53 protein-coding genes (2 of these 53 cut by a window edge) are annotated in these 55798 nt (G+C 69.9%); 25 read left to right on the top strand and 28 right to left on the bottom strand.

The features are described 5' to 3' along the window. Both AB0I04_RS11565 and AB0I04_RS11560 read left to right on the top strand, forming a co-directional pair. On the top strand, positions 1-439 hold the 3' end of the coding sequence (locus tag AB0I04_RS11565; RefSeq protein WP_360882264.1) for a nitroreductase/quinone reductase family protein. Its footprint begins 476 nt before the window's first position; the window shows 439 of its 915 coding nt (coding positions 477-915); its start codon lies beyond the left edge, outside the window; its stop codon occupies positions 437-439. Positions 440-486: 47 nt separating this feature from the next. Beyond that, complete coding sequence (locus AB0I04_RS11560) at positions 487-1227, top strand: dienelactone hydrolase family protein (RefSeq protein ID WP_360882262.1); 741 nt, start codon at positions 487-489, stop codon at positions 1225-1227. On the opposite strand, the gene AB0I04_RS11555 is transcribed toward AB0I04_RS11560, so the two are convergent. Continuing rightward, on the bottom strand, positions 1224-2201 hold the full coding sequence (locus AB0I04_RS11555) for a zinc-binding alcohol dehydrogenase family protein (protein WP_360882260.1): 978 nt from the start codon (positions 2199-2201) through the stop codon (positions 1224-1226). The two genes, AB0I04_RS11560 and AB0I04_RS11555, sit on opposite strands and share 4 nt — an antisense overlap. 28 nt (positions 2202-2229) lie before the next feature. Then, complete coding sequence (locus AB0I04_RS11550) at positions 2230-3102, bottom strand: alpha/beta hydrolase (RefSeq protein ID WP_360882258.1); 873 nt, start codon at positions 3100-3102, stop codon at positions 2230-2232. Positions 3103-3284: 182 nt separating this feature from the next. Between AB0I04_RS11550 and AB0I04_RS11545 the strand changes: the two genes are divergently transcribed. Next, positions 3285-4106, top strand: a complete 822-nt coding sequence (locus AB0I04_RS11545) for an NAD(P)H-binding protein (protein WP_360882256.1) — start codon at positions 3285-3287, stop codon at positions 4104-4106. A 56-nt stretch (positions 4107-4162) separates the two neighbouring features. After that, the gene (locus tag AB0I04_RS11540) at positions 4163-4579 is read left to right on the top strand and encodes a TIGR03618 family F420-dependent PPOX class oxidoreductase (protein WP_360882254.1); all 417 of its coding nucleotides are present in this window, start codon (positions 4163-4165) and stop codon (positions 4577-4579) included. Here the strand turns inward: AB0I04_RS11540 and AB0I04_RS11535 are convergent. Both AB0I04_RS11535 and AB0I04_RS11530 read right to left on the bottom strand, forming a co-directional pair. Next, the gene (locus AB0I04_RS11535; protein WP_360882252.1) at positions 4563-5213 is read right to left on the bottom strand and encodes a response regulator transcription factor; all 651 of its coding nucleotides are present in this window, start codon (positions 5211-5213) and stop codon (positions 4563-4565) included. The genes AB0I04_RS11540 and AB0I04_RS11535 overlap by 17 nt on opposite strands. Further along, positions 5201-6469 carry a sensor domain-containing protein gene (locus tag AB0I04_RS11530; protein WP_360882250.1) on the bottom strand — a complete coding sequence of 423 codons (1269 nt, stop codon included), beginning with the start codon at positions 6467-6469 and terminating at the stop codon, positions 5201-5203. The genes AB0I04_RS11535 and AB0I04_RS11530 overlap by 13 nt, the downstream gene beginning before the upstream one ends. Positions 6470-6596: 127 nt before the next feature. Between AB0I04_RS11530 and AB0I04_RS11525 the strand changes: the two genes are divergently transcribed. The 3 genes from AB0I04_RS11525 to AB0I04_RS11515 are packed head-to-tail and all read left to right on the top strand — an operon-like array spanning position 6597 to position 10029. Further along, positions 6597-7376: an ABC transporter ATP-binding protein gene (locus AB0I04_RS11525; protein ID WP_360882248.1), complete on the top strand. Its 780-nt coding sequence runs from the start codon at positions 6597-6599 to the stop codon at positions 7374-7376. Continuing rightward, a complete protein-coding gene (locus tag AB0I04_RS11520; RefSeq protein ID WP_360882246.1) occupies positions 7373-9892 on the top strand; it encodes an ABC transporter permease in 2520 nt (839 codons plus the stop codon). The genes AB0I04_RS11525 and AB0I04_RS11520 overlap by 4 nt, the downstream gene beginning before the upstream one ends. Further along, on the top strand, positions 9889-10029 hold the full coding sequence (locus AB0I04_RS11515; RefSeq protein ID WP_360882244.1) for a hypothetical protein: 141 nt from the start codon (positions 9889-9891) through the stop codon (positions 10027-10029). Before AB0I04_RS11520 ends, AB0I04_RS11515 begins: the two co-directional genes overlap by 4 nt. Before the next feature lie 32 nt (positions 10030-10061). On the opposite strand, the gene AB0I04_RS11510 is transcribed toward AB0I04_RS11515, so the two are convergent. Beyond that, positions 10062-10400, bottom strand: coding sequence for a helix-turn-helix domain-containing protein (locus AB0I04_RS11510; protein ID WP_360882243.1), 339 nt, complete (start codon positions 10398-10400; stop codon positions 10062-10064). 172 nt (positions 10401-10572) lie between these two features. Here AB0I04_RS11510 and AB0I04_RS11505 point away from each other — a divergent pair, with 172 nt between their 5' ends. Both AB0I04_RS11505 and AB0I04_RS11500 read left to right on the top strand, forming a co-directional pair. Continuing rightward, on the top strand, positions 10573-11463 hold the full coding sequence (locus tag AB0I04_RS11505) for an alpha/beta hydrolase (protein WP_360882241.1): 891 nt from the start codon (positions 10573-10575) through the stop codon (positions 11461-11463). Positions 11464-11593: 130 nt separating this feature from the next. Further along, a complete protein-coding gene (locus tag AB0I04_RS11500) occupies positions 11594-15169 on the top strand; it encodes a WD40 repeat domain-containing serine/threonine-protein kinase (protein WP_360882239.1) in 3576 nt (1191 codons plus the stop codon). Positions 15170-15179: 10 nt separating this feature from the next. Here AB0I04_RS11500 and AB0I04_RS11495 read toward each other — a convergent pair whose 3' ends face one another. After that, positions 15180-15830 carry a response regulator transcription factor gene (locus tag AB0I04_RS11495; RefSeq protein ID WP_360882237.1) on the bottom strand — a complete coding sequence of 217 codons (651 nt, stop codon included), beginning with the start codon at positions 15828-15830 and terminating at the stop codon, positions 15180-15182. Beyond that, positions 15827-16987: a histidine kinase gene (locus AB0I04_RS11490; protein WP_360882235.1), complete on the bottom strand. Its 1161-nt coding sequence runs from the start codon at positions 16985-16987 to the stop codon at positions 15827-15829. Before AB0I04_RS11490 ends, AB0I04_RS11495 begins: the two co-directional genes overlap by 4 nt. A 171-nt stretch (positions 16988-17158) precedes the next feature. Between AB0I04_RS11490 and AB0I04_RS11485 the strand changes: the two genes are divergently transcribed. The 3 genes from AB0I04_RS11485 to AB0I04_RS11475 are packed head-to-tail and all read left to right on the top strand — an operon-like array spanning position 17159 to position 20420. Then, positions 17159-17350 (top strand): hypothetical protein, encoded by a 192-nt coding sequence (locus tag AB0I04_RS11485; protein WP_360882233.1) that lies wholly within the window; start codon positions 17159-17161, stop codon positions 17348-17350. A 50-nt stretch (positions 17351-17400) separates the two neighbouring features. Further along, positions 17401-18096 carry an ABC transporter ATP-binding protein gene (locus tag AB0I04_RS11480; protein ID WP_360882231.1) on the top strand — a complete coding sequence of 232 codons (696 nt, stop codon included), beginning with the start codon at positions 17401-17403 and terminating at the stop codon, positions 18094-18096. Beyond that, positions 18093-20420 (top strand): FtsX-like permease family protein, encoded by a 2328-nt coding sequence (locus AB0I04_RS11475; protein ID WP_360882229.1) that lies wholly within the window; start codon positions 18093-18095, stop codon positions 20418-20420. The genes AB0I04_RS11480 and AB0I04_RS11475 overlap by 4 nt, the downstream gene beginning before the upstream one ends. Before the next feature lie 252 nt (positions 20421-20672). On the opposite strand, the gene AB0I04_RS11470 is transcribed toward AB0I04_RS11475, so the two are convergent. Then, positions 20673-21212, bottom strand: coding sequence for a hypothetical protein (locus tag AB0I04_RS11470; protein WP_360882227.1), 540 nt, complete (start codon positions 21210-21212; stop codon positions 20673-20675). Positions 21213-21325: 113 nt separating this feature from the next. On the opposite strand from AB0I04_RS11470, the gene AB0I04_RS11465 reads away from it, so the two are divergent. Continuing rightward, positions 21326-21946, top strand: coding sequence for a MerR family transcriptional regulator (locus AB0I04_RS11465; RefSeq protein ID WP_360882225.1), 621 nt, complete (start codon positions 21326-21328; stop codon positions 21944-21946). 319 nt (positions 21947-22265) lie between these two features. On the opposite strand, the gene AB0I04_RS11460 is transcribed toward AB0I04_RS11465, so the two are convergent. After that, positions 22266-23000: an alpha/beta hydrolase gene (locus AB0I04_RS11460; protein WP_360882223.1), complete on the bottom strand. Its 735-nt coding sequence runs from the start codon at positions 22998-23000 to the stop codon at positions 22266-22268. Between the two features lie 444 nt (positions 23001-23444). Then, the gene (gene dnaB / locus AB0I04_RS11455; RefSeq protein ID WP_360882221.1) at positions 23445-24797 is read right to left on the bottom strand and encodes a replicative DNA helicase; all 1353 of its coding nucleotides are present in this window, start codon (positions 24795-24797) and stop codon (positions 23445-23447) included. A gap of 325 nt (positions 24798-25122) precedes the next feature. On the opposite strand from dnaB, the gene AB0I04_RS11450 reads away from it, so the two are divergent. Next, the gene (locus AB0I04_RS11450) at positions 25123-26439 is read left to right on the top strand and encodes an MATE family efflux transporter (RefSeq protein WP_360882219.1); all 1317 of its coding nucleotides are present in this window, start codon (positions 25123-25125) and stop codon (positions 26437-26439) included. Here AB0I04_RS11450 and AB0I04_RS11445 read toward each other — a convergent pair. Further along, positions 26335-27051 carry a TetR/AcrR family transcriptional regulator C-terminal domain-containing protein gene (locus AB0I04_RS11445; protein ID WP_360882217.1) on the bottom strand — a complete coding sequence of 239 codons (717 nt, stop codon included), beginning with the start codon at positions 27049-27051 and terminating at the stop codon, positions 26335-26337. The two genes, AB0I04_RS11450 and AB0I04_RS11445, sit on opposite strands and share 105 nt — an antisense overlap. An 83-nt stretch (positions 27052-27134) precedes the next feature. Here AB0I04_RS11445 and AB0I04_RS11440 point away from each other — a divergent pair, with 83 nt between their 5' ends. Beyond that, positions 27135-28634 carry an FAD-dependent monooxygenase gene (locus tag AB0I04_RS11440; protein WP_360882215.1) on the top strand — a complete coding sequence of 500 codons (1500 nt, stop codon included), beginning with the start codon at positions 27135-27137 and terminating at the stop codon, positions 28632-28634. Here AB0I04_RS11440 and AB0I04_RS11435 read toward each other — a convergent pair. Together AB0I04_RS11435 and AB0I04_RS11430 are read right to left on the bottom strand one after the other, a co-directional pair. Continuing rightward, on the bottom strand, positions 28631-29275 hold the full coding sequence (locus AB0I04_RS11435; RefSeq protein WP_360882213.1) for a TetR/AcrR family transcriptional regulator C-terminal domain-containing protein: 645 nt from the start codon (positions 29273-29275) through the stop codon (positions 28631-28633). The genes AB0I04_RS11440 and AB0I04_RS11435 overlap by 4 nt on opposite strands. Next, positions 29272-30159, bottom strand: coding sequence for an alpha/beta hydrolase (locus AB0I04_RS11430; protein WP_360882211.1), 888 nt, complete (start codon positions 30157-30159; stop codon positions 29272-29274). The genes AB0I04_RS11435 and AB0I04_RS11430 overlap by 4 nt, the downstream gene beginning before the upstream one ends. 133 nt (positions 30160-30292) lie before the next feature. Here AB0I04_RS11430 and AB0I04_RS11425 point away from each other — a divergent pair, with 133 nt between their 5' ends. Both AB0I04_RS11425 and AB0I04_RS11420 read left to right on the top strand, forming a co-directional pair. Beyond that, complete coding sequence (locus AB0I04_RS11425) at positions 30293-31477, top strand: FAD-dependent monooxygenase (protein ID WP_360882209.1); 1185 nt, start codon at positions 30293-30295, stop codon at positions 31475-31477. A gap of 135 nt (positions 31478-31612) precedes the next feature. Further along, positions 31613-31801, top strand: a complete 189-nt coding sequence (locus AB0I04_RS11420) for a hypothetical protein (protein ID WP_360882207.1) — start codon at positions 31613-31615, stop codon at positions 31799-31801. 194 nt (positions 31802-31995) lie between these two features. Here AB0I04_RS11420 and AB0I04_RS11415 read toward each other — a convergent pair whose 3' ends face one another. From AB0I04_RS11415 to AB0I04_RS11380, 8 genes are all read right to left on the bottom strand, one after another. Then, positions 31996-32733, bottom strand: a complete 738-nt coding sequence (locus AB0I04_RS11415; RefSeq protein WP_360882205.1) for a peptidoglycan recognition family protein — start codon at positions 32731-32733, stop codon at positions 31996-31998. A 211-nt stretch (positions 32734-32944) separates the two neighbouring features. After that, complete coding sequence (locus tag AB0I04_RS11410) at positions 32945-33955, bottom strand: sigma-70 family RNA polymerase sigma factor (protein WP_360882203.1); 1011 nt, start codon at positions 33953-33955, stop codon at positions 32945-32947. A 44-nt stretch (positions 33956-33999) separates the two neighbouring features. Next, positions 34000-34905: an alpha/beta hydrolase gene (locus AB0I04_RS11405; protein ID WP_360882201.1), complete on the bottom strand. Its 906-nt coding sequence runs from the start codon at positions 34903-34905 to the stop codon at positions 34000-34002. Positions 34906-35040: 135 nt separating this feature from the next. Beyond that, positions 35041-35487 (bottom strand): 50S ribosomal protein L9, encoded by a 447-nt coding sequence (rplI, locus tag AB0I04_RS11400; protein ID WP_360882199.1) that lies wholly within the window; start codon positions 35485-35487, stop codon positions 35041-35043. Positions 35488-35504: 17 nt separating this feature from the next. Further along, on the bottom strand, positions 35505-35741 hold the full coding sequence (rpsR, locus tag AB0I04_RS11395) for a 30S ribosomal protein S18 (RefSeq protein WP_252781265.1): 237 nt from the start codon (positions 35739-35741) through the stop codon (positions 35505-35507). 75 nt (positions 35742-35816) lie between these two features. Next, positions 35817-36395 carry a single-stranded DNA-binding protein gene (locus AB0I04_RS11390; RefSeq protein ID WP_360882197.1) on the bottom strand — a complete coding sequence of 193 codons (579 nt, stop codon included), beginning with the start codon at positions 36393-36395 and terminating at the stop codon, positions 35817-35819. Positions 36396-36447: 52 nt separating this feature from the next. Next, on the bottom strand, positions 36448-36738 hold the full coding sequence (rpsF, locus tag AB0I04_RS11385) for a 30S ribosomal protein S6 (RefSeq protein WP_345444041.1): 291 nt from the start codon (positions 36736-36738) through the stop codon (positions 36448-36450). A 166-nt stretch (positions 36739-36904) separates the two neighbouring features. Further along, entirely contained in the window at positions 36905-37048 is a 144-nt protein-coding gene (locus AB0I04_RS11380; RefSeq protein ID WP_360882194.1) for a hypothetical protein, read from the bottom strand. A 148-nt stretch (positions 37049-37196) separates the two neighbouring features. On the opposite strand from AB0I04_RS11380, the gene AB0I04_RS11375 reads away from it, so the two are divergent. Both AB0I04_RS11375 and AB0I04_RS11370 read left to right on the top strand, forming a co-directional pair. Further along, complete coding sequence (locus AB0I04_RS11375) at positions 37197-37484, top strand: hypothetical protein (RefSeq protein WP_360882192.1); 288 nt, start codon at positions 37197-37199, stop codon at positions 37482-37484. Positions 37485-37588: 104 nt separating this feature from the next. Further along, entirely contained in the window at positions 37589-38347 is a 759-nt protein-coding gene (locus tag AB0I04_RS11370) for a deoxyribonuclease IV (RefSeq protein ID WP_360882190.1), read from the top strand. A 25-nt stretch (positions 38348-38372) separates the two neighbouring features. On the opposite strand, the gene AB0I04_RS11365 is transcribed toward AB0I04_RS11370, so the two are convergent. Next, entirely contained in the window at positions 38373-41696 is a 3324-nt protein-coding gene (locus AB0I04_RS11365; protein WP_360882188.1) for a BTAD domain-containing putative transcriptional regulator, read from the bottom strand. Positions 41697-42026: 330 nt separating this feature from the next. Here AB0I04_RS11365 and AB0I04_RS11360 point away from each other — a divergent pair, with 330 nt between their 5' ends. Next, the gene (locus AB0I04_RS11360; RefSeq protein WP_360882186.1) at positions 42027-42917 is read left to right on the top strand and encodes an NAD(P)-binding domain-containing protein; all 891 of its coding nucleotides are present in this window, start codon (positions 42027-42029) and stop codon (positions 42915-42917) included. A gap of 164 nt (positions 42918-43081) precedes the next feature. Here AB0I04_RS11360 and AB0I04_RS11355 read toward each other — a convergent pair whose 3' ends face one another. Beyond that, positions 43082-44095 (bottom strand): Gfo/Idh/MocA family oxidoreductase, encoded by a 1014-nt coding sequence (locus AB0I04_RS11355; RefSeq protein WP_360882184.1) that lies wholly within the window; start codon positions 44093-44095, stop codon positions 43082-43084. Positions 44096-44294: 199 nt separating this feature from the next. Here AB0I04_RS11355 and AB0I04_RS11350 point away from each other — a divergent pair, with 199 nt between their 5' ends. Next, positions 44295-44930, top strand: a complete 636-nt coding sequence (locus AB0I04_RS11350) for an MBL fold metallo-hydrolase (RefSeq protein WP_360882182.1) — start codon at positions 44295-44297, stop codon at positions 44928-44930. Between the two features lie 234 nt (positions 44931-45164). On the opposite strand, the gene AB0I04_RS11345 is transcribed toward AB0I04_RS11350, so the two are convergent. From AB0I04_RS11345 to AB0I04_RS11325, 5 genes are all read right to left on the bottom strand, one after another. Then, positions 45165-45614, bottom strand: a complete 450-nt coding sequence (locus AB0I04_RS11345; RefSeq protein ID WP_360882180.1) for a barstar family protein — start codon at positions 45612-45614, stop codon at positions 45165-45167. An 80-nt stretch (positions 45615-45694) separates the two neighbouring features. Continuing rightward, positions 45695-46888 (bottom strand): hypothetical protein, encoded by a 1194-nt coding sequence (locus AB0I04_RS11340; RefSeq protein ID WP_360882178.1) that lies wholly within the window; start codon positions 46886-46888, stop codon positions 45695-45697. 3 nt (positions 46889-46891) lie between these two features. Then, on the bottom strand, positions 46892-48313 hold the full coding sequence (locus AB0I04_RS11335) for a glycosyltransferase 87 family protein (RefSeq protein WP_360882176.1): 1422 nt from the start codon (positions 48311-48313) through the stop codon (positions 46892-46894). A gap of 9 nt (positions 48314-48322) precedes the next feature. Continuing rightward, positions 48323-50515: a transglycosylase domain-containing protein gene (locus tag AB0I04_RS11330; RefSeq protein ID WP_360882174.1), complete on the bottom strand. Its 2193-nt coding sequence runs from the start codon at positions 50513-50515 to the stop codon at positions 48323-48325. Between the two features lie 438 nt (positions 50516-50953). Next, complete coding sequence (locus AB0I04_RS11325) at positions 50954-51352, bottom strand: DUF5318 family protein (protein ID WP_360882172.1); 399 nt, start codon at positions 51350-51352, stop codon at positions 50954-50956. Between the two features lie 200 nt (positions 51353-51552). Between AB0I04_RS11325 and AB0I04_RS11320 the strand changes: the two genes are divergently transcribed. From AB0I04_RS11320 to AB0I04_RS11305, 4 genes are all read left to right on the top strand, one after another. After that, positions 51553-52125 carry a PadR family transcriptional regulator gene (locus AB0I04_RS11320; protein WP_360882170.1) on the top strand — a complete coding sequence of 191 codons (573 nt, stop codon included), beginning with the start codon at positions 51553-51555 and terminating at the stop codon, positions 52123-52125. Positions 52126-52169: 44 nt separating this feature from the next. Further along, positions 52170-53249 carry an inositol-3-phosphate synthase gene (locus tag AB0I04_RS11315; RefSeq protein ID WP_360882168.1) on the top strand — a complete coding sequence of 360 codons (1080 nt, stop codon included), beginning with the start codon at positions 52170-52172 and terminating at the stop codon, positions 53247-53249. A gap of 505 nt (positions 53250-53754) precedes the next feature. After that, complete coding sequence (locus AB0I04_RS11310; RefSeq protein WP_360882166.1) at positions 53755-55557, top strand: ABC transporter substrate-binding protein; 1803 nt, start codon at positions 53755-53757, stop codon at positions 55555-55557. Positions 55558-55734: 177 nt separating this feature from the next. After that, positions 55735-55798, top strand: the 5' end (the start) of a protein-coding gene (locus AB0I04_RS11305; protein ID WP_360882164.1) for an ABC transporter ATP-binding protein. Its footprint extends 1019 nt past the window's final position; 64 of the gene's 1083 nt are visible here — the first part of the coding sequence; it begins with the start codon at positions 55735-55737; its stop codon lies off the right edge, out of view.

Raw genomic sequence — 55798 nt, 5'->3', positions numbered from 1 at the left:
GATCCGGCATCACGAGGATCTGCGTGCCGAGCTGCGCGACGTACGGGCGCGGATCGACGACCTGCTCGCCGGAGGGCCGCAGGCCGCGGAACCCGACCGTCCGGCGGACCTGGCCGCCCAGCTGCGCCGGCACTGCCTGACCTTCTGTTACGGCCTGCAGATGCACCACACCCGGGAGAACGGCGCGTTCTCGGCGTTCGAGGAGGAGTTCCCCCACCTCGTACCCGTCATCGAACGACTGCGGGCCGAACACCAGGTCATGGAGCAGGCCCTGACCGAGCTCGAGACGCTCCTCGGCGACGAGTCGGCGGATGACCTGGAACACCTCCGGGACGAGCTCGACCGGGTGGTCGCCGGGCTGGAAGAGCACTTCGCCGCCGAAGAGGCGAGCCTCCTCCCGGCGGTGGGCGTGACGCCCCCGCACCGAGCCGGGCGCTGATACGTTTTCACGTGACCGGCGCTGACGAGCCGAGCGGAGGCAGCGCGATGGGACGCCTGAGCGTTCGGATTTCCACTCCCGACGGGCAGAGCGACGGCACCCTCCATGTCCCCGACGGGGACGGCACGGGACCGGGCGTGCTGGTCTTTCCCGACGCCGGCGGAGCGCGCGAGACGATCCGGCGGCTCGGCGACCACCTCGCGAGCATGGGCTACGTCGCGCTGGTCCCGGACATCTTCTACCGGGCAGGCCAGTGGAGACCGTTCGACGTGGCCACCCTCTTCACCGACAAGGACGAGCGGGCGCGACTGGCGACCCTCACGAGCGTGCTCACCAATGACCGGATCATCGCTGATTCCGGCGCCTACGCCGATTTCCTGCTAGCACGTCCGGAAGTGACGGGATCCGCGATCGGCACCACCGGCTACTGCCTGGGCGGCCGCATGTCGTTCATCGCCGCGGGCGGGCTCGGGCGCAAGGTCGCCGCGGCCGCGTCGTTCCACGGTGGCCGCCTCGCCGTCGTCGACGACCCGTCGAGCCCGCATCTCGCGGCGGACCGCATCACCGCCACGGTCTATGTAGGTGCTGCGAAGGACGACAGATCGTTCACCGCCGAGCAGGCCGATCTGCTGGAGAGCGCGCTGATGAGTGCCGGAGTCGAGCACACCATGGACTTCTACGACGCTCATCACGGATTCGCGGTGCCGGACAATCCGACCTACGACGCGGAGGCGGACGCCCGACACTGGGAAGCGCTCCAGGAGCTCTACCGCGCCCATCTTCATTAGGCGTTGAGGACCACCACCATCTTGCCCTTGGCCTCATTGGCCTCCATCACGCGGTGCGCCTCGCGTACCTCCTCGAAGCGGAATACGCGCGAGGGTTCGGCCTTGAGCCGGCCCGCCACCACCTGCTCGGCGATCGCCTGCAGGGGAACGTCGGAGAGCGGGAAGCCGGGAGTTCCGAAGACGAAACTCCCGAAGAATGTCAGGTAGACGCCGCTCGCCATTTGCAGCAGCGGGTTGAAGTCGGGAATCGGGTCGAGGCCGCCCAGCCAGCCGGCCAGGCAGGCGCGGCCGCCGCGCCGGAGCATCGCCAGGGAATCGAGGATGGTCCTGTTGCCCACCAGGTCGAGCACTGCGTCGATTCGCTTGGCCTCGGCGATTCGCTGAGAGAGTTCGGGCCCCTCCAGTTCGGCGCGCAGTGCGCCGAGTTTCTCCAGCATGGCGAAGCGCTCAGGGTTGCGGGTGGTGGCGATGACTCGTGCGCCGGCGTTGCAGGCGAGGCTGAGTGCGGCCTGGCCGAAAGCGGAGGTCGCACCGCGGATGACCAGTGTCTGCCCTTGGACGATCTGCAGGTTGCGGAACAGGCAGGTCCAGGCCGTCGCATAGGTCTCGGGGATGGCCGCGAGCACCTCCCAGGGCAGAGTGGACTCGATGAGTGCCACGTTCGACGCCGGGGCTCGGGTGTATTCGGCATAGCTGCCGTTGATGGTGCGTCCCAGGCCGCCCATCAGCGCCGCGACCTTGGCGCCGACGGGGAACTCACCACCGGGGCAGGCCTTCACCAGACCGACGCACTCGATACCGATCACCTTCGCGGCCTCGGCCCATTCGCCCCTGCGCATATGCATCTCGGCGTGGTTGATGCCGAACGCCTTGATCTCAATGACGACCTGACCGGGGACGGGCTCGGGGTCGGGCAGTTCGGTGTAGACGAGGCAGTCCGGTCCGCCGAATTTCTCGATGACGATGGCACGCATCACAACCCTCCGGACGGTCGGCTCGTTGTCACGCTCCTGGCCTGACGTTGGCGAGGAAGTCCCGGATCAACGCGGCCACCTCCTCGACGGCGCTCTCCAGCAGGAAGTGACCTCCGTCGAGCAGATGGATCTCGGCATCGGGGAGATCCTCAGCGAACGCGCGGGCCCCGTCCGGGCCGAAGATCGGGTCACCGCGGCCCCACACGGCCAGCAGCGGCACCTGACCGGTGCGGAAGTACTCGTGCAGGCGGGGGTAGAGCGGCGGGTTGGTCGCGTAGTCGAGGAACAGCTTCAGCTGGATCTCATCGTTGCCCGGGCGGGAGAGCAGCGCGAAATCGTGATGCCACGTGTCGGGACTGACCAACGTCTCGTCGGGAACCCCGATGACGTACTGCCACCTGGTGACATCGAGGGTGAACGCCTGCCGGATGGCGGTCTCCGTCTCCGGCGTCTGCTCGCGCTGATAGTCCCAGATCGTCTTCCAGAAGCTCTCGACGAACCCGGCGTCATAGCCGTTGCCGTTCTGGCTGACGATGGCGGTGATCGCCTGCGGGCGCCGCAGAGCCAGCCGCCACCCGATCGGTGCGCCGTAGTCCTGGACGTAGATGGCGTACCGGACGACGCCGAGCTCATCGAGCAGGCCTTCGGTGAGATCCGTCAGTGCATCGAACGTGTAGTCGAACTCCTCGGCCCTCGGCATATCGGACAGGCCGAACCCAAGATGATCCGGAGCGATGACGCGGTACCGGTCGGACAGCAACGGAATGAGGTCGCGGAACATGAACGAGCTGGCCGGGAAGCCGTGCAGCAACACGATCAAAGGAGCGTCCGCAGGGCCGGCCTCCCGGTAGAAGAGCCGCCGACCACGGACCGTGCCGTACCGGTGATGAACGGCCGCCATCGCTCCCCCCGATCGAGCCGTTGACGGACCATCGTCAGCCTTACCCCGGATGACGAGCCCAATCACCCGCGCCGGCCCTCTACACCGCTTGAGTCAGTTATCCAACTAACTATGGACAGCCGCCGCTCGAGTGGCTATGGTCTTCTTAGTTAGCCAACTGACTCACTCGCAAGGAGAAGGACATGATCGTGGTAACGGGAGCGACCGGGAACGTCGGTGGACGGCTCGTCCAGCTGCTCGCGACGGCAGGCGAGCAGGTGACGGCGGTCTCCCGGCGCGCCTCGGCCGCCGGCCTGCCGGAAGGGGTCCGGCACGTGCCCGCCGACCTGGACGATCCGGCGAGCCTCAAGCCCGCGCTCGAGGAGGCCGACTCGCTCTTCCTCCTCGTCGCCGGAGGTGACCCACAGGGCATCGTCGACGTCGCGAAGGGCGCCGGCCTGCGCCGGATCGTCCTGCTGTCCTCCCAGGGCGCGGGCACCCGGCCGGAGGCCTACCGCCACCCCCGCGCCTTCGAGGACGCCGTACGGGAGTCGGGCCTGGCCTGGACGATCCTCCGGCCCGGCGGATTCGACTCGAACGCCTACGCCTGGGCCGAGACGGTGCGCTCGGAGCGGATGGCCGCCGCGCCGTTCGGCGACATCGGCCTGCCGACCGTCGACCCGGACGACATCGCCGAGGTCGCGGCCGGGGTCCTGATCGAGGACGGGCACGCCGGCCGGACGTACGAGCTCACCGGACCGGCCCCGACCACGCCCCGCGAGCGCGCCCAGGCGATCGCCGACGCGCTGGGGAGCCCCGTGCGGTTCGTCGAGCAGACCCGCGCGGAGGCCCGGGCGCAGATGCTGCAGTTCATGCCCGAGCCCGTGGTGGAGGGCACGCTGGCCATCCTCGGCGAGCCACTGCCCGCAGAGCAGCGCGTGAGCCCCGACATCGAGCACGTCCTCGGCCGCCCGCCCCGCTCGTTCGCCGACTGGGCGGCCCGCAACGTCGCCGCATTCCGCTGAGACCGGATCTCAGGCCGGAGCCGGACGCGGCTCCGGCCCGTCAGGAAGGAACGTCCATGACCGCTCGCGGGACCCGGCGCCGGAGCACCACACCCCCGCCGTTGCCCTCCTCCGCCAAGGCATTCCTCGCCGAGCCGCACGTGGGCACACTGACGACCGTTCGCCCCGACGGCACGCCGCACGTCGCACCCGTACGGTTCACCTGGGACGGCGCCACCGTACGGGTCATGACGGTCGCGTCGCGCCGCAAGGCCGCGAACCTCATCGCCGACCCCGCAGGCCGCGCCGCGATCTGCCAGGTGGTCGGCCCCCGCTGGATCACGCTCGAGGGCTCGGCGACCGTGTCCGACGATCCGCGGCGGCTGGCCGACGGCGTACGCCGATACGCCGACCGCTACGGGGCGCCACCGCCCGCTCCCTCCGGCCTGGTCGTGATCGAGATCATGGTGGACCGGGTCATGGGCCTGTACTGAGATGGGCCAGGACGGCGAGGACGCGGCGGTGGCCGCTGCCGTCGGGGTGCAGGCCGAGCTTGTCGAAGATGTTGCCGATGTGCTTGTTCACCGAGCCATGGCTGATGGAGAGGTGCTCGGCGATCTCCGCGTTGGCGTGTCCTTCGGCCATGAGAGACAGCACCTCGCGCTCACGTGGGGTGAGAGTGCGCAGCGGATCGTCGGCCTTCCGGCGGACCAGCAGCTGGGCGATCACCTCGGGGTCCATCACGGTGCCGCCGCCGGCGACCCGGCGTAGCGCGTCGACGAACTCGGCCACCTTGCCGACTCGTTCCTTGAGGAGGTAGCCGACGCCGGCGCCGCCGTCGGACAGGAGGTCGACGGCATGGCTGTCCTCGACGTGCGCGGACAGCACGAGCACCGGAAGGCCCGGATGGATCCGGCGCGCTTCCACCGCGGCGCGCAGCCCTTCGTCGCGATGGGTCGGCGGCAGGCGTACGTCCATGACGAGCGCGTCGGGGCGGTCATCGGCGATGGCGGCCAGCAGGTCGTCGGCGTTGTCGACGGCGGCGGCCACGTCGATGCCCTCGGTCCGCAGCAGCAGGACCAGGCCTTCGCGCAGCAGTGCGTCATCCTCGGTGATCACGACCCGCATGGCAGCTCCACTCGTAGTGCGGTCGGCCCGCCGGGCGGGCTGAGGAGTTCGGTACGGCCCTCGAGAGCGGCGACCCGTCGGCGGATGCCGGCGAGCCCGCTGCCGCCGTGCTCGTCGGCGCCGCCGCGGCCGTCGTCGGTCACCTCGATGACCAGTGTCCGGTCGCGTCCGGTCAGCCGTACGACGGCCTGCCGGGCGCCGCTGTGCTTGGCGACGTTGGTCAGCGCCTCGGCGATCGAAAAGTATGCCGCCGCCTCCACGGCGGCCGGGGCACGGGGAACGTCGGTGGTCTCCAGCACGCACGGGATCGGGCAGTGTGCGGCCAGCGCCGCGACGGCGCCGTCCAGGCCGCGTTCGTCGAGGATGGGCGGATAGATGGCACGGACGACCTGGCGCATGTGCGTCAGCGCGTCATTGGCGGCGTCCTGGGCTCGTGACGCGAGCCCACGCTGGTTCTCCGGCGCGGACTCCAGTGCCCGCTCGAGGATGCCGAGTTGCATCACGACGGCCACCAGACGGTTCTGTGTTCCATCGTGCAGGTCGCGCTCGAGACGCCGGAGTTCGGCGGCGTGCGCCTCCAGCGCCGCCGCCCGCATGGCGGTGAGTTCGGTGACCCGTTCGCTCAGCCGCATCCGGTCGGTGGGCCGCAGCAGGGCCCGGCTGATCCGCGCGTCGAGGCGGGCGAGCCGCGGCAGGACGACCAGGCCGAGGGCGGCGTAGCCGACGGCGACGAACGGCGTGGTCAACGCCGCCGGCCACGAGTCGACCGGGAGCCCGATGACGGACGGTGGGCTGCCCGGGACCGCCCACCACCACAGCGGCATGGTCGCGGCGTTGAGTGCGGCGAGTGGCAGACCAAGCGCGAGGTAGCCGCCGACCGTACCGGTGAGGCCGTGGATCGCGAGCCAGGCCAGGTCGCGGCCTGTCGCGGGATCGCCCAGCACGCTTCGCAGACGTGCCGCGTAGCCGCCCTCCACGCTCCGATAGTGATCGGGCAGGGGCGTGTCCAGGAACGCGGAGGCGCGGCGCCGTTCGGTCCCGGCCAGGCGCCGCACCCCGGCCACGGCCGCGGGCAGCGCCGGCAGGCCGATACCGATCAGCGACAACGCCCCGACCAGCAGGAGTCCGATCAGGGCGAACAGCGCCAGCAGGCCGGTCCCGAGGCCGACGAACAGGTACCGCATCGTGGATCGGATGGACGCCGCGGTCACCGGCCACCATGAGGTCGGCCGCCGCCCGTCCTCAGTACTGATCACGGGTTCATTCTCGCCGCCGCGCCCAGGGTGGTGCCGACTCCACCATCGGAGCCCCCACGCGCCGCACCCCGAAGACACCCGTCCACGGGCTGTCCGGGCCCATTGGCCGGACCGTACGTTCACGCAGATGAGCGAAGTTCCAATGGGCGATGCGTCGGCGATGCCGATGCACGAGGACGCCATGGCCGCCGTACGGATGCGGGACGTTCGAAAGATCTATGGCCGCGGCGACGGAGCCGTCACCGCTCTGGCGGGCGTCACGTACGCCGTCGCGCGCGGCGACTTCATCGCGATCATGGGGCCGTCGGGATCGGGCAAGAGCACGTTCCTCAACTGCGCCGCGGGCCTCGACCGTCCTACCGCCGGTGAGGTCCTGCTGGGCGAGACCGACCTGTCGGACCTGGACGAGACCGGGCTGACCGCGTTGCGCCGGGAACGGATCGGCTTCATCTTCCAGGCCTACAACCTGATCGAGGCGCTCGACGTCGCCGACAACATCACGCTTCCACTGAGGCTGGCGGACCGGCTCACCGACCGGCGGTGGCTGGCGGAGATCCTTGAGCGGGTCGGGCTGACCGACCGGCGCCGTCACCGTCCCGCGGAGCTGTCCGGCGGCCAACGGCAGCGCGTCGCGATCGCCCGGGCGCTGATCACCAGACCGGACGTGGTCTTCGCCGACGAGCCCACCGGCGCGCTGGACACCCGGTCCGGGCGCCAGGTCCTCACTCTCCTACGACACCTTGTGGACGCGCTCGGCCAGACCGTGGTGATGGTGACCCACGATCCGGTCGCCGCGTCCTACGCCCGGCGTGTCGTGTTCCTGGCCGACGGACGGCTGGCCGGGCACCTGGACGCGCCGACTCCCGAACGCGTGGCGACGGCGATGACCCGTCTCGGGGAGTGGTGACCGTGCTGGCCTGGAAGATGATCCGGGCGCACCGCGGCGGGCTCATGGGCACGTTCGTCGCCCTGCTCGGCGCATCGGCCCTGATCACCGCCTGCGGGATCATCCTGCAGTCGGGGCTGAGCGCCGGTGTCGCACCTCAGCGGTACGCGGGCGCGGCGGTCGTCGTCGGTGGACCGGCGAACGTCGCAGTGACGCGGAACGGCAAGACGAAGCACAAGCCGCTGACCGAGCGGGCCACGCTGCCCGCCGCTCTCGTGGACCGGGTGGCGCATGTCCGAGGCGTACGCACGGCGATCGGGGACGTGAGCTTCCCCGCCGAGGTGATCGACCGGCACGGTGAACCCGTCACCGCCGGGGACGGGTCACTGGGGCACGGGTGGGCCTCCGCGGCCCTGACTCCCGTCGCGCTGGCCTCCGGACGCCCGCCCACCGCCGTCGGCGAGATCGTGCTCGACGCGGTTCTCGCCCGCCGGGCGCGCGTGACCTCCGGTGACCGGATCCAGGTCATGGCCGGCAGCGCACCGGCGACCTACCAGGTGAGCGGCGTCGCCAGATCACGTGGCGCGGACCGGAGCCCGGCCCTGTTCTTCGCCGACCCGGAGGCCGAACGGATCGCCGCCCGGCCCGGAACCGTCGACGCCATCGGCGTGCTGACCGCGCCGCGTACCGACACCGGCGCCCTCGCGAAACGCATCGGCAAGGCCCTGCGCGGCACCCGTGTCACGGTCGCCACCGGAGCGGCGCGCAGCCGCATCGAGTTCCAAGACGTACGGCAGGCCCGCAGCGACCTTCAGGAGATGGCCGGAGCGCTCACCGGCATGATCATCTTGGTCACGGTGCTGGTCGTCGCGAGCACGCTCACCCTCACCTTCCATCGGCGGCGACGCGAGATCGCGTTGCTGCGCGCCATCGCGGCCACCCCACGGCAGGTCAGCAAGATGATCGCCGCGGAGGTTCTCGTCGTGTCGCTCCTCGCGGCGGCGCTCGGCTGGGTTCCCGGTGTCGCCGTGGCGTTCCTGTTGAAGGGCGCTCTGGGAGCCGTCGGGGTGATCCCCGCCGACTTCGCGTTCTCGGCCGGCCCGCTGCCCGTCCTCGTCGCGCTGGTGACCTGCGTCGGCGTCGCCGAACTGGCCGCGTGGACCGTGATCCGCCGAGCCGTGCGCGTCCGCCCCATTGAGGCGCTCGGTGAGGCCGCGCTGGAGCAGCGCGCCATCGGTGGTGCCCGTGTCGTGGCCGGTCTCGGGCTCCTGCTGGCCGGCGGCGCCGCCTCCCTGCTCCCGCTGTTCTTCGGAAGCGTCTTCGCGGTCGCGGGTGCCGGCTCGGGCGGGCTGATCATGGTCATCGCCGTGACCCTGCTCGGCCCGCACGTCGTCAGGGCCACGACACGGGTGCTGGCCGGACCGCTGCGGCGCTCATTCGGCACGCCCGGCCACCTCGCGGTGGCCGGCGCGCGGGCCTCGTCGAGACGGCTGGCGGCGGCGATCTCACCGCTGATCCTCATCGTCGGCTTCGCCCTCATCCAACTCGGCCTGCCCACGACCATGGCCGCCGCCGCCCATCGGGACGCGATCCACGGGCTCCTCGCCGACCGGACCCTCGCGCGTAGGGGAGGCGTGCCCGGGGATGCCGTCGAGGCGGCCCGGAACACCCCCGGCGTACTGGCCGCCACGCCGGTCGTCCACTCCACCATCTACGCGGCGATCACCATGCTGGGCGACCCGGAAGTCTTCGAATACCAAGCGCAGGGCATCGACACGCGGGGACTCGACCGCACGCTCGACCTCGGCGTTCAGTCCGGGAAACTCGGTGACCTCACCAGCGGAACGGTCGCGATCAGCCGAGCCGCCGCAGGCACCCTCGGCGCCCACGTCGGCTCCACCGTCCGGCTCTACCTCGGCGACGGCTCACCCATCACCCCGCGCGTCATCGCCGTCTACCGCCGCGGAGCGGGCTTCGGCGACATCACCCTGCCCCACCAGGACCTGCTGCCCCACACCACCGGCCGGACCGACGAGGCCATCCTGGTCCGCGCACGCGCCGACGCCTCACTCGGCGAACTCGAACGCCGCTACCCCGGCCTCACGGTCCAGGACCGTGATGACATCGCAGCGGCGCAGCGATCACAGCAGGACGGCACCATCCTCACCAGCGCACTGCCCCTGCTGATGGTCTTCGGCTACATCGCCGTGGCCGTCACGAACGCCCTCGCCCTCGCGGTCACCGGACGAACCCGCGAATTCGCGCTGCTCCGCCTCATCGGCACCACCCGCCGCCAGGTCATGCAGATGATGCGCGCCGAAGCCGTGCTGGTCGCCGTGATCGCCATCGTCATCGGGACCGCCGTGCCACTGCTGCCCCTGGCCACGATCAGCTACGGCCTCACCGGCAACCCCATGCCGTACCTCCCGCCGTTGCTGTACGCGGCGATCGCGGGCGGTGCGTCCGTACTCGGAACCCTCTCCATCCTCATCCCGGCCCGAATCGCCCTGCGATCCCACCCGAAGGAGTCACTGTGAACGAAGAGAAGAACACGGACGGCCGCCCTGACCGCGCCGAGTGGGCACCGCCGAAGGAACGCCCGGTATGGCCGTGGATCCTGCTGATCGTCGTCATCGTCGGGGTGCTCATCAACATCGCCCTCACCGCCGGATGACGACGTGGTCGCATAGGCGCACCGCGGTGTCCCTACTCGTCGGCACCGTCGGCCTGGGCGTTGTTGATCTCGTTGGCGCGGTCGACCTCGGCCATGTGCTCCTCGGCCCAGGCCCGGACAGTGGCGAGCGCGGCCTCGAGTGACAAGCCCAGGTCGGTGAGCCGATAGTGCACCCGGGGCGGTACGGTCGGCTCCACTCGACGGGCGACCAGGCCGTCGCGAGTCAGACTCTGCAAGGTCACCGAAAGCATCTTCTGCGAGACGCCGGGCATCCGCCGCCGAAGCTCGGCGAAGCGCACTTCATGCGGGGCGGCCTCCGCGAGGACCTTGACGGCCATGGACGTCCATTTCGTGCCGATGCGATCGAGCAAGCGACGGGTCGGACACTCGGGATCGAAGAGGTCGCCCCGCGTCCCCTTCGCCGTACCGGCTGGAGGGGAGGTCACCCGCAGCTCACCACCTGTCGCGAAAGTGCGGTCTTGGCCATACAGAGGAGGTTACCTAACCTCTGCTTGTCACGATTGGTAACCGCAGGGAGACATCATGCCCGGCACAGCCCCGACGCCCACCCCCGGCCAATCCATGGCCGAGATCTCCCTACACCGGGTCGCAGCAAACGGCATCGAGATCAACGTGGCGATCGCCGGGAACGGGCCCGCCGTCCTACTGCTCCATGGCTTCCCGCACACCTGGCGGCTGTGGACCGAGGTCATCGCCGGCCTCGCCCGGCATCACCGCGTCATCGCCCCGGACCTGCGAGGACTCGGCGCCACCACGAGAGCGGTGGGCGGATACGACGCCGGCACCCTCGCGACCGACGCCGAAGAACTCCTCACCGCTCTGGGAGAACCATCGGCGGCGGTGGTCGGTATCGACGCAGGCGCCCCTCCGGCATTCCTGTTCGCCATGCGGCACCCCGCCCGCGTACGGCGGCTCGTCCTCATGGAGTCGTTGCTGGGCAAATTGCCCGGCGCCGAGGACTTCCTTGTCAATGGTCCGCCGTGGTGGTTCGGCTTCCACTCGATTCCAGACCTCGCCGAGACGGTCTTGACCGGACACGAGACGGACTACATCGACTGGTTCCTCACCACCGGCACCCATGGCCGTGGTGTGCCACGCGAGATCCGAGACGCCTTCGTCAGCGCCTACACCGGACGCGATGCCCTGCGCTGTGCCTTCTCCTACTACCGAGCCGCACCCACCAGCGCCCGGCAGATCCAAGACGCCGTCGGCTCTCGCCGCCTCACCGTGCCCACGATGGCCATCGGCGCGCAACCCGTGGGAAACGCCCTCGAACGGCAGCTGCGACCCATCGCCGACGACCTCACCGGGCGGCTCATCGAGGACTGCGGCCACATCATCCCGCTGGACCGCCCGCACGCGCTGCTGCCACTGCTGACGTCCTTCTTCGCCGCGGACCGGCACGCCTTGTAGGTTCCGGGAACCTGTGAGCACTCGCAAGCCGTCTACCTGGTGGTCCAGGCTCGTGATATCGGTTGGAACTGGTGGGTGTCCGGCTGCGTCTACGCGGTTGACGGTCGCGACCTCGTGAGCGGGCTTGGTGATGGCTGACCCTCTGGTCTCAGGTGATCCTCAGCAGCTTGGTTCGTACTGGTTGGCGAGGCGGCTCGGCTCGGGCGGCCAGGGTGTCGTTTATGAGGGATATGACGCCGCTGGTGGCCGAGTGGCGGTCAAGGCGTTGCATGGTGATCTGGTCAGTGGCACCTTCCGTGATCAGTTGGGCCGGGAGGTGGAGGCGCTCGGGCGGGTGGCGCCGTACTGCACGGCGCGGATCATCGAAGTCGGTCTTGATGATGTGCCGCCGTATCTGGTCAGCGAGTACGTGCCGGGCCCGGACCTGCATACCTGGGTGGAGCAGAACGGGCCGTATGGTCCCGGTGAGCTGGTCCGACTGGCGATCGGCATTGCGACCGCGTTGGCGTCGATCCATCACGCGGGGGTGACGCATCGCGATCTAAAACCGGCGAATGTGCTGTTGGGGCCCGATGGCCCGCGTGTCATCGATTTCGGTATCGCGCGTACCGAGGAGATGACGCGGAGCGCCACTGGGCAGTTGAAGGGCACTCCGCGGTGGATGGCTCCGGAGCTGTTCCAGGGGGAGCGCGCCTCACCCGCCGTTGACGTGTGGGCGTGGGGTGCGGTCGCGTTGTTCGCGGCGACGGGCCGGCCGCCGTTCGACGAGGACGCGGGGAACATTCCGGCGCTGACCCACCAGATCCTTCACCATGAGCCCGACCTTGCCGTGCTGCCGGAGCCGCTGCGGTCCCTGGTCGGGCGGGCGCTGTCCCGGAGCCCACAGCGACGCCCCAGCGCCATGGAGCTGCTGGAGGGCCTGATCGGTGGCGAGGCCGGGGACTCTTCGCTGGAGGCGGGCGAACGGGCCGCGGGGGCTCTACCGGCGACCTCCGTCCCTCCGTCCCTGGCGGAGGAGGCCGAGGAGGCGTACGCCGGGCTTGATCCGGATGCGAAGGCCGTGGTGCCGCGTGTGCTGCTGCGGATGATCAACGCAGCCTCGGACGCCGACCGCCTGCTCCGCCGGGTCGCCGTCGAGGAGTTCATCGACGCCGAGACCGGTGAGCGGACCGTACGGCAGGTCCTCGACGCGTTGGGTGAGGCCGGGCTGCTGGTACGCGACGATGAGGTGTTCGCGCTCGCCACGCCGGCGCTGGTACGCGCCTGGCCCCCGCTGCGCCGGTGGGTGGCGGACGAACGCGACGCCCTGGACGCTCATCACCGGCTCGCCGACAGTGCGCGGCGCTGGCACGACCACGGCCGAAAAAGCGGAGATCTGCTGCTGGGCACGCCGCTGGACGAGGCCCTCACCCAGGCGGTGGCCGGCCGTCCGCACCTCACGCTCAACCTGCTCGAACGCGCCTTCCTCGACCACTCCGTACGAGCCGCCCGGCGCAGGAGCCGAAACCGTACCGTGGCGAGCGCGGCACTGGCGGTCCTGCTGGTCGTCGCTGCGACGACGGCCACCGTCGCGATCGCCCGGGGCCGTACCGTCGCCCGACAGCGCGACCAGGCCGTCGGCGCCCGGGTCGCGGGCCTCGCCGCCGGGATGCGCAGCACCGATCCGATCACCGCCAAGCAACTTGCGGTGGCCGCGGCGAGCCTGTCGCCCGACGGCTACGAGGCCCGGAACGCGCTGCTGACCGTGTACGACCAGCCGGAGCAGTACACCTACCGGCCCTCGGGGGTCGACAGGACCTGGTACTCGACCGGGGACGCGACCGGGCATCTGCGGGCCTACATCCGCGGCAACGAGGTGAAGCTCGCCGATGTCGACGCGCGCACGGTGCGGTCGTCGTTCCGGTTCTCGGGCAAGCCCATGGACACCAGGTTCTCCTCTGTCACCGCCTCCGTCGCGTCGCTCAGCTCGGACGGCAGGGTCCTGTCGCTGGTCCGGCAGGACAACACGATCGCGACCTACGACGCGATGACCGGCCGGCAACTCCCGGCGACGGTCCGTACCCCCAACCCGCTCCCGGAGCTCGACAGGCACGGAAGGCGGCTGCTGGTCGGCGAATCCGACGGCACGAGCGTGTGGGACACCGCGTCCGGAAAACGGCTGTTGAAGATCCCCTACCCCGTTGGGGACGCGGAGACCACACCCGACGAGAAGTACCTGGTCACCACCCACGGGACCGCGGTGGACCTGTGGGACCTCGACACGGGACGAAGGGCGCGTACTCTGCGGCTGATCCCCGGCACGAAGGCGATCTCGAACATGGCGCTCAGCCCCGACGGCAGGCTCATCGCCCTGCGCCAGGGCGATGAGCTGTGGGTCGGGCCCTTCGACCGGCCGACCCCGCAGGCAATGGGGTTCCAGACGGCGGAATCCGATGGACGCCCGACCTTCAGCCCGGACAGCCGGTACGTGGCGGTCCAGGGCACGGTCTGGGACGCCTGGGGCTACCCGGGCTGGACGCCCGGCCAGGACAAGCCGATCTTCAAGTACTCCAGCCCCGGGTGCCGCTCCTACACCTTCGGGCCGGGGGGCCGAACGCTACGCTGCGTCAACTTCGAGGGCGTCGTGACCGTGCTGTCCCTCGGCGCGATTCGCGACCCGGTCGACCTCTTCAATCCGGGCAACGATCCGATACTGAGCCGGGACGGTTCGACCATCGCAACGAGCGATGGCGTCTCGCCCGTGGTGGAGATCTGGGATCCGCTCAAACGGGTGCGGCGGAAAGCGCTGCCGTCCAAGGACCGCGTCTTGGCGGATGAGCTGTCCACGGACGGCCGGCTCTTGGCGGTGGCCCATCCGAACGGGGACATCGAAATCTGGGACGTCCTCTCCGCGACCAGGAAGGCCACCCTGGCGACGCACCAGAACCTGGAAAACGAAGCCTCCGACGATCTCGTTCAGGTCGCGTTCTCTCCCGACAACAGGACGCTGGCCCTTCTCACCTCCGGCGACAGGAAGGCGAGCCTGCTCGAACTGTGGGACATCGCGTCGAGAACCCGTCGCGCCGCGTCCACCGGGCAACCACCCGCAGGAGGTCAGGACGGTCTTCAGGCGGATTTCCAGACCCTCGGCGTCCGGATCCTCTTCAGCGGCCACGGCCGGACGGTGGTGTCCGCCCCGGACCAGGGGGTCGTCGACGTCGCCACCGGCAGGCGGCTGACCGCCCCCGACTTCGCGGTCGGCACACCCGAGGCCGTGAACAAGAACGGACTCGTCGCGGCGGCGAACGAAGCCGACCACAAGATCTCGCTCTGGGACGGAAGGTCGCTGCGGCGGGTGGACGACACCACCCTCAGCGGCTCTCCGGAGGCGCCGTCGGCCTTCTCTCCCGATGGGCGCATCCTGGCCGTGGCGGATCAGACGACGAACCAGATCCGGCTGTGGGACCTCACCCGAAGACAGGCGCTCGGCGGCCCGCTCAACGGATTCTTCCTCCCCGAGAAGTACAACGGTACCGGCATGATCGCGCGGGTGGCCTTCACCCCGGACGGATCGGCCGTCCTCGCCACCGACACCGCCGGCCGCCTCCGCACCCACCTGGTCGCCCCCGGCAAGATCAAGGCCGCCCTCTGCGCCCAGTTCGGCCCGCTGCCTAAAACAGTCTGGAAAACCCACATCCCCGAAATCCCCTACCGAAACACCTGCTGAGCCCGTACACCTATTGGTCCATGATTCGGTTTTCCCACCACCAAGCGGCGATTTCTACGCGGTTGCGGACGTCGAGTTTGTTCTGGATCCGGGTGATATGGGTCTTCACCGTGCTGAGCGAGATGAACAGTTCGGCGGCGATTTCCTGGTTGGTGCGTCCCTTGGCGACGCGGCGGGCGATGTCGAGTTCTCGTTCCGAGAGCCGGTTCCCGGCTCCGGCGTCCGGGTGCCGGGTGGATGCGAGCCGACGGAGGAGGCGGACGGTGACTGACGGGGAGATCAGGGCGTCGCCGACGCCGGCGGCGCGGGCGGCTTCGATGAGGAGTGCGGGTCCGGCGTCTTTGAGCAGGAAGCCCACCGCGCCGGCACGCAGCGCGCCGTAGACGTACTCGTCGGTGTCGAAGGTGGTAACGATCACGACGCGGAGCGGGTCGGCGACGCCTGGGCCGGCCAGCGCGCGGGTGACCTCGATGCCATCCAGACCTGGCATGCGGATGTCGACGAGGCATACGTCCGGGCGGAGTTCCTGGGCGAGGGCCACGGCCTGGATGCCGTCTGCGGCCTCTGCGGCCACGGTGATGCCGGGCTGGCTTTCGAGGATCAGCCGGAAGCCGCTGCGGACCATGGCCTGATCGTCGGCCAGCAGAACCCGTAGGGTCACGGCCGACCCGGCGCGGGGAGGGGCAGGCTGGCCTGGACCGCCCAGCCCGCTTCGGGCAGCGGCCCCGCGCGAAGCCTGCCGCCGAGCGCCTCGACGCGCTCTCGCATCCCGACGAGCCCGTAGCCGCCTCCTGGGCGGGAGTGTCGGGAGGCTGTGGTGGGGGCGTTGTCGGTCACCTCGACACTGACCTGCTGGGGGTCGTGCGTGACGGTGACGGTGACTGAGCGGGCGCCGGAAGCGTGGCGGGCGATGTTGGTCAGCGCTTCCTGCACGACCCGGTAGATGGTGCTGGCCACCTCAGGCGGCCAGGCGGAGGTTGGTATGCCCGGGGGGAGCCGTAGATCGACGGCTGGGCCGTGTTCGGCGAATCGCTCCACGAGCTTGCTGATCGGTTCGGGCGTCGGCGCGACACTGCTCATGTCGTCCGGATCGCGCAGCAGCCCGACAAGCTGCCGGATCGCGGTCAACGTGTCGGTGCCGGCGGTCTCGATGTTGCCCAGCGCGGACCGTAGCGTCTCAGCGTGGTCGTTTCCGGCGAACCGGGCAGCCTGGGCCTGGACGACCATGCCGGTGACGTGGTGGGCGACCACGTCGTGCAGTTCCCTGGCCAGCTCAAGGCGCTCCACGTGCCGTACGGTCGCCAGCGTCTCATGGTGGAGGAAGTCGAGATAGCGGAGATAGAGGCCGACGGCCAGCGCGGCAGACCACAGGGTGGCTCCGGCCAGCGCCCAATAGACCCGGTTGTCGAACAAGCCGTGGGGCCCGGCGGTCTCACTTACCCCGATCACGAGCGTGCCGGCAACGCCGACGATGGCGGCGCGGCGCGGCGGCAGCGTTCGGACGGCCGCGGCGCCGAGTACGAGCAGGCCGACGAGCCCGCCGCCGAACAGCGGTCCCGGAGGGATGGCCCCCCGCGCGACCGCGAGTCCGGCTGCGGCGAACAGGGAAAGACCGGTCACCGCCGCCAGTGTCCGGTTCCGTCCGCGTAGCAGGGCGGTCGCGCAGATCACGATGCCGACACCGAGACTGAACGGCCAATCCTCGCTGGCTTTGGCGATCAGCAGTGCGTTGAGGGCGATCACCATGGCCATTGCCACGCCCAGCGCTACTTCGGCGCCTGTCCCGGCCCGCCGGACCAGGGGCTTGAGCACGTCCATGCCGCCAGGTTACGGCCGCACGCCACCGCGGCCATGTCGGTCGAAAGTACGAATCCGGGCCGCGCAGGAAGCAGACTTCCAGCCGATACCGTGACGGGCCCCGCATGGCCAAAGTGGGCACGTGCTCGCAGTTGACGGCCATTCAGCCGGGCGCTCACACCTGTTCGTCCGGTGCCTCACACAGGCAGCCGGGCATCCGCCGCCCGACTGCCGGCGGTCACCGTCGTGCCAGGCGATCCGCTGACGAGCCACCGGCTCATCGCGACCGGACCACCCGAACCCGGCGCGGTACGGGCCGACCCCGCCATCGAAGACGGCTACGTCGCCCAGATCCGCGTCCGCCATCCAGAGAGGAACCCATGAGACAACAGAGCGTGCCTGCCACCGGCACAGAGTTGATCCGGTTGGACGGCGTGACCAAACGGTACGACAACGCGGTGGCGCCGGCGGTCGCGGACGTCGACTTGGCGGTGCATGCCGGCGAAGCGGTCGCGATCATGGGGCCGTCCGGGAGCGGAAAGTCGACGCTGCTCAACCTGATAGCGGCGATGGACCGGCCGACCACCGGCACGGTGCAGGTCGGCCGGGACCGCGTGGACAAGATGAACGAGACCGCCGCCGCCAGGTACCGGCGGCGCCAGGTCGGCATGATCTTTCAGTTCTTCAACCTGCTCGACGACATGACCGTCATGGACAACATCCTGCTGCCCGCCCAGCTCGCCGGGGGCCGGTCGGACGCCGCGCGGCAGCGGGCCGACCAACTGCTGGACCGGCTCCGGCTGAACCACCGCCGCGACGCCTACCCGGCGCGGCTGTCCGGCGGTGAGCGGCAGCGTGTGGCGATCGCGCGGGCCCTGATCAACCGGCCCGCGCTGCTGCTCGCCGACGAGCCGACCGGTGCGGTGGACACCAGGGCCGGAGAGGAGATCGGCGAACTGCTGCTGGATCTGAACTCGACCGGGCAGACGCTGATCCTGGTCACCCACAACCCAGAGCTGGCCGCCAGGTACGCGAGCCGGGTGATCTCTGTCGCCGACGGCCGGATCACGTCGGACTCGGCCGACCCGGCAGGTCCCGTGGGCGCGCCCGGCGTGGGGGTCCAGCGATGACCGCGGTCCTCCGCACGGCCCTCAGTGGCCTGCGCGGACGCCGCCTGCAGGCACTGATCATCGGTGTCGTCATGCTGTCGGCCACCGCGACCTCGACGGTCGCGCTGGGCCTGCTCGCCAACGCGCACGGCGCGTTCGACCGCGCGTTCGCAAAACAGAACGGCGCCCACATCACCGTCACCGTGAACACCTCCGTCGCCGATTCCGGCCGGCTTGCCGCGACGTCCCGGCTCTCGGGTGTGACGGCTGCGTCCGGCCCGTTCGGCGAGGTCGAGGTGAACGCGCGGGTCACGGTTCCCGGAGTACCCGGCTCGTCGACGACGCCGCTCCGGATCGTCGGCCGGTCCGCCCCGAGCGGCCCGGTGGACGACATCACGCTGCTCGACGGCCACTGGCCGGACGGCGACGGGCAGATCGTCGTCGACCGAGGCAACGGGGTGTTCACCGGGTCGACTCTCACCATCGGCGCACAGACGCTGACCGTGGTCGGTACCGCGAACTCGATCACCCACACCGCCGCCGGCTGGGTGACGCCGTCCCAGATCGCCTCGCTCCGGAGCGTGGGGGGAACCGGGGAGGCTCAGCTGCTCTACCGGTTCACCCGCGCGGAGTCGCAGTCCGCGGTCGCCGCCGACATCACCTCGGTACGGTCGGCGCTGCCGAGCGGCGCGGTGCTCGGCAGCACGTCCTATCTGGACGTTCGGCAGGCGGAACAGGCCGGGATTCAGCCGTGGGTGCCGTTCATCATCGCGTTCGGCGTGATCGCGCTGGTGATCTCGGTGCTGATCGTGGTGAACGTGGTGGCCGGCGCGGTGATCGCCGGAACCACCCGCATCGGCGTGCTCAAGGCGATCGGCTTCAGCCCGGTTCAGGTGGTCGCCTCGTACGCGCTGCTGGTGCTGGTTCCGGCGATGGTCGGCTGCGCCATCGGGGTCGTGGTCGGGAACCTGCTGGCGATACCCATGCTCGAGGTGAACGCGCACGTCTATCAGGTGGGGACGCTGAGCGTCCCGCTGTGGGTCGACGTCCTGGTTCCGCTGGCGGCACTCGCCCTGACCGCGGTCGGCGGGGTCCTTCCCGCGCTGCGGGCGGGCCGGATGAGCGCCATCCAGGCGATCGCCACCGGCCGTGCCCCCCGGCCGGTCCGCGGCTTCTTCGCGCACCGGGCCGCGGCGCGGCTGCGGTCACTCCCCCGGTCGATCACGCTCGGCCTGGCCGCACCGGCCGCCCGGCCCGCGCGGACGGTGACGACCTGGGTGGTCATCGTGTTCGGCGCCGCGGCTGTGACGTTCGGCATCGGGCTGGGGTCGACGCTGATCCGGGTCGGCGACGACTCGCCCTACTCGCGCATGCCGGTGCAGGTGTCGGGCCGCGCAGGCGGCCAGGCCCCCTCCCTGAGCGACGGGCAGCAGCACGCCGTCGAGACGGCGCTGAAAGCACAGGCCGGAACGCGGTACTACATGACCGAGACCGACGACAGGTTCAGCGTGCCCGGCGCGGCGCAGAAGGCGGCCGCCATCGCCTACGGCGGCACCCCGTCCTTGAGCGGGATTCCGCTGATCTCCGGCCGCTGGTACTCCACCTCCTCGGGAGCCGCGGAGGTGGACGTGAACACACTGTTCCTCACCGACACCGGCACCTCGGTCGGGTCGACGTACACACTGATCTCCGGCCGGCACCGGCTGACGGTCCAGATCGTGGGCGAGGTGTTCAAGACCGGCAGTCGGCCCGAGCTGTACCTGAGCCCGGCCACGCTCTCCCGTTTCGACCCGGGTGCGCAGCCGCAGTACTTCGACGTGGCCCTCCGGCCCGGCACCAGCGCGCAGGCGTACGCCAACAACGTGTCGGCGGCGCTCGGCCACTCCTACCGCGCCGCCTCTTCCCAGGCTTCGACCACGCAGTTCCTCGCCGTGCTCACCTTGATCACGATGCTGACGATCCTGATCACCGTGGTCGCCGGCCTCGGCGTACTGAACACCGTGGCGCTGCAGATCCGCGAGCGAGCTCACGACATCGGCGTGTACAAGGCGATCGGCATGACGCCGCGGCAGACCCTCGTCATGGTGGTGTGCTCCGTCTCCAGCGTCGGCCTGGTCGCCGGAATCGTCGGAGTCCCCGCCGGAGTCCTCCTGCACCATGCCGTGGTGCCGGTGATGGCGCACGCCGCGAGCTCCGGGTACCCACCGTCACTGATCTCGGTCTACGCACCGTGGGAACTTACCCTTCTCGCGCTGGCCGGCCTGATCATCGCGGTCACCGGAGCGCTCGGCCCGGCCGGCTGGGCAGCACGGGCCCGAACCGCATCCGCCCTCCGCGCCGAGTAGGGCAGCCGGTGCGCGTTCCCCGCACCCCTGCCGGGCCGGCCGGTCGAACGGCACGCGTACTCGGCCTCCGCCACCATCGCGGTGGGATCGATGCCACCGGATTCTTTCAAAAGCGAGCCATTCGCCATATTCAGCGGCCCGCTGAGGTAACGGCGGGAGCGGACCTCACCCGTGTTCGGGGCGGACATGGCCCGGCCGGGTGGGGGGTCGGCCGCGACACCGACCTTGGCAGCGTGGACGCCTTGCGCCTGGTCATGGCGTTGGCCGATGCTCCATACTCCGGGCTGGCCCTCGTGCAGGACCAATGGCGCTCAACGGGGACGGTGCTGCGGTCTGCCCGCCTGGGGCGTTTCTGCGGTAGCTGACGGCGACTGTGGAGGTCGCGGCCAGGAAGAGGAGTTGCATCAGCGTCCTGGGCAGCAGCGCGTCCTCGGGGGCGGTGGTGATGTGTTCGACGGCCGCGTAGACGTTGGCCGGGAACAGTGCGACCAGCAGCAAGGTCAGGCAGGCGGCCGCGAGCGGCGCGGTGCGCCGGACCAGCAGCCCGGCCGCGCCCGCCAGCTCGAGGACGCCGGAGAGGCTGACGAGCAGGTCTGGCCTGGGCAACGCCGAGGGGACCATACGGATCAGCTCCGCGCGCATCCCGACGAAGTGCGCCGTGCCGGTCAGGACGAACATGGCGGCCAGGCCCGCGCGCAGAGCCACAGGCCAGGGGCGCAGACGCCGCGCGCCTGCCATTCCCGCGACTCGGACGGCGAGGGTGACGGTGATGAGGACGATGAGGGGTGCCATGTCGGGTTCCTCCCGCGAGGCCCGGGTCGACGGTCTCCCGAGCGACACTTAGATTGGATACCTACACTCCCCAATATTAGGGAGTGGAACTCTCTAATTTCAAGAGGTGCCGAGTGAGGATCTCCGAGCTGAGCAAAAGCGCCGGCGTTCCGGTGGATACGGTCAAGTACTACCTGCGCATGAGGTTGCTGCCGGAGGGCAGGCGGACCTCGGCGACCCAGGCGCAGTACGAACAGAGCCACCTCGACAGGCTCCGCCTCATCCGCGCGCTGACCGGCGCCGGGGGCCTGAGCCTGGCGACCACCCGGAGCATCCTTGAGGTGCTCGACCGGCGAGATCGGCCTACCTCGACTCACCAGCTCCTCGAACAGGTCGACCAGTTGCTCGCCCCACTCGGCGAGGAGCCTGAGGACACCACGCGGGCTGAAGCGGTCATCGCCGACATGGGCTGGGACCTGAAAATCACCGAGCCGGGGCCGACCAGCCGGCTGGCGCAGGCGCTGGCGGCGATCGACGCGGCGGACTTCCCGCTGGACCACCAGGCGGTACTGGACTACGCGCACGTGATGCAGGCCCTGGCCGACGAGGAGGTCGCCAGCGTCCCCGACGACGCGGACGCCGCCCTCGTCCGCTACATCGTCCTGGGCACGATCCTCATCGAACCGCTCCTGCTCGCCCTGCGCAGGCTCGCCCTGATCAACGCCTCCGCCCGCCGTTACAGCGCCGACACCTAGCCGGTAGGGAGCCGGTCGTCATCGCGATCCGACGCGTGCGCGGGAGGGAACCCCGGCATCAGGCTCTCCCGAGAGCATCCGGATAAGCGGCCCTTACCGGTTCGCCCGCAGCATGGGCCAGCTGATGGAGGCGGTGGTGGCCGGGCGCCGCCCCGACCGGCCGGTACCGCCGACGGCCGGTACCGCCGCGATCGGGGCGGTTGTGCATCTGCCGGCCACCGCCATCGAGGAGGGCCGGGGCCTGTCCTCGATGAGCGGCGTTCTGGCCGGCGCCGCCTACCGCCTGCTGCCGGCCTGGCGGCGGGGCCCCGGCCCGCGGCTAGCGCAGATGCCGGGCGAAGAACCCGGCCGCGTCCTCCCCTGCGAACTGCGGGACGCCGGTGTGCCCGCCCATGTTGGCGTGCAGCGTTTTCTCCTTGGAGCCGAAGGCGTCGAACAGGTCCAGGGCCGCCTGCCGGTCGTTCCCTTCGTCATCCCACTGCAGCAGGACATGCAGCGGAATGGTGAGTTGTCGGGCCTCCTCGAACATGGTGCGAGGCACAAAACTCCCGGCGAAGAAGCCGGCGGCCACGATGCGCGGCTCGACCACCGCAAGCCGGATGCCGATGGAGATCACTCCCCCCGAGTACCCGACCGGGCCGCCGATCTCGGGCAGCGACAGGAGGGCGTCCAGGGCGGCCTGCCATTCCGGGACCGCCTTGTCGACGAGCGGGAGGATGAGGGCGTCGATGATCTCGTCGCTGACCGGCTCGCCGGCCTCCATAGCCCGGCGCAGGTCGGCGCGAGCCTGCTCGGCGGCGGCCGAACGGGGCCGGTCACCGCTCCCGGGGAGCTCGATGGTGGCCGCAGCGAAGCCATCCGCCGCAGCGCGCCGGGCCCGCGCCACCAGCCGGGGGTACATCTTGCGCAGTCCGAGCTGGGCGGGGCCGAGCAGGATCAGCGGGACCGGTGCGGATGCGGAGGCAGGCGTCCACAGGATGCCGGGGATCTCGCCGAGGGTGAATTCGCGTTCCAGGACACCGTCATCGAGGCGCTGTTCAGAAGTGAATTGCACGGTCGTGCCTTTCGGGAGTGCTCTTGAACGGCGCTCCCGGACGACCTATCGCCCGACCGTGACCCCAGAGGGGAGCACCCATGTCGATACGTTCATGGGTACCACCTCCTCGTTGTCTCGCACGGCCACCGGGAATGTAGCAGTGGTCGCCGTGGTCCGCCAACGGGTTTTTGCGGAGGCTCCGTGGCCGGATGCCATGATGGCACGGACCGCCCTCCGAGCTCGGCAGATACTGGAGTTCGCGGCGGCCCTGGAATCCCGGCTGTGAGGTGAAGACCACCGCCCCAGTTCACCCTCGGACTTGCGGCGGGCCTGGCTGATCAACCGGGTGCCATTAGCGTCACCCCGAGGCGTCCACCGGCCCAGGCCCGGATTTGCTCATTCAGTGCTCGTGATCACGCGGATTTACTCGCTTATTTCCGGGTCCTACACCAGGTCGGGGCGTCAGTGGGCCATGTCGACGAAGCGGCTGTAGTGCCCCTGGAAGGCGACGGTCACCGTCGCGGTGGGGCCGTTACGGTGCTTAGCCACGATCAGGTCGGCCTCGCCCGCCCGCGGGGACTCCTTCTCGTAGGCGTCCTCGCGGTGCAGCAGGATGACCATGTCCGCATCCTGCTCGATGCTCCCAGATTCACGCAGGTCGGACACCATGGGCTTCTTGTCCGTTCGCTGCTCCGGGCCACGGTTGAGCTGGGAGAGCGCGATGACCGGGACCTCGAGCTCCTTGGCGAGAAGCTTCAGCGACCGGGAGAACTCCGAGACCTCGACCTGGCGGCTCTCCACCCGCTTGCCGGACTGCATCAGCTGCAGGTAGTCGATGATGACCAAGCGCAGGTCGTGCTGCTGCTTGAGCCGCCGGCACTTGGCTCGGATCTCCATCATCGACATGTTGGGCGAGTCGTCGATGAACAGTGGCGCCTCGGCGACCTCGCTCATCCGCCGGGCCAGGCGGGTCCAGTCCTCGTCGTTCATCGAGCCGGACCGCATGGCGTGCAGCGCGACCCGCGCCTCGGCGGACAGCAGGCGCATGGTGATCTCGTTGCGCCCCATCTCCAGGGAGAAGACAACCGTCGCCAATTGATGCTTAATCGCCGCAGCTCGGGCCAAATCGAGAGCAAGGGTGCTTTTGCCGATGGCGGGCCGGGCGGCGATGATGATCATTTGGCCGGAGTGGAGGCCGTTGGTCAGGGCGTCCAGGTCGGTGAAGCCGGTGGGGACGCCGACCATCTGGCCGCCGCGGCTGCCGATCGCCTCGATCTCGTCGAGGGCCCCGGGCATGATGTCGCTGAGCGGTGCGTAGTCCTCGCCGGACCGTTTGTCGGCGATGGCGTAGACCTCGGCCTGCGCACGATCGAGAAGGGCGTCGGCGTCGGCGCCGTCGGTGCTGTATCCGAGCTGGGCGATGCGGGTGCCGACCTCGACGAGCCGCCGCAGGACGGCCTTCTCCTGGACGATCTTGGCGTAGTAGCCGGCATTGGCCGCCGTGGGCACCGAGGCGACGAGCGTGTGGAGGTAGGGGGCGTCGCCGATGCGGCTGAGCTCACCGCGTTTGAGCAGCTCGTCCTTGACCGTGATGGCGTCGACCGGGTCGCCCCGGCCGTACAGGTCGAGAACCCGCTCGAAGACGGTCTGGTGGGCGGGCCGGTAGAAGTCGCGGCTCTGCACCATCTCGATGACCTCGGCGATGGCCGTCTGGGACAGCAGCATGCTGCCCAGGACGCACTGCTCCGCGGCGACATCGTGCGGCGGCGTGCGCTCGAACTCCTGCTCGTGTGACGGCATCTCGGTGACGCTCATTCCGGCACCCCCAACCGCCTCAGTCGCTCACGTGTTCCACGTCTACCCCCCGGGTCTGACAGTCTGCGGCCCGTACGGGAGGGATGGCAAAACGATCTGTGGAGGGTGTTGTGGACTGCCTGTGCATACACGCCGATCCAGCTGTGCACATCACCTGTGGATAACTTGTGGATGATCAGATCGCCCTACCGAAAAGCGGTTCTGAGCTGGGAATACTCCGTCCACCACCTGTGGGCGGGAGAAAGTTTTGGCGGCGGTCATCCACAGGGTCACCCACAGGACAAAGTAAGTGTCAACTAACATTTGTCGGTTACAGTGGCACATCATGATGTTCCGGCACCCCCACGACCGGGAGATTCTCCGTCTCGCGGTTCCGGCCTTCGGCGCGCTCGTCGCCGAGCCGCTGTTCCTCCTCACCGACTCGGCGATCGTCGGCCGCCTCGGCACCGGCTCCCTCGGCGCACTCGGGGTGGCCGGGCAGATCCTCGGCACGCTGGTCAACCTGTGCGTGTTCCTCGCGTACGGGACCACCGCCTCCGTCTCCCGCCAGATCGGCGCCGGGAACCACCGGGCCGCCGTACGTCAGGGCATCGACGGCCTCTGGCTCGCCGTCCTCATCGGGGTCGCGCTCATCGTCGCCGGGCGGCCGCTCGTCCCGGCGGTGGTCCGCGCGTTCGGTGCGTCGACGGTGATCACGCCGCAGGCGGAGACGTACGTCAACGTCAGCCTGCTCGGGGTGCCGGCGATGCTGATCGTGCTGGCCGGGACCGGGGTGCTGCGCGGCATGCAGGACACCAGGACGCCGCTGTTCGTGTCGGTGGGGATGTTCGCCGTCAACGCCGGGCTCAACGCCCTGTTCGTCCTGGGGCTGGGGTGGGGGATCGCGGGATCGGCCTGGGGCACCGTGCTGGCCCAGACCGGTGGAGCCGCCGCGTACGTCGTCATGGTCGTGCGCGGCGCGCGGACGTACGGCGCGCCGCTGCGTCCGGACCTGCGCGGTCTGCGGGCGTCCGCGACGGCCGGTGTGGGCCTGCTGATCCGGACGCTCAGCCTGCGCGTCGTCCTCGTCATCGCGACGATGGTCGCCGCACGCCTCGGCGACCCGCAGATCGCCGCCCACCAGATCGCGGCGAACATCTGGACGCTCATGGCGTTCGCGCTGGACGCGATCGCGATCGCCGGGCAGGCGATCACCGGCCGCCAGCTCGGTGCGGGCGACGTGGCGGGCGCCCGCGCCGCGACCCGCCGGATGGTCGAGTGGGGCGTGGCCTGCGGGGTGGTGTTCGCGCTCGCGCTGTTCGCCGTACGCCCCTGGCTGCCGGACGCGTTCACCGGGGACACGGTCGTACGGTCGCAGCTCCTGGGCGCGCTGGTCATCGTCGCGCTGCTGCAGCCGATCGCCGGAGTGGTCTTCGTACTCGACGGCGTACTGATCGGCGCCGGGGACATGGCGTACCTCGCGGTGGCCAGCGTGATCCAGACGGCGGCGTTCCTGCCGGTGGCGTGGCTCGCGTACGCGCTGGGCGGCGGCCTGGTGTCACTGTGGCTGGCGATGGGCGTCTGGATGACCGCCCGGCTGGTCACCCTGGGCCTGCGGGCCCGGAGCGACGCGTGGCTCGTCGCGGGGGCCGTCCGCGGCTGAGCCGTTACGCGCCGCAACCTGCGCGCGCATGCCGTCCAGCATTCGTTGCAGGCCGTACTCGAACAGCGTGTCGCCGTCCAGGGCGGCAGGTCCGGCAGCGGTGATGATCGGGAACCGTTCGGGGTCGAACTCGCCGGGAGTGCCGCTCTGGCGCTCGGCGTCATTCTGCTCGTCCAGCACGAACCCGACGACGTAGTGACCGAGGACGATCACGGCGCGTAGGGCGTCCTCGGGACTGAACCCGGCGTCGACCAGGAACGCCAGCACGCGCTCGATGTGCGGCCAGGACTCGGGTACCGGCCGGTTCCCGGCGGCGAGCCGTGCGCCGTCGCGGTGCGCGAGAAGGCCGCGGCGCTGCACCCGCATGCCCTCGGCGAGCCATTCGTCCCACGGCCGACCAGGCTCCGGGGGGCGGATGGCGATCCCGGCCTCATCCCTCGCGAAGACGGTCAGGTGGTCGAGGAGGTCCTGCTTGTTCGCGAAGTGCCAGTAGAGCGCGGGCGCCTGGACACCGAGCTCCTTGGCCAGCCGCCGCAGCGACAGGCCGTCCAGGCCGACCTCGTCGAGCAGTCGCAGAGCGGTGCGGAGCACCGTCTCGCGTTCCAGCGCCATGAACGTCCTCCTCCGTTGACAACTTAACACCGTTTGAGTAACCCTTAACATCGTTAAGGATTTAACGCTGTTAAGGAGTGATGATGTCGTACGACGTGGTGATCGTCGGCGCCGGGCCCATCGGCCTCTTCCTCGCCTGCGAACTCAGGCTCCAGGGGGTGCGCGCCGTCGTCCTGGAGCGGCGCACCGAGACCGACCCGACCCTCAAGGCCGGCTCCGTCGGCGGCCGGGGCGCCGACACCCTCATCCGCCGGGGCGTCGTGGAGCTGCTGGGCGACCTGCCCTCGATCGCCGACATGATGGGCGGCCGCAGGCCCGGCGCCGACAGCCTGCAGGCGAAGACCGCCGCGGCGGGACCGCCCGTCAAGGGGCACTTCGCCGGGATGTGGATCCTGCGCGGCGGCACCACCCCGGCCGGAGCGCCGATCATCGCCGGTCAGCAGGTGATCGAGGCCGCCCTCGAGAAACGCGCGATCGAGCTGGGCGCCGACGTCCGGCGCGGCCACGCCCTCACCGGCATCGACCAGGACGACACCGGCGTCACGATCGCCGTCGAGGGACCCGAGGAGCCGTACGAGCTCCGCGCGGGATGGCTCGTCGGCTGCGACGGAGGGCGCAGCGCGGTCCGCAAGCTCACCGGATTCGCCTTCCCCGGCGACGATGGAGTGATCACCGGTCATCAGGCGCTCGTCGAGGTCGACGACCCGGACTTCTTCCCGCTCGGCTGGCACCGGACCGAGCACGGGCTGCTGGTCCGGGGGCCGATGCCCCAGCGGGTTCTGGCCGTGGAGTTCGACGGGCCGCCCGTCGACCGCTCCGCGCCGGTCACCCGCGAAGAGCTGCAGGCGTCTCTCCGGCGGCTGTCAGGCACCGGCGTCACCGTCACCGCCGTGCACAGCGCCACCCGGTTCACCGACAACACGCGGCAGGCCGAGACGTACCGCACCGGCCGGGTGCTGCTGGCCGGTGACGCCGCCCACGTGCATCCGCCGTTCGGCGGGCAGGGACTCGCGCTCGGCCTCGGGGACGCCGTCAACCTCGGCTGGAAGCTCGCCGCCCAGGTGTCCGGCCAGGCCCCGGACGGGCTGCTCGACACCTACACGACCGAACGGCGGCCGGCCGCGGCGCGCGTCCTGCACAACACGCGCGCACAGGTGGCGCTGCTGGCCCCCGGCCCGCGGGTCGACGCGCTGCGCGACATCTTCATCGCCCTGGCCTCGACCGACGAGGCGAACCGCCTGCTCACCGATCTCATGGCCGATCTCGACCTCCGCTACGAGGTGGACGTCGACCATCCGCTCGCCGGCCGCTACTGCCCGGACCTGCCCCTGACCGTCGCCGGTGCCGTGACGAGCGTGGCGGACCTGTCGCGGAGCGGCCGGCCGCTACTGCTCGACCTCGACGACCGAGCCGACGTACGAGACGCGGCAGGGCCGTGGGCCGACCGGATCGAGATCGTGACGGCGCGGACAGAGGAGCCCCCGGCTCCCGCCGTGCTCGTACGGCCGGACGGGTACGTCGCCTGGGCAGGTGAGGACACCGACGGCCTGCGGCGCGCGTGCGCACGCTGGTTCGGTGCCTAGGGGGCGAAGCCGGTCAGCATCGCGGTGAGGCCGAGGTCGAAGTGGTCGTCGGGTTCGGTGGCGTCGGCCGCCTCGGCCAGGGCGTTGTAGTCGGGTGCGTTCGGGGCGGGTCTCCTGCTCCGGGCACCGGCACCCAGACGCAGTACGGCGACGCTGAGGGCGTGCCCGACGGTGTACTCCCGCAGGCAGCGGACGATCCGGAGGGCGGCGTCCGGCGCGAAGCCCGCGTCCCCGAGCCGGTTGATCATTGCGACGCCCGTGTCGATCGACGCGGGCGAGCGGACCGGTCGGGTGGCGAAGATCGTGACGGCGTGGGGATGCCGCAGAAGAGCGTCCCGGAGACGGTGGCAGTACCGCGAGGCCAGCTCTTGCCAGGTGCCGTTCCAGGGCAGGGAGGCGGCGTCCAGCTCGTCGAAGATCGCCTCCGCGATGCCGTCGAAGAGCGCCTCCTGGTCCGTGAAGTGACGGTAGACGGCCATCGGGTCGGCGCCGAGCGCGGCGCCGAGCTTGCGCATGGAGAACTTCGCGAGGCCGTCGGCGTCGATGAGGGCCAGTGCGGCGGAGACGATGTGGTCGCGGTTGAGGCGCACCCGGGCAGGCCTGGACGGCGATGTCTCGTCGGTGCGGCCCTTGGGCGTCATGAGCGGTAGCGGTCCAGGATCGTGATGAGCCGGGTCGTGAATGCCTCCGGAGCCTGCTGGTAGACCGTGTGGCCGCCGGGGAACGTCTCGCAGGATACGCCGAGCCGCTCGGCGAGCACGAGCGCGGGCCGATGGTAGGGACGGCCGGTGCTGTGCTCGCCGACGGCCGCGCACCAGCGGACACCGGCCGCGCGTAGGGCGTCGAGGTCGGGCCGGTAGCGGAAGCAGACGGCGGGCAGTTCGCGCTCGATGAGGAGATCGGCGTTGCCCAGCATGCGCGTCATGGTCGACGGCTCGCGCCGGGTGATGCCGCGCAGCACCGACCCGACGGCCAGCCCACAGCGGGTGGCGGCGGCGATCATCGCCTGCCCGAACGCGGACCGGAAGATCCTCGGCGGATCGTCCATCGTCATCGCGCCGAACGCCGCGTACGCCCGCATGGTGCCCTTCTCTCGTCCCAGCCGGGTGATGTCCTCCATGGCCCCCCGCTCGGCGCTGTCGGCGGGCATTATCTGGACGAGCGGGGGCTCGTGCGCGATGACCCCCAGGAGCCGGTCGGCGTGCCGGCTCAGCAGCTCCAGAGCGATGACCGCCCCACTACTGGTGCCGAACACGAACGCGCGGTCGATCCGGTGATGGTCCAGGATCGCGACGACGTCTTCGGCCTGGTCGGACACGTCGACCGGGCCGTCGGGCTCGGTCATGCGGCTGCGCGAGTTCCCACGCCGATCGAACGTGATGACCGTGAACCGTCCGGACAGCAGTGGGACGACCTCCTCGTACACGCCTGCGTCGCCACCGCCGCCCGGGATCAGGACCAAGGCCGGCCCCTGACCGGATCGCTCGACGTGCAGGACCGCTCCCTTGCTCTGAATCAGCTCCATATCTACATCGTAGACTACACCGTAGACATAGGTGATGGGGCTTATAGGGACGCTGGTGATAGTTGACCAGATTTCAAAATTGGTCATACAGTCATGACAACGCCGAGTGAACCCCCAACGACAGGAGCGCGTCATGAACACGAACCCCACGGTGCTGATCTCCGGAGCCGGCGTCGGCGGGCCGACACTGGCCTACTGGCTGGCCGAGCGCGGCTTTCGTCCCACCGTCGTCGAGCGGGCGGCGGGCCTGCGTTCCAGCGGAAACCCGGTGGACGTCCGGGGCCCGGCCGTGGAGGTGGCCGAGCGGATGGGAGTGCTGGGGCGGCTGCACGAGGCGGCCACGGAAGTGAAGGCGATGAGCTTCGTCAACGGCTCCGGGCGTCGGGTCGGCCGGGTCGACATGCGGGCCATACGGCAGGGGGCCGGGAGTCGCGAGGTCGAGGTCACGCGCACCGACCTGGCGAGGATCCTCTACGAGGCGAGCCGGGACACGGCCGAGTTCCTGTTCGACGACACCATCACCTCGCTGCGGCAGGACGACGACGGCGTGGACGTCACCTTCGAGAAGGCCGCGCCTCGCCGGTTCGACCTGGTGATCGGGGCGGACGGGCAGCACTCGATGACGCGTCGCCTGGCCTTCGGGCCCGAGTCGGAGTTCATCCGTCACATCGGTCTGTACGTCGCCACGATGCGGCTGGACGGCCCCGTCGAGAACGGGCGGGAGGTCCTCCTGCACAACACCCCCGGCCGGCTCGTGTCCATCCACCCCGTTCACGGCCGTGCCCTGGCGGCCTTCATCTTCCGCCGCCCCGCGGTGGAGGACTTCGACCACCGCGACCTCGAGCAGCACAAGCGGATCGTTACCGACGCCTATGCCGGTGGCGGCTGGCGCATACCGGATCTGATGGACAGCGTGCGCGCGGCGGACGACCTGTGGCTCGACTCCGTCAGCCAGGTCCGCCTCGACCGCTGGAGCAACGGCCGCGTCGCGCTCCTCGGCGACGCCGCCTCATCGGTGTCGCTGTTCGGCGACGGCTCCACCCTGGCCATGGCGGGCGCGTACACCCTCGCCGAGGAACTGGCCGCCACCCCCGCCGACCCTCAGTCGGCCTTCGCGCGGTACGAGGCCGCGCATCGCACCCTGGTGGATCCGAAGCAGAACAACGTCGCGGCCGCTGCCGCGCTGATGGTCCCCACCACCCGTACCGGCATCATGGCCCGCAACCTGGCGACCCGCCTCTGGCCCGCCGCCGCCACCGTCGGATGGGTGCGCCGCCGCATCGCCCCACGCCGCAGGCTCGCGCCGGCGGCCACCTGATCCCGGTGCTCGCGGGAATGTCGGGGGTCTGCGACACGCTTGCCTTGCTACGGGGCCTGAGGGCCAGGAGTGGCGGCCACATTCGAAGGTACGGAAATACGCTCCCGTGTCGGTCGGTCACGCTAGACTTCGAACATGTGTTCTACACAAGGGGAGCGCCTCGCGCGCCTCACCCGAGCGATCGACGACCTGGCGGCTGAGGGCCTCGGCGGCCTTCCGCCGGACGCGTGGGCGGAGCGGGTGGCCGGCATCTGGGCCCTCGTCGAAGGGCTCGATCCCGAGCTCGCCCGCCGCCGCGCCTGCTACACGACCATCGAGTCCTGAGCGACGGACCGGGTGCGGCCCGATCCCGGCGTCCCAGGGGCGGACCGGCCGACGTCACCGCGAGCCCGGCCGCTGCTCTCGTAGCGGACGGCCGGCACCCTCAGGACGGACCGGTCGGCGCCCGTACAAGGGACGCCGAGCGGTCGCCGCACCCGGCCTGAGTGCCGGAGAGCAGGCCTCCCCGGTGAGCACGACTACTTTCCATGGCCGCGCAGTCGGCGGTGATGGCGTGAGGTGACGCGGCGTCGCGCATCCGAGGGCGGGTCGGCGGGACGCGCGGCGTCGTCCAGGGCGCGCGCCACTTCCACCCGCAGGCGGGGCAGCCGACGGTGCAGCACATCGCCCGGGCAGTCCGTCTGGTTGTAGTCACGGTGGCCGATGATCGCGACCGACGGGTCCAGTTGGTGGGCCGTGCACAGCCAGACACAGACCTCGACCAGCGACTCCCACAACCCGTCGGGGACGTCGTCCTTCAGATACGTGCCCTCGTTCTCAATGCCGATCGTGTGCTTGTTGTGGTGCAGCGACTGAGCGCCGACGACGAGTCGCCCCTCCTGAATGGCCTGCAGCGAGCCCGCCCGCCCCTCCATGATGTGGCCGCCGCGGCTGATCGTCAGCTGCTCGCCGATGTCGTCCCAGCCGTTGGACTCCATGTGGTCCCGCTGGATCTGCCGGGAGAGCGCGAACGCGTGCGCGCGCGACATGTCCGGCACGTTGGGAGAGTCGGTGTGGTGCACGATGATGTGGTCCGGAGCACGGTCGAGCACCCGAGGCGGACGCCTTGGCGTCCGTGCACCCCACTCCTTGCGCGTGTACACCCTCGGTACCGCATCAGCGTTCGCCCACATCATCCCGCCGGCCATCATGACATCGGCGGCGACGACACCCAGCATCGCCCGCAGCACATTCCGGCGTAGCGTCCCCTCACCCACGACTGCGGCCACCCCCCGTGGACGACTGATCGCCAAGCGTAGTGATCAGATCACGGAATGCGAGGAAGCCGGATTGGGCGTTTCACCGCGAAATAGCGCCGCCCTGGACATCGGGCGGCGGAGCCTCGTGCGTTGGACGCCCACGCCGTGACGGTCACCGACGGGCCGCAGGACTTCTCCGACAGGAGCCATGCGGCCACGTCGACGCCCCTCAGCGCCGGGTTGAGGGCAGAGCGTCCGGGTGGACCGGTGGGAGGCCGAACTCGGCGATCAGGTCCGGCCCGCCGCCGAAGACGACGACACGGCCGATGCCGCCGTCGGTCACGGTGAGGACGCCGAGCCCGAACGCGCGATGGATGCCATCGCCGTCGCGGTGATAGGCGGCCACGGCCGGCTGTCCGTTGGCTCGGGTCGGGATCATCCGCCAGTCCCCGGGGGCTCCGATCACGTGCGCGAGGTAGCGCAGGCAGGTCCCGCGGCCTGCGAACCAGGTGCGGGTGCCCACCATCTCTATCGCGGCGTCGGTGCGCAGCGCCCGTTCCAGAGCCGTCGTATCGGCGTGCTCGAACCCGGCGATGTACTGCTCGAGCAGCGCCTGGACCTTCGGCTCGGTGGGCTCGCTAATCTGCCCGCGTTCCGGGGCCACCTCCTCGAGGCGGGCCCGGGCCCGCTGCAGCGCGCTCTTCACCGCGGCCGTGGTGGTGTCGAGCATGGCCGCGACCTCGGTGGCCGGGAAGGCGAGCACCTCCCTCAGAATGAGCACGGCCCGCTGTCGCGGAGGCAGATACTGCAAGCTGGCGATGAGCGCGAGCCGCAGGTTCTCGCGTGCGGCGGTGATCACCGCGGGATCCTGTGACTCCGGGCTCACCAGCGTGTCCGGAATAGGCTGCAGCCACGCCACATCGGGGTCGGCGGCCAGCGGGGCGTCGGGGTCGTCGCCGGGACCGCCCAGACCGGACGGCAACGCCCGCCGACCGCGCTGCGCGAGCGCGGTCAGGCAGGCGTTGGTGGCGATCCGGTACAGCCAGACCCGCAGTGAGGCGCGGCCCTCGAAGGTGCCGTAGGACCGCCATGCCCGCAGATAGGTCTCCTGCACGAGGTCCTCGGCCTCGTGCGCCGAGCCGAGCATCCGATAGCAGTGCGCCAGCAACTCGCGCCGAAACGGCTCGGCACGGCGGGAGAACTCCTCAGCGCCGGGTACGACGTCCGCCCTGTCCGTCATCACCGCTCCCCGTGTATCACGCCGGGCGTCCGAGTCGTCGAGGGTCACAGGCCGAGCTTCGGACGTACCCAGTCGGCCATGGCGCGGATCGCCTCGTCGGCCTCGGGCGCTCGGCCGGCGGCCATCTGGAAGGTGTGCTGCATCTCGGGGAAGACCTGGAGCCGGACGTCCACACCGGCCTTGCTCGCGTGCTCCTCCAGCCGACGGGCGTCATCCAGCAGCACCTCGTCGCCGCCCACCTGGATGTGGACGGGTCCGAGACCGGACAGGTCGGCGTACAGCGGGTTGGCCAGCGGATCCCGGGCGTCGCCGCCCTCACCGAGGTAGATGCCCACGAGCCCTCGCACGACGTCGGTGGAGAAGAAGGCGTCCCGGTCCCGGTTGGTCTGGTACGACTCTCCGACGGCCTCCATGTCCACCCACGGTGAGAACAGCATCGTCGCGGCGGGCAGCGGCAGGCCTCGTTCGCGAGCCCGGAGCTGGGTGGTGACCGCGAGTCCGCCGCCGGCGGAGTCACCGCTGAACGCGATGTGGTCTGCGCTGATCCCCTGTTCGAGCAGCCATCGGTAGACGGCGGTGGCGTCGTCGACCTGCGCCGGATGGAGGTGTTCGAGCGCGAGACGATAATCGAAGATCAGCGCCCGCACTCTGGTCGTCTTGGCCAGATGACCGAACATCTTGCGGTGCGAGTACATCGAGCCGCTCACGAACCCGCCGCCATGCATGCACAACAGCACGCGATCCTCGGCGCTTCCCTTCGGCACGGCCCACATGGCGGGCAGGCCACCCGCGTCGGTCTCGATGTAGTCGACTCCGCGCGGTTCGGCCGTCAGGCCGCCCCAGGCATCGTCCGCGGACTCGGTGTCCGGTCGCTCGGCCTCCGGCCGCTCAAAGGCCAGGCGGGCCGCCGCCCAGTGCTTCTTGACCGCTTTGGACTGCTTGCTCGGCATCGTCTCGTCTCCTTCATTCGCTGCGGAGCCTTCGACAATGCAGACCTTCGACGGCCGAGAAGGAATCGCTCCCCGCCGATGGAAATGCGAAAGGGCCGGGTCCATGGGACCCGGCCCTTCACGCTGATCGAAAGGTCAACCGGCGAGGACCTCAAGGGAGATCTTCGCGCTCACCTCGGGGTGCAGGCGGACCGCGATCTGGTGGGCGCCGACCGTCTTGATCGGGTTCTTGACCTCGATGCGACGCTTGTCCAGCTGCGGACCGCCGGAGGCCTTCACGGCACCGGCGATATCGGCCGGGGTCACAGCGCCGAACAGCCGACCGCTGTCACCGGCGCGCGTGCGCAGCCGCACCTTGAGCTTCTCCAGCTCGCCGCGGATGGCCTCCGCCTGCTCGACGCTGGCGATCTCACGGGCCGCGCGGGCCTTGCGGATCGAGTCGATCTGCTTCTCCGCGCCGCGGGTCCACTGGATCGCGAAGCCGCGCGGGATCAGGTAGTTACGGCCGTAGCCGTCCTTCACCTCGACGACCTCGCCGGGAGCGCCGAGGCCGGAGACCTGCTGAGTCAGGATGAGCTTCATGAAGAGTGACTCCTTTCTCAGCGGGCCGTGCTGGTGTACGGCAGCAGCGCCATCTCGCGGGCGTTCTTGATCGCGGTGGCGACGTCACGCTGGTGCTGGGTGCAGTTGCCCGTCACCCGGCGAGCGCGGATCTTGCCGCGGTCGGAGATGAACTTGCGCAGCAGCGCCGTGTCCTTGTAGTCGACGTAGGAGAGCTTCTCCTGGCAGAACAGGCAAACCTTCTTCTTCGGCTTGCGTGGTGCCGGTTTCGCCATCGTGGTGCTCCTTAGAAGAAGAGCCCCGCTCACGCGGGAATGGTCGGTCGGATGATGAGTGATGCCCGTGTGGGCCTAGAACGGCGGGTCGTCGGAGAATCCGCCGCCGCCCCCGGTCGCCCAAGGGTCGTCGGCCGGGGCGTTGCCGCCTCCGCCCTGTCCGCCCTGACCGCCACCGAAGCCGCCGCCCTGGCCGCCGCCACCGCCGTAGCCGCCGCCACCCTGGCCGCCGCCACCGAAGCCGCCGCCTCCGCCGCCTCCGCCGAAGCCGCCACCGCCGCCCTGGCGCTGGCTCTTGTTCACCTTGGCGGTGGCGTTCTTCAGGGACGGGCCGACATCGTCGGCCTCGAGCTCGAAGACGGTGCGCTTCTCGCCCTCACGGGTCTCGTACGACCGCTGCTTGAGCCGGCCCTGGACGATGACCCGCATACCGCGCTGGAGGCTCTCGGCGACGTTCTCCGCCGCCTGCCGCCAGACGTTGCAGGTGAGGAAGAGGCTCTCGCCGTCCTTCCACTCACCGGACTGCTGGTCGCGGAAGCGAGGGGTGGAGGCCACGCGGAACGTCGCGACCGCTTGCCCGTTGGGCGTGAAGCGCAGTTCAGGGTCGGCGACGAGGTTGCCGACGATCGTGATCTGGGTGTCGCCTGCTGCCATGCGGCTCTCCGGTTACAGATCGTGTGCGTGTCGTGGGCTGACCGGGCGACGGTCAGTGGGCCTCGGGGCGGATGACCTTGGTGCGCAGGATGGTCTCCTGCAGGTTCAGCTGCCGGTCGAGCTCTTTGACCGTGTCGGGGGTGGCCGTCAGGTCGATGACCGCGTAGATGCCTTCGGACTTCTTGGCGATGTCGTACGACAGGCGCCGGCGGCCCCAGACGTCGACCTTCTCCACGCTGCCACCGCCGTCCTTGACCACGGTGAGGAACTGGTCGAGCGACGGCTGGACCGTACGCTCCTCGGCGTTCGGGTCGAGGATGACCATGACTTCGTAACGACGCATGCGGGTCCCAACCTCCTTTGGACTGGTGCGGTCACGGTCTCTCCGTGACAGGAGGGCTCTTGCGTCGCCCCGCGTATCGGATGTGCGGGACCGACACAGGTTACCAACAACCAGCAGCTCAATCGGCACGCTTCGCGGGGACGGCTCCCCGCAGCGGGCGGGTGGCTCAGCGGCCTCGGCGCCGGTCGAGCTCGGACATGATGTCGGCCATCCGCGACCGCATCCGCGCCGTCTGGGTCGTCAGCATGGACAACTCCTCGATGAGCTCGGCGTCGTCGATGGCGCCCAGGTCACGAGTGATCATCGTCATGGCATCCTCCGTTCGAAACCACGTTCGACATTACCGCGTCGGACCGACAGAACGCTCGCCGCACGAGAGGCCCGACCAAGGGGTTGACCAGCATCGCGACGAGGAACAACCTGGGAGGAAACCCTCTCGGATGGAGGTGGCAGATCGTATGTCACCGGCAGCGATCCCACGACGTAATCTCCCCCGCCAGGAGCATCCCCTGGAGAACTCCCTGGCGATCACCACCCTGGTCGCCGGCTTCGTCGCCTTCGTGCTCGGCGCCGTCGACGACACGCACTTCATCGCCGTGTGCGTGGGGATCGTGGCGTTCTTCTTCGGCCTGTACTCGCAAATGGTCTCCGCGACCACGGCCGAGCGCTGGCTGAACGTCCTGGGGATCGGCATGGCGTTCCTCGGCGTCGGTCTCGGCCTGTCCCATGGCGGCTTCACGGTCTGACCTCGCTTCCGGGCGCCGGCCTCGCGCGCCGGATCGGCCGGTCCGCGCACCCGGATGCGCTGCGGTCAGCGCGTCCGTCCCACCTCGCGCGTAGGCTCGACGCCATGCTGCGAATCGGAGCCCACGTCGACCGGACCGACCCGCTGGCCGCCGCGGCCGCGAAGAAGGCCGAAGCGGCGCAGTTCTTCCTCGGCGACCCCCAGGGGTGGAAGGCGCCCGTCCTGCCCGACGGGTACGAGGCGATCCGCGACTCCGACCTCGACGTGTACGTACACGCGCCGTACGTCGTCAACGTCGCGTCGCCGAACAACCGCATCCGCATCCCGAGCCGCAAGATCCTCACCCAGCAGCTCGAGGGCGCCGCGAAGATCGGCGCCAAGGGTCTGATCGTGCACGGCGGGCACGTGCTGAAGAACGACGACCCGCAGGCCGGCTTCGACAACTGGCGGAAGGTCTTCGAGCGGATGGAGGACTACCCCGTCCCCGTTCTGATCGAGAACACCGCCGGCGGCGACAACGCCATGGCGCGCAGGCTCGACCGGATCGCCCGGTTGTGGGAGGCCCTCGACGGCTTCGACGTCGGATTCTGCCTCGACACCTGCCACGCCCACGCGGCGGGCGAGGACCTGGTCGACGTCGTCGAGCGCGTCAAGGCCATCACCGGCCGGATCGACCTGGTCCACTGCAACGACAGCCGTGACTCGTTCGGCTCCGGCGCCGACCGGCACGCCAACCTCGGCGACGGCCAGATCGACCCGGAGCTGATCCTCGCCGTCGTACGCGCGGCCGGCGCGCCGGTGATCGTGGAGACGCCCGGCGACGGGCAGGCCGCCGACATCGCCTGGCTCCGCGAGCACCTCTGAGCCCTCTGCGGTGGCCGGCCGCCTCTCATGCGGTGGTGTGCGGGTCCGAACGGTGGCCGTGCTCGAACGCCGCCAGGAAGGCCTCGTCGCCGAGCATCGCCCGGACCGCCCCGGTGATGCGGTCGACGTCTCCACGCTCGCCGGGTGGCAACGGAGCCCCGACCGACGCGCGGGTCGCGGCGGCCGCCCCGAGGATGGCGGCGGCGCGCTCGGGACGGCCGAGACCCGTCTCGGCCCCGGCGAGTCCTTCGAGGGCGAGGGCGATCGCCCGGGGATCCGCGATGGCGCGGGCCGCGGCGTACCCTTCCCGGTGCAGGCGGATCGCGGCGTCGTGGTCGCCGCGCTGCTCGGCGATGAACCCGAGTTGGGCGAGGATGAACGCCTCGCCGGCCGTGCCGCCGACCTGGTCGAGCCAGCCGAGCCACTTGCGCAGGTGCGCCTCGGCCTGGTCGAGCCGGCCCTGCCATCGGGCCCCGAGGCCGAGGCCGACCTCGGCGTACTCCTCGGCGGAGCGGTTCGCCTGCTCGATCGCCAGCCGCCGGGCCCGCTCGTGGAGGCGCTCGGCTTCGGCGTGGTCGCCGGTGAGCAGCGCGATCCGGCCCAGCCCCGAGAGGCGGATGGACACCTCGGTCCACATCCCGAGCTCCTCGGCGAGGCCGAGGTAGTTCCGGAGCCTGCGCGCCGCCTGGTCGTAGTCGCCGGTGACCTCGGCGACGACCGTGAGGGCATAGCCCGCTTCGAGGCGCCCCCAGGCGTCACCGAGCTCGTTGAAGATCTCCATGCTGCGGCGTCCGTCGCGCTCCATGGCCGTGAGATCTCCACGGCCGATCGCCAGCTTGGCCCGGGTGCTCAGCGCCGCCGCCGTGCCCCAGCGGTCACCGGCGGCCTCGAAGACCGCCAGCGCGTCGTTCACCCGCGCCTCGTGCACGGCGAAGTCGCCGTACGCCCAGCGGACGAGCGTCAGAAACCAATCCGCCCTCGCCCGGCCGACCGGATCGTCGACGCCCTCGTACGGGTCCAGCGCCTCGGAGTCCCGCGCAGCGGACCCGGTGCCGTCCGGCGCCCACGCCGCCAGGCCGGCCTGCCAGGCCACGGCCGCCGCCCGGCGGGCCGGTGACGCCGGGCCGTCGACGCTCAGCGCGGTGGCCAGCGACCGGCGGGCCTCGCCGAGCCGGCCGCGCAGGAACCAGTACCAGGCCATGGCGTTGACGAGGCGCAGCGCGAGGTCGGCGCCGACGGGAGAACGCCCGCGCGTGCCCTCCCCTGCGGCCCACTCGAGCGCGCCGCGGACGTTCGCCGACTCGAGGTCGAGCAGCCGGAGCCACTTCCGCTGCCGGGGACCGCGCAGCTCGGCCTCGGCGCGCTCGGCAAGGGCGGCGTAGTACTCCGCGTGGCGGCGGCGAACCCGTGCCGACTCTCCTGCCTCCTCGAGACGTTCGAGGCCGTACGCCCTGATCGACTCCAGCAGGCGGTACCGGCCGCCGGCCGCGACGACCAGTGACCGGTCGACGAGGCGGGCGAGGACGTCGAGCACGTCGGTGGGCCGCACCCGGCCGCCGTCGCCCGGCACGTCGGCGTCATCGGAGCAGACCGCCTCGGCGGCCTCGAGGGTGCAGCCCCCCATGTGGACGGCCAGGCGCCGCAGTACCACCCGCTCGGGTTCGGGGAGCGGCTCCCAGCTCCAGTCGATCATCGCGCGGAGCGTGCGCTGCCGGGCCGGGGCGTCACGCGGCCCGGTGGCCAGCAGGCGGAACCGGTCGTCGAGGCGGAGCGCCAGTTCGCGTACGCCGAGGGTCCGGACGCGCGTGGCCGCGAGCTCCAGGACGAGCGGTATCCCGTCCAGGCTCCGGCAGATCGCCGCGACCGCACCGGCCTCGTCGGCGTCCAGGGCGTCGAACACGAATCCCGGTGCCGCTGCGGCGGCCCGCGCGACGAACAGGCGTACGGCGCTGAATTCCTCGGCCGCCGGTGCTCCGTGCGGGGGCAGGTCGAGCGGCGGCACCGCCTGAAGGTGCTCGCCCGTGACGCCCAGGGGCTCCCGGCTCGTCGCGATGATCCGGAGCCCAGGCGAGGCCTTCAGCAGCCGGTGCGCCAGATCCGCCACGGACTCGCCGACGTGTTCGCAGTTGTCGAGCACCAGCAGGAGCGTTTTCGCGGCCAGCGCGTCGGCCAGCCGATCGGCGAGCGGCGCGGATCGGCCGGAGGGCAGCACCCCCGAGGCGGCGTCGTCGCGGAGGCCCAGGACCCCCGCCACCGCGTCAGGCACCTCCGCCCCCGTGCGCGCCGCCAACTCCACCAGCCAGACGCCGTCGGCGTACGCCGTGACCAGTCCGGCAGCCACCTCAAGGGCCAGGCGCGTCTTACCGACGCCTCCGGGGCCGGTCAGCGTAACGAGCCGGGCGGTCTCCAGCAGCGCCCGGGTCTCGGCGACCGCCTCGGCCCGGCCGATCAGGTCGCTCAGCGGCGCGGTCAGGTTCGTCCGGGGACGCGGCGCGAGCGCCGAATCGTGCGTCAGGATCGCGCGGTGCAGTGCGGCGATCTCAGGCCCCGGATCCGCTCCCAACTCCTCGGCCAGATCCTCGCGCAGTCGCTGGTAGCTCATCAGCGCCGCCTCCTGACGGCCCGCGCGGTACAGGGCTCGCATCTGCGCGGCGCGCAGCCGCTCCCGCAGCGGGTGCTGGGCCACCGGCTCGGCCAGTTCGTCGATCGCCCGGTCGTGCTCTCCGAGCTCCAGCCACGTCTCAGCCCGCTCCTCCAACGCGGTGAGGCGCTCGTCGTCGAGCCGTGCCGCGGCCGTCCGGGTGAACGCCTCGTCGGCGAAGTCGGCGTACGCGGGCCCCCGCCACAGGCCGAGCGCCTCCGCCAGGAGCTCCTCGCGGACGCGCGGGTCACCGGCCGCCCGCGCCCGCCGCATCATGTCCCGAAACCGGTCGGCGTCGACGGATCCCACGGACGCGCTACCGGATCCAGGGGGCACGATTCCGGCCCCGGCGGGCACGGCGTCGGAGCGCGCGAGCGCGCCACCGGATCCAGCGGGCGCGGTGCGGGAGGCACCGGCGGTGACGCGCAGCGCGTACCCGGCCGGGCCGTACGTCACGAGGGCGCGACCGCCCGGCTCGGCACGCTCGAGCGTCGTACGCAGCTGGGAGACGCGGGCCTGCAGCGTGCCCACCGCATCGCGCGGCGGCCGGTCACCCCACAGATCGTCGACCAGCCGGTCCGCGGAGACGGGCCGCCCCTCGTGCGCCAGCAGGTCGGCGAGGAGCACCCGGACCTTCCGGTCGGGAACGGTGACCAGTGTGTCGTCATCCGTCCAGACGGCCAGCGGACCGAGCACCCCGAAGCGCACGCCGCCAGCGTAGCCACCCCCGCCGACGCCGACGGCCCGCGATCACCCTCACCCCGGAGCCGTGCGGACCATCGCCCGATCGTGGCGTGCGGCCCCTACTCGCCCCTGTTCCCTCACTGTACGAACCACCGCCCGATCGCAGGATGTGACCTATGGCCGTGGGCGTAAAGGTCGGCGCCGACCGGCCGCAGGGTGCGATCCCCGCTCGCCTTCGCACCGCGCCGTACGGGCGTCACACGGTCGCGGAGTGCGGCCCGTGGCCGACCCGTAGGGAACCCGTGGCGTGTCCGCCGATCGTGGGGTCCGCACACCCCTGATGAGAGGAACACCGTGAGCACGCGTGAACACGTCACCGTCATCGGCCTGGGCGCCATGGGCTCGGCGATGGCCGAGGCCTTCCTCGCCACCGGCTACCCGACGACGGTGTGGAACCGTACGCCCGCCAAGGCCGACCCGCTCGTCGCCAAGGGAGCGACCCTGGCGGCCTCGCCCGCCGACGCGGTCGCGGCCGGCGACCTGGTCGTGATCAGCCTGGTCGACTACGCCGCCATGTACGACGCCCTCGGCGCGGCGGACGACGCTCTGCGCGGCCGGGTGCTGGTCAACCTCAGCTCCGACACGCCGGAGGAACTGCGCAGGGCGAGCCGGTGGGCGACCGAACGCGGTGCCGAACTCGTCACCGCGGGCATCATGGTGCCGCCGCCCGGGATCGGGAAGCCGGGCTCGTACGCCTTCTACAGCGGCCCCGACGGCGCCCTCGAGGCCCACCGGGAGACGCTGGAGGTCCTCGGCCGCGTCGACTACATCGGCGGCGACCCCGGCTTGGCGATGCTCTACTACCAGGCCATGCTCCTGGTCTTCTGGACGAGCCTGACGAGTTACATCCATTCCGTCGCGCTGCTGCGGACGGCGGGGGTCAAAGGGGAGGCGCTCCGCCCGTACGTCGCCACGATGTTCGACGACCTGGCAGCCGACGGCCCGATGGGCTTCCTGCGCATCGTCACCGCGCAGGTGGAGGCGGGCGACTACCCGGGTGGGCAGAACAACCTTCACATGCAGGTGGTCGGTGCCGGGCACGCGGTGCAGGCCCTCCGTGACGCGGGCGTCGACACCACGATGCCGGCCGCCCTCAAGGAGCTGTTCGTCCGCGCAGAGGCCGCCGGCCACGGCGCCGACGGCTTCACCAGCGTCGCCGAGGTGATCAAGAAGCCGGAGGCCTGACCGCGGCCGCCTCGGATCAGAGAGCCGGCGGGCGTACGAGGGTGCCTCCTCACGGCGAGTGCTGCTCCTGATCGCCGGAAGCCGGACGGGTGGGTGAGATGCGAGTGGGACGGCAGGCGCAGGTGCCGCCGTCGCCGATCACGCACCGTCGAGGTCTCGCGATGTCAGGTGGACGTCGTCCCACTCGACTGCTGCGCCTCTCCACGAGGGTGGAGGCCGGCCGCGCGGTAGATGTCGTCGATCAGGGTCATGGTGACGATCGCGTCCTCCGGCGGGGTCAGGTTGGCGGCCGGGTCGCCGGCGACGGCCGCGGCGAACGCTCGGAGCTGATTGGTGTACGTCGCGTCGCCGGCGACCTTCTCCCGCCGCGTCCGGCCGTCGATGGTGACCTTCAGCCGGTGAAAGACGTGCGGCAGGAAGGGATTGAGGACCGTCATGGCTCCGCGCTCGCCGACCACCTTGGCGCTGATCCGCAGCAGCGTCCTCGACCAGAGCGAGGTGGTGATGCGCCCGGTCGCACCCTGGGAGAAGGCGAACGTCGCGGTCATCGCGCGGTCGACGCCCGGGCTCTTCAGCAGCGCCCGCGCGCCGGTCACCTCGGGAGTGTCAGGGCCGAGCAGCCGCAGGCAGTGGATCGCGTAACAGCCGGCGTCCATCGTGGCGCCGCCGGCCAGGTCGAGCCGGTAACGGATGTCGGAGAAGCGCGGCAACGGAAAGCACATCGCCGTCTCGACGTGCCGTACCTTCCCCAGCTCGGTCGTGACGATCTCGCGCATTCGCTCGGCGAGGGGGTGGTAGCGGTAGTGAAACGCCTCCATCACCGTCCGCCCGGTGCGCACGGCGGCGTCGGCGACCTGCCGGGCCTCTTCGGCGTTCGCGGTGAACGGCTTCTCGCACAGCACGTGCCGCCCCGCCTCCAGGGCGCGCAGGGTCCAGGGCGCGTGCATGCCGTTGGGGAGCGGGACGTAGATCGCGTCGAGCCGGTCGTCCGCCAGCAGCGCGTCGTAGGAGTCGTGCACCGTGCCGATCCCGTGCTCGGCCGCGAACTTCTCCGCGCGGGCGCGATCGCGCGCCGCGATGGCCGTGACCTCCACGTCCGGCACCTGCCGCGCGGGCTTGATGAGCGCCATCGGCACGATTCGTGCCGCACCGAGCACACCGATCCGCAGTGGGGGCATCGCCGTTCCTCCCAAAAGTGGGGATGTCGGTGAATCGTCCCAGCGCGGAGGGCACGGGGCGAGATGTTCGGCGAAGCACGCGCCGAAACGACGCCTTCGGGGGACCGTCGTCGCCCGCGACCGGTGCGGAGCCCGGGCGGGGTTCGCCGTCAGTGATCCCCATTGCCGGCCCAGGAGCGCTCAAGGGCAGGATGACCGGATGAGACTCATCAAGTTCGGACACGCTTGCACGCGTTTGGAGAAGGACGGCCGCGCGCTCGTCATCGATCCGGGGGCCATGACTCCCGAGCCGGAGGCCCTCGCCGGCGCGGACGCCGTCCTGATCACGCATGAGCACTTCGACCACTTCGAGCCGGAGCGGCTGCGGGCGGCGGCCGAGCGGAATCCGGAGTTGAGCGTGCACACCTGCCCCGGCGTCGCCCGGCACCTGACCGAGCTCGTCGATCGGGTGCAGGTGGTCGGGAACGGTGACACGATCCAGGTCGCGGGCTTCGAGGTGGCCGTCGTCGGCGAGAAGCACCACTTCAGCCATCCGGACGTACCTCCGGTGGACAACGTCGGATTCCTGGTGGATGGAGAGGTGTTCCACCCGGGTGACGCGCTCACCGTCGTCGACGCCCCGACGTTGCTGGTCCCCGGTCAGGCGCCGTGGATGACCGTGCCCGACCTCATCGGTTACCTCCGGAAGTTCAGCCCCCGCCGTGCGTTCGCGATCCACGACGGGCTGATCAACGACTGGGGCATCCAGGTCCTGGAGAGTGTGCTCGAGAGCGAGGCCCGGCGCAGCGGCACCGAGATACGGCGACTCAAGCCGGGCCAGAGCGTCGAACTCTGAGACCCGGGCGTCGAACGCCGAGCCCCGAACGCACGGTCCCGCTGACCCACCCGGGATCCACACCCTGTGGATAACCAGCCGACGTGCGACTCTCCCGGTCGGCGGCACGGCCGGGCGCGGACGACCCGCCGGGGCTGATGTGCGCAAGTCCCGCGGTGCGGAGCCGACAAGCAGGGACCGCGCGTCCGGACGCCCACCGGCTGTCCACAAGGCTGTGGAAAACGACTGACCGGCTCAGGCGTCCGGGAGCCCTACGGGGGCGTTCTCCCGGTCCTCCTCGGTGACCAGGAGAAGGACCGCCATCGGGGTCGACGTCCGCCGCCAGTGCTCGACCGCGGTGGCGAAGACGTCCAGCAGGGTCTGGTGAGTCGCGGGGTCGGCGTCGGCCAGTTCCCGCCAGCGGTCGTACAGCACCAGGTAGCCGGTGTTCGCCGGTGCCCAGGACAGGTCGGTGAGGCAGTCCTGCAGGGCGTCCCAGTTGTGGCCGAAGTACGAGGGCAGGATGAACTCCTCGGCGCATCGCTCCAGCAGTGTCCGCTTGTCGTGGACACCGTGGCCATCGAGCCAGAAGGCCCGCCATCCGGCGCGTTCGGCCTCGGTGGCGCCCCGGGAGGCCTCCTTCCGGTCGACGGGCCAGGTGTACACACCCGGCTCCCGATGCCCGGCCAGCAGCTCCGCGATCATGAATCACCCGTTCGGAAGGCTCGGCGGTCCCAGCGCTCGGTGTTCTCTCTTCGATGATCCCCCGGTCGCCCCGTCCGCCGTCACCCGGCCCACCCTCCCGAGGTGAACGCCACCACCTCGGCGGTCATCAGCGGCACGAAGATGACGATCAACAGGATGTACACCGGGCGCCGGCATCGGCCGACCGCCAGCCACAACGGCCACCACAGCAGCGTCGCCCGGCCGATCGACAAGTAGTACGCCGAGGTCAGCAGCGAGGCGAGCTGCAGCCCGACGTACACGCCCTCCGCCCACCGGCGCCGGACCAGCAGCCACCCGGTCAGCGCGACGCCCGCGGCGGCCGCGATCAGCTCCACCCGGAACGCCGTCGTGAACTGATCGTGCGTGCCGAAGGCCGCCTGCCAGGTGGTGTGGAAGGAGGTCCACGGCCACACCGTCGAGCGTCCCCAGCCGGCCTGCTGCGCATGCTGCCACGCCGACCAGTCGCCGGTGCGTCTCCACAGGTACAGCGTGTAGCCCAGCACCGGGAGGAACGGCACGGCGAGCCACGGCGCCGACCGCCATCGCCGGTCCGCGGTGACGAACTCCACGATCAGCGCGACGGCGAGGAAGAGCCCGGTCACCCGTACGCAGGTCGCGCCCGCGGCGCAGAGCGTGGCGGCCGCCCACCGCCGCCGTCGGGCCAGCAGCCACGCCGGCAGCGCGAACGCCAGGAAGAGACTCTCGGAGTAGCCGGCGAACAGGAACACGGCGTACGGACTGACAAGCAGGGCCAACACCGCCAACGGCCCCACCGAACCCGCGTACGGAACCGCGTGCGCGCCCAGCCTCCCGCGGTGACCCGCGTGGGCGCCTCCCGCCGGGCCCCCGCGCTCCACGAACTCGTCGCCGAGCCGGGCCAGCGCGACCATCGCCACCGCGCCGGCCACGAAACTGATCAGCAGGGCCGCCAGTCGCCAATCCGGAACGACCAGGTGGACCCCCCGCAGCACGAGCGGCAGACCGGGAAAGAACGCGGGCAGTCCGGGATCGTGCGGGTGCCCGGGATCGCCGGTATAGCCGTACCGGGCGATCTCGACGAAGTGGTCGACGTCCCACTGGGTCCAGCGATCGAAGAAAGAGTCGCGCAGGTCGCCGTGCGGCCACAGGGCCGAGGCGAGGAATGAGATCCCCAGCACGGCGATCCGCGTGCCGATCCAGGCGCGCAGGGCGAGACGGTCGCCATGAAGAAGCCGCTCCGCGCCGATTCCGTGCGGACGCTCCGTCTGATCCATCGGTCAGGCGGGCCGCATCGCCGTACGGCGCCGCAGCGCGAAGCGGTCCTCGGCGTCGTCGAGGACGCCACCGGCCGGGTCGTCCGCGCCGTCGGCACGAACGACGTCGAGCCGGGGCACGAGGATGTCGACCACGACGAGGGCCGCCAGCAGCAGGACCGTCAGGAAGCGGGCCAGCAGCGCGATGTAGTAGACGCCGTCGCTGATGCCCGCCGCCGGGGCGTGCCCCGAGAAGACCGCGGACAGGGTGGCGGACAGCCCCACGCCGGGATGCTCCTTCGCTCCGGCCAGGAGGTACCACCAGATACCGAAGAAGTAGATGATCTCCCCTGCCTGCCAGAGCAGGAAGGCGGGAAGTTTCGGCCGGGCCAGCACGACCAGCGGCAGCAGCCACAGGACGTACTGCGGCGACCAGACCTTGTTGGTGAGCAGGAACGCCGCGAGCACCAGGAACAGCACCTGAGGCAGCCGGGGACGGCGCGGGGCGAGCAGCACGAGGAGCGCGATGGCCAGGGCGAGGACGGCGAACCCGACCTCGCCCATCAGGTTGAGGGTCGGCACCTTGTCAACGGACGACATGCCCTTGCGCTCGGCGAAGAAGAAGATCGAGCCCCAGTCGACCGGGCGTTTCTGGTTGAACGTGTAGAACCGGCCCCAGCTGTCCCAGGCCGCCAGCATGATCGGGACGTTCACGACCAGCCACGCGACGACCGTGCCGACGAGCAGCCGGCCGAACTCCCGCCACTTCCCCGCACGCAGGCACAGCAGGAAGAACGGGCCGAGGAGGATCAGGGGATAGAACTTCGCCGCGACGGCGAGGCCGAGCAGGCCGCCCGCGAGCGCCGGGCGACGCCGCGCCCAGGCCGCCAGCGCCAGCGCGGACAGCGCGACGGCGAGCAGGTCCCAGTTGATGTACGCCGTGAGCAGCAGCGCGGGCGACGCCGCGACCATCAGCCCGGCGCGACGCCGCTGCTGCCCGGCCACCAGCGCCGTCGCCAGCACGGTGACGACCGCACAGAGTACGAGCGCCACGGCGGTCAGGTTGAAGAACCACATGCCGCGCGAGATGACGGCATCGCCGCCCAGCCAGCGCGCCGGCGTCGCCGCGGCCTGCATGAGGCCGCCCGTGAGCACCGGGTACTCCACCGGCTCGGGGATCTTGTCCAGGTACGGAATCTTCCCGTCGGCCAGCCCCCGCCCGAAGTACAGCGGGTAGACGTCGGTGTAGCAGGCGTTGCGCACCGTCGGAATGAAGTCGAAGCCCACCTGCTTGCACGGCAGCTTCTGCAGATAGCCCAGGACCGACACGACGGCGGTCGTGGACACGAGCAGGGGCAGCACCTGCCGGAATCCCGTACGGATACCGGCGGGGCCGGGAGAGCTCGCTGCTCCCCCGGCCCCATCGATCAGTTGTGACTCCGGCATGACTGCAGGTTATTCCTTGAAGGGCCGCGCCGCCCGGTCTTGGCCGTTGGGCGGGCCGCCGGGATTCGCCGGGTTCGACGGGCAACCCATGAAGTTCTTGCAGGTATCAGTGGGGTTGGGCGTCGGGCTCTGGTTCCCGTTCCCGGCGCACCTCGGGTCCATCGGGTGGTGCTTGCAGTACTTCGGGTTGGGCGGGCCGCCCGGCCCCTGCGTCTTGCCCGGCTTGCAGTGGTCGATCTCCGGGATCTGGCCGTCCTGACACGTCGGCGTCGGCGACGGCGTCGGCGTCGTCGCGGTCGGGCTGGGCGTGGCGAACAGCTGTTTGTCGCCGGCGTACGCCGGCGGCGGGAACGATCCGGTCGTCATGCCGTCCAGCGCCTGGCTCATGTAGTCGTGCCAGATCTTGGCGGGCAGGTCTCCACCGTTGATGTGGCCGTAGCCGCCGACGTTCTGCAGCTTCTTGAAGTAGCCGTCGTGCTTGTGCTTGCCCTTGGTGACCTTATCGACGTACCGCCACATACCGACCGTCGTCACGTACTGCTTCGGCTTGGAGCCCGTGGTCGGCGGCGTGAAACCGGAGAACCAGGCAGACATGTTGTCGTTGGTCGTGCCGGTCTTTCCGGCCACCTCATGACCCGCGAGCTGGGCGTTCACGCCGGTACCGCGCTTGACGACCGCCTGCATGGCGAACTGGACGTCCTTGATGACGTCCTGGTCGATCACCTGCTGCCCGTCCGTCTTCGACTCCATGATCACCTTGTGCTGGGAGTCCACGACCTTGCGGATGCTGTGCGGGACGATGAACTTCCCGTCGTTGGCAAGCGTCGTGTATCCGGTGGCCAGGTCCAACGGACGCATGTCCGACTGGCCCAGGAAGAAACCACCCTCACCCGGGTGCCCACGCTGCAGCGCCGTCTTGGGAAGGCCGGCGTCCTCGGCGGTCTTGAAGACGTTCTGCCACTTGGCCTTGAAACCGAGTGGCACGTACACCGTGTTGTAGGACTCGGCCGTAGCCTCGACCAGGTCGACGACCTTGTCGGTGCTTCCCTCGTCATTGGAGAACTGTGCGGACGCCGGAGAGTGGGGCGGCACGACGTCGCCGCTGGTGTTGACCCAGATGGGCCCCTTCGCGCTCATCATGCTCTTGATGCCGATGCCTTCTTTGACCGCGGCGGCGAGGACGAACGGCTTGATCGAGGAGCCGATCTGCGCGGTCGAGAAGTAGGCGTCGTCCACGGCTCGCTTGGTGAAGTCCTTGCCACCGTACGCGGCCTTGACCTCGCCGTTCTTCGCGTCGATCGTGACCACGCCGACGCGCGTGTCACTGGGCATTCCCTGCAGCCTCTGCTTCACCACCGCCGCGGCCTTTTCCTGCAGACCGGGGTCCCAGCTCGTGTAGACCTTCAGGCCACCGGTCTCGATCTTGGCCTGGTCGATCTTCATGGAGGCCAGTGACTGCCGCACTCGCTCCAGCAGGTATTCCTTCTGTTTGTCGCCGCCGCCGCTCGTGGCCTTCCGTATCTTGAACTTCGGCGGGTGGTTCATGTACTTGGCGGCTTCGGCCTGGGGGAGCACTCCCATCTTGACCTCGCCGTCGAGCACCCAGTTGTAGCGGGCGATCGTGTCCTGGAGCCGCGGTCCCGAGCTACTCGGGTCGTAGTGTCCCGGCCACTTGACGTTGGCGGCCAGCATCGCCGCCTGGGGGACCGTCAGGTCCTGGGCCTTGGTGTTGTAGTACACCTTGGCTGCCGCTTCGATGCCGTTCGCGCCGTTGCCGAACCAGATCGTGTTGAGGTAGTCCTGAAGGATCTGGTCCTTGGTCTTCTGCTTTCCGATCTTGATCGAGACGAACAGCTCTTTGAACTTTCGCGTGAAGGTGCGCTCCTGGTTCAGGTAGGCGTTCTTCACGTACTGCTGCGTGATCGTCGAGCCGCCCTGCGTGTCGCCGCCGGAGAGGTTGTTGATCACCGCGCGGCCGATGCCCGTCGGGGAGATGGCCGCCTCGTGGTAGAACTTCCGGTCCTCGGCCGCGAGCACCGCGTTCTTGATGCTCGACGACATCTGGCCGAGCGTGACGATCCGGCGCGAGGTGCCCATCACGCCGAGCACGGTCTTCCCGTCGCTGTAGTAGATCGTCGTGCCCTGATCCAGGGTGGAGCTGTTCACCTTGGGCACCGGTGTCATCGCGTAGGCGACACCCACCCCGCAGATCATCGCGAGGGTGCCGATGCCGCCGACGGCGAGCCACAGCTTCCACGACAGGAGGCGGCGCCAGCCGGCCTTCTTGCCCTTCTTGCCGCGACGCGTGCCATCACCGCCGCCCCCGGGTCGCCGGCGACCTGGGCCGCCACCGCCGCCTGATCCTCCGGGTCCGCCCGGGCCACCGGGGCCGCCCGGCCGGCTGGGGCCGCCGGGGCGTGTACCAGTGGGGAGTGCGGGAAGGTTTGACCCGCCAACCTGCGGCTGCGGCCGGGTCGGGGCAGGTCCGGCAGACCCCGATCGACCGTACTCTGGCCCGTAATCGCTGCTGTAACTCACGCGACCTCGTTCACTGGGGTACGGCTTTTTCAATCCGTCCGACAGTACTGCGTAGGCAAGTGAGCGGGGACCGCCTGCCGGGCACGCGACGCAGTCGCGTGGCTACTCTCGGACGCTTTTTCCCTGGTCAGGAGCTGTGTCTCCATGCCCAAGGACGTAGGACAGCGTCAGATAGTTCCAGGCACAACCTTGACATACTTCCACCACATAGACCCGGAATTCACCGAATTCCCGGGCCATCTCCTGGAGCTCATCCGTCGCCTTGACGCGTCCCGCGTACCGGCCCAGCTCGTCGCCGTAGACGTATGTGACATGGGTGAGCCGCTCCTTCCGGCAGACGGGACATGCCTGATCAGTGGGCTCGCCATGATACTTCGCCGCACGCAGGAGATAGGGGTGCGCATCGCAGGCGTCCGCAACGGTCAGGCCGCCTGATGACAGCTCGGACAGCGTGGCCCGCCGGGCGAGCCCGTAGTCGACGACCAGTCGCTGGGACCACATGTCAGCAGACTACGACGGCCTGCAATCCCCGATCCGTGACATTCCAGGCACCGTACGTGCGTCTTGCCCGAACACGACCCCCTTCCGACCCTTCGCCGGACCCCCGCTTGCCAGGCTTCCCAAGGCCACGTATCGTCCTGATGTATCGAGTCGATACATTCGCTCGATACATCGAATCGAGCGGTCGAGTTGGAGGGACTATGAGAAGCAAGGCCGGCGTGCTGGAGCTCGCCGTGCTCGGGCTGCTTCACGAGTCCCCCATGCACGGGTACGAGCTGCGCAAGCGGCTGAACACCCTGCTCGGCATGTTCCGCGCGTTCTCATACGGCACTCTCTACCCCTGCCTCAAGGCATTGCTCGAGCAGGGGCTGATCACAGAGGACGACGAGGAGCCCGTCGCGGTACGTCCGGGTGGCACCCGGCGCTCGAAGATCGTCTACAAGCTCACGGCCGAAGGTAAGGAGCGCCTTCAGGAGCTTCTGTCCGAGGCCGGCCCGGCGTCCTGGGAGGACGAGGGGTTCGGAGTGCATTTCGCCTTCTTCGCCCAGACGCGCGCCGATGTACGGCTGCGGATCCTCGAGGGTCGGCGCAGCCGGCTCGAGGAGCGGCTGGAGAGCGTACGGACCGCGCTGGCCCGTACGAGGGAGCGTGTCGACAACTACACGCTCGAACTCCAGCAGCACGGGTTGGAGTCGGTCGAGCGCGAAGTCCGCTGGCTCAACGAGCTGATCGGGCGCGAGCGCGCACAGCAAGCAGATGAGAGCAACGGCTGAGGGCGCTAGGCGTCCCCCCGCAAAGAGAGCAAAGGAGCATCCGGATGGGTTCAGTGCGCGTAGCCATCGTTGGTGTCGGCAACTGCGCGAGCTCGCTCGTCCAGGGAGTCGAGTACTACAAGGACGCCTCGCCCGAGACTCGGGTCCCTGGTCTGATGCACGTTCAGTTCGGCGACTACCACGTCGGTGACCTGGAGTTCGTCGCCGCCTTCGACGTCGATGCCAAGAAGGTCGGCCGTGACCTGTCCGAGGCCATCGTCGCCAGCGAGAACAACACAATCAAGATCTGCGACGTGCCGCCGTCCGGCATCACGGTGCAGCGCGGTCACACCTTCGACGGTCTCGGCGAGTACTACCGCGAGATCGTCGACGAGTCCGACGAGAAGCCGGTCGACGTCGTCCAGATCCTCAAGGACACCCAGGCCGACGTGCTCGTGTCCTACCTGCCGGTGGGCTCGGAGGAGGCGGACCGCTTCTACGCGCAGTGCTGCCTCGACGCCGGCGTGGCCTTCGTGAACGCGCTGCCGGTCTTCATCGCCAGCAACCCGGAGTGGGCCCAGAAGTTCACCGACGCGGGGATCCCGATCGTCGGTGACGACATCAAGTCCCAGGTCGGCGCCACCATCACCCACCGCGTGATGGCCAAGCTGTTCGAGGACCGCGGGGTCGAGCTGCTGCGCACGTACCAGCTCAACTTCGGCGGCAACATGGACTTCATGAACATGCTGGAGCGCAAGCGCCTCCAGTCGAAGAAGATCTCCAAGACCCAGTCGGTCACCTCGCAGATCCCGCACGAGATGGCAAAGGCCGACGTGCACATCGGCCCGTCCGACCACGTGCCGTGGCTCGACGACCGCAAGTGGGCGTACGTCCGCCTGGAGGGCAAGTCCTTCGGTGACACCCCGCTGAACCTCGAGTACAAGCTCGAGGTCTGGGACTCGCCGAACTCCGCGGGCGTCATCATCGACGCGGTCCGCGCCGCCAAGATCGCCAAGGACCGCGGCATCGGCGGCCCGCTCCTGTCGGCGAGCTCCTACTTCATGAAGTCCCCGCCGGTCCAGTACAGCGACGACCAGGCCCGCGACGCCGTCGAGGCGTTCATCCGCGGTGAGGTCGAGAGGTAAGAAGGTAGGCGCTCCTGACGGAACGTCATCCGAGTAGCGCAGGGCCCGTACACCACGCACGGTGTACGGGCCCTGCGCGTGTGCGGCGACCGTTTCGGCAGAACAGGGCGTAACCCCGGGTTCCGGCCACCTGACCTGTGCCCATACTCTGGACCACGGCCGGACACCGACCGTGTCGGGGCCCGGCTTGACGGCCGACGGGGCCGGGCAGGGTTCACCGTGTCAAGGGGAGAGAAGGCGCTGTGCGCAGAGTCGGGCGAAGACACCCGCCACCGTGCCGTTCAACCCGGTGAACACGCAGAGCACTGTTCGTCTCACAGTGGGCTCATCAGCAATAACAAGCTTATTGCGCGATCTCAACGGTTGAGTAACTGGTACCACTCGTTACCGGGCCGAGCTGGACAGAAGCCGTAACTCACGGTGTTCTTCCACCTTGGACGCGCCATGACCTGGTGCATCTCAACGCGATGCAAGACGGCCGGAACTGGCCGGATGGAGGGCGTACATGATTGGCAGGAAGTCAGGGCTGACAGCTGCCGCCGCGATCGGCACCCTTGCCCTGGCCCTCGCAGCCTGTGGCGGGGGTTCGGGCGGCAGCAGCGGTTCGGACGATGGCAAGCCGAAGAAGGGGGGCACACTCAGAATCATCGGCGCCGGCGGCCAGGACAACCTGGACCCGACGAGCGCCTACAGCACCGCATCGAGCGCCCTCCAGCGGACCTATTCGCGGCAGCTCTTCGCATACCCGGCGTCGAAGGACCCGAAGGCGGCCTCGACCCCGGTGCCCGACGTCGCCGCATCGATGCCGACGCTGGAGAACGGCGGCATCAGCAAGGACGGCCTGACCTACAAGATCCAGCTGCGGCACGGTGTCATGTGGAACACCAGCACGCCGCGTGAGATGGTGGCCGGCGACTTCGTCCGCGCTTTCAAGCACATGTGCAACCCGGCTTCGCCGGTCGGCGCGCCGAACTACTACGTGCCGAACATCAAGGGGATGCAGTCCTACTGTGACCCCTACCTGAAGAACAAGAAGCTCCAGCAGGACCCCAAGGGGATGGCCGACTACGAGAACGGTCACGAGATCTCGGGTGTCAAGGCGCTGGACAATTACACGATCCAGTTCGAGTTGACGAAGCCCGCCTCTGACTTCATCAGCCTGCTGGGCATGACGTTCGCGTCGGCGGTGCCGGTCGAGTACTACCAGTACGTGCCGGGCAGCACGGACCAGTTCAAGCACCTCGTCTCGGCCGGGCCGTACCAGATCACCGCGTACGACCCGAACAAGTCCATCACCCTGGACAAGAACCCGAACTGGAAGAAGGACTCGGACCCGCTCCACAACCAGTGGGTGGACCGGATCACGGTCACCGAGGGCCAGGGCTCGCCCGAGGCGGTTCAGCAGCAGCTCGAGGGTGGCTCGGCCGACATCTCGCTCGACCAGCCGGTGCCCGCGTCCGCGCTCGGCCGCCTGGCCACGAAGAACGACCCGAACCTGACGGTCAACGGCCCGCCCATCTCGAACCCGTACCTGGTCTTCAACCTGAAGAGCCCGAACGAGAAGAAGGCCATGCAGAACCTCAAGGTTCGGCAGGCCATCGAGTACGCGATCAACAAGGTCTCGCTGGCGAAGGTCTACGGCGGTCCGAAGTACAACACTCCGCTGAACACCGTGATCCCGCCGGACAGCGTCGGCTACCAGGACTACAACCTGTACCCGACCAACGGCAGCCAGGGCGACCCGGCCAAGTGCAAGCAGATGCTGTCGGACGCCGGCTACCCGAACGGGCTCAAGATCAAGGCCGCGTACCGGCAGGCGGGTAACCACCCGGCGATCTTCCAGAGCTACGCGCAGGACCTCCAGGCGTGCGGCATCACCGTCACCGGTGTGCCGGTGCCCCAGGCGGATTTCTACTCGCAGTTCCTGCAGAAGACCGACAACACCCTCGCCGGCAAGTGGGACGTCGCCGCTCCCGGCTGGGTGCCGGACTGGTTCGGCAACAACGGCCGTGCGGTCATCTCGCCGCTGTTCGACGGTCGCAACTGGGCCGACGGCACCTCCAACTACGGTGGTTACAACAGCCCGGTCACCAACGGCCTGATCGACAAGGCGCTCGAGGCCAAGACCGTGGACGAGGCCGCCGGCTTCTGGCACCAGGCCGACCAGCAGATCATGAAGGACGCGGCGATCGTGCCCTTCATGGCGCAGAAGACCCCGTGGTACCACTCCTCGAAGGTCAAGGGCGCCACCTGGCTCCCGATCGCGCAGCAGTTCGACTTCACGAACCTGTGGCTGAGCGGTAGCTGACCCCCACCACTGCCACGCGACGCGGCCGGGCCCCGGATTCCGGTGCCCGGCCGCGTCACATGCACATCCCCGCGCAGATCGCCTGGCATCCTGGCCTCGGTCGATGTCGCCGAGACCGTTCTCATCAGGTAAACATGCTGTGGCTCTGCTCTCTAACCAGTTCTCGAAGGGGAGGACATGAGCCTTCTCGAGGTCCATGACCTAAAGGTCTCCTTCGATACCTCCGACGGAGTGGTCAAAG

It is taken from the genome of Actinoallomurus sp. NPDC050550 (assembly GCF_040655075.1).
GTDB lineage: Bacteria > Actinomycetota > Actinomycetes > Streptosporangiales > Streptosporangiaceae > Actinoallomurus.
The sequence above is the reverse complement of the archived record's forward strand: the minus strand, read 5'-3'. Positions and strand labels throughout refer to the sequence as shown.

Coding starts and splice junctions, on each gene's coding strand:
- AB0I04_RS11470 (WP_360882227.1), bottom strand. CDS start 21,212: ATGGCACCCCTCATCGTCCTCATCACCGTCACCCTCGCCGTCCGAGTC.
- AB0I04_RS11450 (WP_360882219.1), top strand. CDS start 25,123: ATGATGTTCCGGCACCCCCACGACCGGGAGATTCTCCGTCTCGCGGTT.
- AB0I04_RS11445 (WP_360882217.1), bottom strand. CDS start 27,051: ATGGCGCTGGAACGCGAGACGGTGCTCCGCACCGCTCTGCGACTGCTC.
- AB0I04_RS11380 (WP_360882194.1), bottom strand. CDS start 37,048: ATGACGATGATCACTCGTGACCTGGGCGCCATCGACGACGCCGAGCTC.
- AB0I04_RS11345 (WP_360882180.1), bottom strand. CDS start 45,614: ATGATCGCGGAGCTGCTGGCCGGGCATCGGGAGCCGGGTGTGTACACC.
- AB0I04_RS11545 (WP_360882256.1), top strand. CDS start 3,285: ATGATCGTGGTAACGGGAGCGACCGGGAACGTCGGTGGACGGCTCGTC.
- rplI (WP_360882199.1), bottom strand. CDS start 35,487: ATGAAGCTCATCCTGACTCAGCAGGTCTCCGGCCTCGGCGCTCCCGGC.
- AB0I04_RS11325 (WP_360882172.1), bottom strand. CDS start 51,352: ATGTGGTCCCAGCGACTGGTCGTCGACTACGGGCTCGCCCGGCGGGCC.
- AB0I04_RS11425 (WP_360882209.1), top strand. CDS start 30,293: ATGAACACGAACCCCACGGTGCTGATCTCCGGAGCCGGCGTCGGCGGG.
- AB0I04_RS11560 (WP_360882262.1), top strand. CDS start 487: ATGGGACGCCTGAGCGTTCGGATTTCCACTCCCGACGGGCAGAGCGAC.
- AB0I04_RS11500 (WP_360882239.1), top strand. CDS start 11,594: ATGGCTGACCCTCTGGTCTCAGGTGATCCTCAGCAGCTTGGTTCGTAC.
- AB0I04_RS11525 (WP_360882248.1), top strand. CDS start 6,597: ATGAGCGAAGTTCCAATGGGCGATGCGTCGGCGATGCCGATGCACGAG.
- AB0I04_RS11420 (WP_360882207.1), top strand. CDS start 31,613: ATGTGTTCTACACAAGGGGAGCGCCTCGCGCGCCTCACCCGAGCGATC.
- AB0I04_RS11355 (WP_360882184.1), bottom strand. CDS start 44,095: ATGCCCCCACTGCGGATCGGTGTGCTCGGTGCGGCACGAATCGTGCCG.
- AB0I04_RS11370 (WP_360882190.1), top strand. CDS start 37,589: ATGCTGCGAATCGGAGCCCACGTCGACCGGACCGACCCGCTGGCCGCC.
- AB0I04_RS11390 (WP_360882197.1), bottom strand. CDS start 36,395: ATGGCAGCAGGCGACACCCAGATCACGATCGTCGGCAACCTCGTCGCC.
- AB0I04_RS11550 (WP_360882258.1), bottom strand. CDS start 3,102: ATGGCGGCCGTTCATCACCGGTACGGCACGGTCCGTGGTCGGCGGCTC.
- AB0I04_RS11375 (WP_360882192.1), top strand. CDS start 37,197: ATGTCACCGGCAGCGATCCCACGACGTAATCTCCCCCGCCAGGAGCAT.
- AB0I04_RS11535 (WP_360882252.1), bottom strand. CDS start 5,213: ATGCGGGTCGTGATCACCGAGGATGACGCACTGCTGCGCGAAGGCCTG.
- AB0I04_RS11540 (WP_360882254.1), top strand. CDS start 4,163: ATGACCGCTCGCGGGACCCGGCGCCGGAGCACCACACCCCCGCCGTTG.
- AB0I04_RS11405 (WP_360882201.1), bottom strand. CDS start 34,905: ATGCCGAGCAAGCAGTCCAAAGCGGTCAAGAAGCACTGGGCGGCGGCC.
- AB0I04_RS11340 (WP_360882178.1), bottom strand. CDS start 46,888: ATGGATCAGACGGAGCGTCCGCACGGAATCGGCGCGGAGCGGCTTCTT.
- rpsR (WP_252781265.1), bottom strand. CDS start 35,741: ATGGCGAAACCGGCACCACGCAAGCCGAAGAAGAAGGTTTGCCTGTTC.
- AB0I04_RS11430 (WP_360882211.1), bottom strand. CDS start 30,159: ATGGAGCTGATTCAGAGCAAGGGAGCGGTCCTGCACGTCGAGCGATCC.
- AB0I04_RS11505 (WP_360882241.1), top strand. CDS start 10,573: ATGCCCGGCACAGCCCCGACGCCCACCCCCGGCCAATCCATGGCCGAG.
- AB0I04_RS11410 (WP_360882203.1), bottom strand. CDS start 33,955: ATGACGGACAGGGCGGACGTCGTACCCGGCGCTGAGGAGTTCTCCCGC.
- AB0I04_RS11555 (WP_360882260.1), bottom strand. CDS start 2,201: ATGCGTGCCATCGTCATCGAGAAATTCGGCGGACCGGACTGCCTCGTC.
- dnaB (WP_360882221.1), bottom strand. CDS start 24,797: ATGAGCGTCACCGAGATGCCGTCACACGAGCAGGAGTTCGAGCGCACG.
- AB0I04_RS11435 (WP_360882213.1), bottom strand. CDS start 29,275: ATGACGCCCAAGGGCCGCACCGACGAGACATCGCCGTCCAGGCCTGCC.
- AB0I04_RS11310 (WP_360882166.1), top strand. CDS start 53,755: ATGATTGGCAGGAAGTCAGGGCTGACAGCTGCCGCCGCGATCGGCACC.
- AB0I04_RS11335 (WP_360882176.1), bottom strand. CDS start 48,313: ATGCCGGAGTCACAACTGATCGATGGGGCCGGGGGAGCAGCGAGCTCT.
- AB0I04_RS11490 (WP_360882235.1), bottom strand. CDS start 16,987: ATGGACGTGCTCAAGCCCCTGGTCCGGCGGGCCGGGACAGGCGCCGAA.
- AB0I04_RS11440 (WP_360882215.1), top strand. CDS start 27,135: ATGTCGTACGACGTGGTGATCGTCGGCGCCGGGCCCATCGGCCTCTTC.
- rpsF (WP_345444041.1), bottom strand. CDS start 36,738: ATGCGTCGTTACGAAGTCATGGTCATCCTCGACCCGAACGCCGAGGAG.
- AB0I04_RS11350 (WP_360882182.1), top strand. CDS start 44,295: ATGAGACTCATCAAGTTCGGACACGCTTGCACGCGTTTGGAGAAGGAC.
- AB0I04_RS11315 (WP_360882168.1), top strand. CDS start 52,170: ATGGGTTCAGTGCGCGTAGCCATCGTTGGTGTCGGCAACTGCGCGAGC.
- AB0I04_RS11475 (WP_360882229.1), top strand. CDS start 18,093: ATGACCGCGGTCCTCCGCACGGCCCTCAGTGGCCTGCGCGGACGCCGC.
- AB0I04_RS11320 (WP_360882170.1), top strand. CDS start 51,553: ATGAGAAGCAAGGCCGGCGTGCTGGAGCTCGCCGTGCTCGGGCTGCTT.